Consider the following 57,671-nt stretch of genomic DNA (forward strand, 5'->3'; position numbering starts at 1 on the left):
GCTTCCCAATGTTGGTGTTTATCAAAAAATATTCTTCTCAATATATTGGTCTCCATAAAATGAAAATACCACAGCTTAAATGACTGTGGTAGACCCAAATTTTTATACTTTCTTATCTTTTAAAAAATACAAGGCATATTTTTTATGCCTTGTATCTCATGTTGTCAGACTATTAAAGATTTCTTTCTCCTAGAACGGCTTCGGCAATATTAACAGCATGGTCACCGATACGCTCTAAATTACTAATGATGTCAACGAATACGATACCCGCTTGTCCTGAACATTTACCTTCATTTAGACGAAGAATATGCTTTTTACGTAATGATCGTTCCATTGAATCGATTTTTTCCTCTTGTTTTACGACATCAATCGCCAATGTACGGTCATTATTTTGAAGACTTTGAACAGCCTCACTTACTGTATAAACCGTTAATTTAAACATTTCATTAAGATCTTCTATTGCATCGTCAGTCAACTTCACTTTATTGGAAATTTGATAGTCAACTAATTCCACAACATTTTCAAAATGGTCACCTATTCTTTCAATATCACGGACTGTGTTTACAAGCATAGAGTGTAACGCAGATTCCTGTGCAGAAAGTGATCTTGAAGATATTTTTATTAGATAGTCTGTAATTTTTTTATCTAAATTATTTATTGCGTCCTCAATTTGCAAAGCTGTGTCCGCATATTTTTGTGATTTTTCATTTAAATAGGTATTTGATTCTTCTAGACCCTTTACCGCAAATCCACCCATTCGAACGACTTCTTCTCTCGCCTGCCCCAAAGCAATAGCAGGAGATTGTTCAATAAAGACAGGGTCAAGATGTTTCGATTTATATTCAATAAACGTATCTTCACCTGGAATAAGCTTTGTCACAATATAGGCTAAACCAGCTATAAAAGGAAATTGAATAATCGTATTTGTCACGTTAAAGGTACCATGTGCAAATGCTATCGTCATTTCCGGATTTAAATGTAATGTAGTTTGCAAATACGATATAAACTTAATAAACGGACCAAGCAAAATCATAAAAATAATGGTACCTATAATATTAAAGAGAACATGTGTAAAAGCTGCTCTTTTCGCGGCAACTGAAGCACCAATTGAAGCTAAAACAGCTGTAATCGTTGTCCCAATATTATCACCAAATAAAACAGGAATAGCCGCCTTAAGTTCTAAAAGACCTTCACCAAATAATCCCTGCAGTATTCCAATCGTTGCACTTGAGCTTTGCACAATTACCGTAAATACCGTACCAATTACAACACCTAAAATGGGATTAGAACTCATATTTACCGTTAAATCATGAAAAGTTTCAAGAGATCTTAGGGGCTTCATTCCATCTCCCATTAATTCTAAACCTAAGAATAGAGCACCGAATCCAAAAACAATTTGTCCAAAGTTGTGAACTCTTTTATTTTTAAAGAAGAAAAGTAAGATTGCCCCGACTGCGATTATTGGAAGTGCGTAATCGGATATTTTAATACCAATAATAAATGCAGTAATCGTTGTTCCGATATTTGCACCCATGATAACACCAATCGCTTGACGTAATGTCATGAAACCTGCACTTACGAGTCCTACGACGATAACCGTTGTCCCCGAGCTACTTTGGATTAAACATGTGACAAAAACTCCGGCGAGAACTCCCATAAATGGATTGGTTGTAAACTTATCTAAAATGTCCCTCAGTTTATCACCTGCAGATTTTTGCAGTCCATCTCCCATGTACTTGATACCAAATAGGAAAATACCAAGACCGCCTATAAACTGAAATATCATGCTTTGTAAATCTAATTCCACATTGCCAACTCCCATAGTTTTTTTATATTTAAGCAAGCCCATAAAAGATACTACCTTAGTCTTTTTTTTATGTAAAGGTAATATTAAGTAAATTTACAATCCTGTAACATTCGGATTCATTCTCTATCATTACTCTATTTTTCACTCGACAGATTGAAAGTATGTATGTTCTGCCTTCCTATTAAAATTGCGCCCTTTCTATTAATTTTTGGTATATCAAGAAGACTTGAGCATATTCTGTAGTAAGTTGATCTATTGGAGGTTTTGGATATGAAGCGTTTCTTCGCATTCCTAGCAATTGCATTTATTCTTTATATTATTTATTACGATGTGAGATTTGGAACTCTACCAGTTGCAAAAAGTGAAACAATAGAGGTAACGGAGGTCGTAGCCCAAACTCCAAATAACCCATTTAAGGAAATCAAAGTAAATGCCGGTGATACCTTATTATCAATCGTTGAGAAAATAAATGAAGGAAAGCAGATCTCTTCTATTGAAACGGTAATAAAAGATTTTGAAGTGCTTAACCCTGATAGCCAAGCAGAGCTTCTCAAAATTGGAAAAACCTATAAATTTCCGTTATATACAGATGAATAAGGGTATTTCCTTGTCAATTTCTTGATTCAACTGTAAAATAGGCAAGTAAATGATTCTTTAGACTAGATATTTTTCTAATAAAGGATTACTCTTATATAGGTGATAATTTTATAGCAAACTTTATTCAGTATGGTTAGTAAAACCTTTTATTGAATGAAGTTAGCCTCTGGCGGATACCACAGATTTTCAAAGGAAACTTTTCGAGCAAGCTCGAAAAAATCTGGGCGCAAATACGCCAAGGCGCATTTGATTTTTAAAGGAGCGATATTCGTGAGTGAAATCATCCATCGTACAAAAACACGTCCTGTAAAGGTTGGTAATTTAACGATTGGTGGTAATAATGAAGTCATTATTCAAAGTATGACCACTACAAAGACACATGATGTAGATGCAACTGTTGCAGAAATCAAACGTCTTGAAGAAGCAGGATGTCAAATTGTTCGTGTAGCATGTCCTGATGAGCGCGCTGCAAATGCGATTCCAGAAATCAAAAAAAGAATTTCAATTCCTCTCGTAGTTGATATACATTTCGATTATAAATTAGCTCTAAAAGCAATTGAGGGAGGAGCCGATAAAATTCGGATTAACCCCGGTAATATCGGTCGGAAAGAAAAGGTTGAGGCAGTTGTTAAAGCCGCAAAGGAAAAAGGAATTCCAATTCGTATTGGGGTAAACGCAGGATCACTAGAGAAGCGTATCCTTGATAAATATGGATACCCAACTGCAGATGGTATGGTTGAAAGTGCATTACACCATATTAAAATCTTAGAAGACCTTGATTTCCATGACATTATTGTGTCAATGAAGGCATCTACAGTTACACTTGCAATCGAAGCCTATGAAAAAGCTGCAAAGGCATTCGATTACCCATTACACTTAGGTATTACTGAATCTGGAACACTGTTTTCTGGAACAGTAAAAAGTGCGGCTGGTTTAGGTGCAATTTTAAGTAAGGGAATCGGAAATACACTACGTGTTTCATTAAGTGCAGACCCTGTTGAGGAAGTTAAGGTTGCACGTGAATTATTAAAGTCATTTGGTTTAATATCTAATGCAGCAACATTAGTTTCATGCCCAACATGCGGACGAATTGAAATCGATCTAATTAAAATTGCTAATGAGGTTGAAGAGTACATTTCAAACATTAAAGCACCAATTAAGGTTTCTGTATTGGGATGTGCCGTTAACGGTCCAGGAGAAGCTAAAGAAGCTGATATAGGGATTGCAGGTGCAAGAGGAGAAGGATTACTTTTCCGTCACGGTAAAACTGTTCGTAAAGTACCTGAGGAATCCATGGTCGAAGAATTGAAAAAGGAAATCGACAAGCTTGCTGAAGAATACTACGCAAAACAAGCTGCAGAACAAAAATAATAATAAGCCCGACACGCAAAGTGTCGGGCTTATTTTGTATCTTACAATTATTTGTTAAAAGAATGGGAGGATGAAGATGCCTACAATAATCGATACGGCACCGATCCCGATTGCCCATGCTCCTAAACCAGTAGCTCCACGTCGGCGTGCAATAAATCCAATTATAATACCTGCTGCTCCTAATAATACAGGCATTACAAACAAGGAAATAATGGATAAAGCAAGAGCTAGCCAACCTAAACCTGCTCCGCCTGCTTTTTCTTGCGTATTATCTCCTTGGTAATTAGCATCGCGTCTCGTGGTTCCATAATTGATTGGAGCGGCAACCTCTGCCGCCGTTTCCTCATTATAGCTTGAGTCAGCATTTGCACCAATGTTAGGATCAACGTAGTAATCAAAATCATTATTGTCTTGATTGTTTCTTACGTTTTTGTCTTGTTCTGCCATGCTTATCCCTCGCTTTCCTTATGGGTGAGGAGCATTTATAGTATGAGTTAAGGAAGTGAGAAATATAATTGTTAATCATTGACTATAAAGGGAATCATAAATAAGGAACTATTATGCACGACATTCTGGACATGATCCATAAATTTCAAACTTATGACCCGTCACATCATAACCTGATAAGTTGTCGATGATTTTATCCATCGGGCAAGATTCAATTTCTTTTGTTTTTCCACATTCTAAGCAGATAAAATGGTGGTGATGGTGGTTACCACCGCAGGTAAAGCGGAAGTGTTTTTCACCTGATAGTTCGGTCAATTCCAAGATGCCGAGATCAACAAATAAAGAAAGGTTTCTATAAATCGTGTCAAAACTTAGTCCTGGGTAGTTTCCCTTTAAGCTATCCAAAACATCCTTAGCGGTTAAATATTTGTCAGAAACAGAAAATAACTCAAGCATTTCCTGTCTTTTCCCAGTATGTTTAAATCCTTTTTCCTTCATTAATTCCATCGCATCATTTACATTCATACCGTTCTTCCTTTCCACCATTTTTTCCAACCTATTGCACCTAAAAGAATCATGATTGATAGGACAACGATGGTTCCTCCGGGGGCCAAATCAAGATAATAAGAAAGCACTAATCCAAAAACAACGGCTAATTCACCGAAAACGACTGACAGAATAATCGTTTGTTTAAAGCCCTTAGCAACGCGGATCGCTGCAGCAACCGGCAAAGTCATTAATGAGGATACTAATAAAATACCGACAATTCTCATCGAAGCAGCAATCACTAACGCAACTGTCACAATAAAGATAAAGTGGATCGTTTTTGCATTAATCCCTGAAACTGCAGCATGTTCTTCATCAAATGATAAAAGAAATAATTCCTTATATAGAAAAATGACAATGAAAATAACAAGCATCGAAATTCCTAGAATGGTCCATAGATCAGAACGGCTAATGGCACTCACACTGCCAAACAAATAATTAAATAAATCGGTATTAAAGCCATCTGCAAGTGATATAAAAATAACGCCTAAACCAATCCCACCAGATAGGATGATGGGAATTGCAAGCTCTTGATAATGCTTATATACGGTTCGTAATCGTTCAATAAAAAGTGACCCAATAACTGAAAAAGTCATTCCCATGTAAATGGGATTAATTGGCTGACTAAGTCCTAGCTTCTTTTCAAGTAAAAGACTTGCCGCAATCCCCGCTAATGTCACATGGCTTAAGGCATCTGCAATAAGGGAGAGCCGTCTGACCACAATAAAAACACCGAGCAATGGTGCAATCAACCCAATCAGCAAACCACTTAGGAATGCATTTTGTAAAAATTCATATTGAAAAATGTCTGAAAGCATCGTTTCACCTTCCTCAGGTTTGTTCATGGGTAATTACATGAAGGGGATGACCATAATAGTGGGATAAATCCTGGTCTTGAACTTGTTCAAATTCCTTAGCACTTCCATGGAAATGAAGATGCTTATTTAAACAAGCTACATGGGATACCTTTTCCGAAACAGTCCCTACATCATGGGTAACTAAAATCAATGTAATTCCCTTATTTTTATTAATATCTTCGAGCATATGGTAAAATGCTTGAACCGTCTTAGCATCAACCCCAACTGTCGGCTCATCAAGGATTAGAAGTTCTGGTTCACTTACAAGAGCCCTTGCGATAAAGACACGTTGTTGTTGCCCTCCCGAAAGTTCGCCAATGTTTCGATCTAGAAATTTCTCCATTTCGACCGATTGAAGAGCTTCTAGAACTTTTTTCTTGTGCTGTTGCTTGAAAAAGTGAAACAATCCAAGCTTTGCGGTTAGTCCACTGGAAACAACTTCAAATACAGTTGCAGGAAAGCCAGAGTTAAAGCTATTTGCTTTTTGAGATACAAATCCGATTTTCGGCCAGTCTTTAAATTTGGAAATCGGTGTTCCAAATAATTGAATCGACCCTTTTTGAAGTTTTACAAGCCCAAGGATACTTTTAAGAAGCGTTGTTTTCCCGGAGCCATTAGGTCCGACAATCGCCAAAAACGAGCCTTGGGGGACAACTAAATGGATGTTTTCTAATACGGTTTGCTCCTCATATCGAAAGGAAAGGTCTTTTATCGTCAATACCGAATTTGACTGTATCAAGTTATCACCTTATTTATTATTTATTTCGTTCTTATTAAGAATCATTACGATTTATACTTTATGAAGTATACAGCATGAATTTTATAAAGTAAAGTGAATTGATAACTAAAAAAGACTAACCCTTTTTTAAAAAAACCTGTTTACCAACAGAACCTTTTGAAAAAGAGTTAATCTATTCCCTTTAGTGAACGGCAGATTTGAATCGGCCACCTCTTACCTCATGTGTATCCATGATGGTTATAAAAGCAGTAGGGTCAATTTCTTGGATGATCACTTTCAGTTTGGTTACTTCAAGTCTTGTCACAACAACATAAACAACTTCCTTTTCTTCGTCCGTATATCCACCCCTGCCTTTTAGTTTCGTTGTTCCACGACCAAGGCGATGTAGGATTGCATCTGATATCTCATTAAATTGATCTGAAATAATAATCGCAGCCTTCGTTTCATCTAGCCCTTGTACAACTGCATCAATGGTTTTAAACGCAATGTAATAGGCTAAAACAGAATACATGGCAGATTCAAGACCAAAAACGAAACCCGCAAGTGCGAAAATAAAGATATTGATAAACATGACAAATTCTCCAACAGAGAATGGTAATTTTTTCGTTAATATAATCGATAAAATCTCAGTACCATCCATTGATCCACCATTGCGTATGACGATACCAACGCCAGTCCCAAGAAGAAGACCCCCAAATACGGCAGCTAGTATTGGTTCAATATCAAAAGGCTGAACATAGTGGAGCAACGTTTCAATAATAGCTAATGCTACAATTCCTAAGATACTAGACCACATAAAGGTCTTACCGATCTGAATATACCCAAAATACATAAATGGTAGATTAAAAACGACAACCAGAAAACCAAATGAAATATAGGTCGGTGTTAAATAATCCACAATTAACGAAATACCAATGATTCCACCATCAATAATTTTATTAGGAATTAAGAAAAGTTCAATCGAAGCAGCAGCAAATGCTGCACCAATCATAATCATAATCACCCGGAATATTATATGTGAAACGCTTTCCTTTTTATGTTCTCTGTTCATCCCATCACTCCAATTCAAAAAAGTATGAGCTTTTCTTGAATATTTTTATGCACACTCCTTTTCATATTGAAATAGACTAACGTGAGGAAGGTGAAGTTTGCAATATGAATATTTATCAGCAGATCATTAACCAAAAATTGAAGACCTTAACACCCGATGACTTAGTAAAGTATGGAAAACAATATGAAATAAATGTGACAAAATCTCAAGCAACAAATGTGTTAAAATTGATTCGAAAAAAGAAACATATAAATATTTTTAATCCTGAAGAAAAAAATCAATTACTAAAAGAAATTGCTCAGATTACAAGTCCTGAGGTTGCTAGAAAATTAAACCAATTGTTCATCAAGTTTACGAGTTGAAAAAAGCTGTCAACGAAAAGACAGCTTTTTTTATTTATTATTGATTCATAATTTTCTCTAATAAGCCTTCATCAAATGATTTTGAACGAATCATATCAATTTCCAACTTATATGGAGCTTTCTTATTGTTTTTATCCTCACCTACATAGGGTGTTTCTAAGATTTTAGGAACATTTTCAAGGGTTGGATGATGGACAATATAATTTATTGCATCAAATCCAATTTTTCCAAATCCGATATTTTCGTGACGGTCTTTTCCCGCACCTTTTTCATTTTTACTGTCATTAATATGAAGGACCTTAATGCGATCAACGCCAATTATTTTATCAAATTGCTCTAGTACCCCATCAAAATCATTTACAATATCATAACCCGCATCATGGGTATGGCATGTATCGAAACAAACAGATAGCTTGTCATTATGGGTAACACCTTCAATAATCTGAGCGATTTCTTCAAAGGTTCTGCCACACTCAGACCCTTTACCAGCCATTGTTTCTAATGCAATTTGCACGTTTTGGTCTTTAGTGACTACTTCATTTAGACCCTCAATAATTTTCTTTATACCCGCTTCAGCTCCAGCACCAACATGTGCTCCAGGATGAAGGACGATTTGTTTCGCTCCAAGTGCATCTGTTCTCTCAATTTCGGAACGTAAGAAGTTTACACCTAATTCAAAAGTTGCTGGATTTGAGGTGTTGCCAATATTAATAATATAAGGAGCATGTACAACAATTTCGTCAATTCCATTTTCCTTCATATGAGCAAGACCAGCCTCTATATTTAAGTCTTCTATTTTTTTTCTTCTTGTATTTTGCGGTGCGCCAGTGTAAATCATAAATGTATTTGCACCATAAGATACGGCTTCCTCACTTGCAGCTAGAAGCATCTTTTTACCACTCATTGAAACATGCGAACCTATTTTAAGCATATTTTACACTCCAATCTCCCTTAAACAATTCGTACAACCATTTTATCATATCCATCGCTTATTTTCTCTTCAATCGTTTTTGGCGCTTTTTGAAATCTTCCATTTCCTTGTTCATTTTTTTCTTATACCCCGGCTTCACCTTTTTAGGCTTTTTCACCTTGCTTTTCGCAAGTTTATCAATTTCATCAACTTGTTTTTTACGAGCCTTTCGTTTATTCCGCTCACCAATATTTACCCACCCATCCTTTTCGAGGTCCATATTGACAAACGTAATACCCATTTTTTCGAGTTTTACAATTGCATCTTCGTCAGAAGGATCATAAATGGTTGCAGCAATTCCGGAGTATCCAGCTCTTGCAGTTCTACCAACTCTATGAATGTAAAAATCAAGATCACTTGGAAGTTCATAATTGATAACATGGCTGACACCTTCAATATCAATTCCTCTAGCTGCTAGGTCTGTTGCAACCACATATTGAAATTCAAGTGAATTTATTTGTTTCATGACTTTTTTACGTTCACGAGGTGGAAGGTCTCCGTGGATTCTTCCTACCTTCATTCCTTTTTCAATTAGCCCATCAGCCACTTCATCAGCCATTTTTTTGGTATTTGTGAAGATAATGGCTAAGTATGGGTTATACGCCTCCAACATCGATTTTAATAGGCCCTGCTTATTTCGATGGCGTAGTGGAACAAGAATATGTTCCACCTTCGCTGCAGTTGCCTGTTCGGGTGCAACATGAGTGTAACGCGGATTTTCCATATATTTTTTTAAAAAGGGCTTTAATTTTTCTGGAATTGTTGCTGAAAATACCAAAATTTGCAGATCTTCCTGCATTCTAGCAGCAATCTGGTCAACATCTTCAATAAAGCCCATATCAAGCATTAAGTCTGCTTCATCAACAACGATTTGATTAGCCGTATATACCTGAAGGGCCTGCTCCTTGACTAAATCATGGATTCTTCCGGGAGTTCCCACAACAATTTGTGGCTGCGTTTTTAGTTTTTCAATCGCACGTGCTTTATCAGTTCCACCTACAAATAATTTTGCTGTAATAGGATTCTCTTCACTATATTTAGTTATCTTGCCAATTTCGTGATGAATTTGTGTTGCAAGTTCTCTTGTTGGTGCTGTTATAACAGCTTGAACCTCTTGTCTTTCCGGATCAATCTTATTAATAATGGGTAACAGATAAGCATGAGTTTTACCTGTTCCTGTTTGCGATTGACCAATAGCACTTTCTCCTCGCTGGATGCTAGGTATTAGTCGCTCTTGAATTTCAGTAGGCTTTGTAAATTTTATCTCCTTTAAAGCCTCGAGTATAAACGGCTGAAATTGAAAACGTTCAAAATCTTGTACTGTCATTACGATCCCTCATTTATATAAATATGAATTTTTATGTAAGGTTTTAGTTCATTGAAAAGTAATCATTATAACCTAACAATTAATTATAAAGGAAACCATTAAAAAACACCAATCAAGCCTAATTGCGGATTTGCTTAAACATTCATTTACCTTTTCGCATATCCTAAAAACAAGGTATTATCACTATACGCTGTTCTTAGTCTCTGCAATGTGAAAGGAGGATAAGTAAATGTTTTTTCCAAGAAATCCAATGGGTCAAATGAGTCAAATGAGACCGATGAGGCCACCATCCATGTTTCCACAGCAATCTGGTTTCCGACCACCAGGAATATTCGGTGGAATGCAAGGCATGCAAGGTATGCAAGGCATGCGTGGTATGCAAGGACAAGGAGGAGGCGGATTAGGTGGTCTTTTAAGAAGATTAATTCCTGGTATGGGGCAGTCAAATCCAACACGTGGAATAGGAGGTATGTCTGGCCTCTTTAATCCTACACAAGCAATGAATCCCGGCACCCTTCAAAGTTTCGCAAACCCTTCAAACCTTAGTTCAATGTTAGGTAATGTCCAAAAGACTTTGAAAATGGCCGAATCGGTCGTTCCAATGGTTCAGCAATATGGTCCATTAATGAAAAATATTCCGGCCATGATTAAAATGTACAGTGCCCTTAAAAATTCAGGAAGTGAAGAGGAAGAAGCAAAAGAAGAGAAAGAAGAAAACGAAACCATTTCGCTTTCAGACGTGACCTCAGACGATGAGAATACTGAAAATGAAAAAGAAAAGCCGAAAGCAAAGGGTTCTGGAGAATCAGTACCAAAGCTTTACATTTAAAAGACTTTGTATTATCCTTCATACTCAGATATAATAAATACGAGATTACGAGAGTACCAACGTAAATACGCCAAGGCGCTTTTGATTGGTATAAAACTATCCGATTTATTGACTGAGGAGGAGAAGTGCATGGAAGTAATCAAAGTTGCACCGCGCGGTTATTGCTATGGTGTAGTGGATGCGATGGTAATTGCGAAAAATGCCGCTTTAGATAAAACATTACCTAGACCCATTTATATATTAGGAATGATTGTTCACAATAAACACGTAACAGATGCCTTCGAGGAAGAAGGTATTATTACACTGGATGGACCGAATCGTTTAGATATATTAAATCAGGTTAAGGAAGGTACCGTTATTTTCACAGCTCATGGTGTATCACCTGAGGTGAAACGCTTAGCGAAGGAAAAAGGTCTTGTTACTCTTGATGCGACATGCCCTGACGTAACTAGAACACATGATTTAATCAAGGAAAAATCAGCAGAAGGCTATCACATTATTTATATTGGTAAAAAAGGCCATCCGGAGCCAGAAGGAGCAATTGGCGAAGCACCTGGTTTCGTACATCTTGTTCAAACGGTTGAGGATGTTGAAAACCTTGAACTAAATAGTGAAAAGCTTGTTGTAACCAACCAAACAACGATGAGCCAATGGGATGTTCAGCATGTTATGGAAAAGGTTAAGGAAAAATTCCCACATACTGAAGTCCATAATGAAATTTGTCTAGCCACACAGGTTCGTCAAGAAGCAGTTTCGGAACAAGCAAAAGAAGCTGATTTAACGATCGTAGTTGGAGATCCAATGAGTAATAACTCGAACCGCCTTGCACAGGTTTCTGAGGAAATTGCAGGCACTACAGCCTATCGTGTAGCAGATGTAAGCGACATCCAACTTGAATGGCTTCAAGGAGTAGAGAAGGTAGCTGTAACAGCAGGTGCTTCCACTCCAACACCGATTACAAAAGAAGTCATTAATTTCTTAGAACAGTATGACCCAGAAAACGAAGAAACCTGGGAACGCGTTCGTAAAGTACCTCTTTATAAGGTGTTGCCAAAAGTTAAAGTCCCTAAAAAATAAATGAAACAAAGGTACCCCTGATAGGAGTACCTTTTTTGCTTATAAAAATTTGAATGGATCGGTATTTAACTCTGATGCGATAACGGTAACGTCGAATTTCTTTGCTTTAAAACGCTCAGTTAGGACAGTTGCTACCCCTTTTTTCATAACCTTCTCCACATTATGACCAGGGTCTACAATGTTAAGCCCCATCATCATGGCATCATGAGCAACATGGTAATACATATCCCCGGTTACATACACGTCTGCCCCAGCTCTTTTAGCATGTGAAACATATTTATTGCCATCACCACCGAGTACAGCAACCTTTTTTACCTTATCTGCTAGTGAACCCACAACACGTATTCCATCTACCTCTAATTTATCCTTCACATGCTCTGCAAATTGCTGAAGTGTCATCTCATGTTGAAGATACCCAACGCGACCTAGTCCAAGTACATTTCCTTCGTTTTCAAGAGGATATATATCATAGGCAACCTCTTCATATGGATGTGCCTTAAGCATAGCTGTAACAACGTTTTTTTGAAGACTGCTTGGGAAAACTGTTTCGATTTTAATTTCATCTACTTTTTCTAATTGACCAACTACCCCGATATGTGGGTTTGTTCCTTCATGCGGCAAAAAGGTACCCGTCCCCTGGGTATTAAAAGTACAATGACTGTAATCCCCGATAAAACCTGCACCTGCCGTTCCTAATGCTGTCCGAACTTCATCTGCAGCTTCTTTAGGAACATATACAGCTAATTTTTTTAGTCTTTCCTCATAGGTAGGGGCGAGCAATTCAATATCTGTTAGCTCTAATGCATTCGCTAATAAATCATTGACCCCACCAACTGCCACATCTAGATTGGTATGTGCTGCATAGACCGCAATATTATGTAAAATACATTTTTCAATGATTCTTCCCGCTGGTGTATCTGTTTGAACAGCTCTTAACGGACGGAAAATTGGTGGATGATGAGCGATAATCAAATCGACTTCACTTGAAATGGCTTCATCTACAACTTCCTCTAATAAATCAAGAACGACCATCATTTTTTTTACAGGCTTATTTAATGTTCCAATTTGAAGACCAATTTTATCCCTGTCACCTTCAACCGCTAAATATTTTGGAGAAAATTGTTCAAATACTTGAATGACTTCAAATCCATTAGGTATTTTGCTCAAGTTAATGCCCCCTTTACAATCTCGACTTTTTTCTCAAGCTCCTCTTTGCGTAAACGATTTTCAGGAGTTTCCCCTGCTTCTTTGAGTTGGTTCAAGATTCTCTCCCAATGTTTTAGTTCATGTGTCCACTTTTTAATAAAGATTGGATTTTTTTCTTTTAATAAAAATGGTCCAAGCAATAATTCTTGGTCTATGTTTTGGTAGGGTTTTTGTGGACTGCCTTTTTCGGCAACTAACACCTCATAAATCTTTTTATCTTCTTCTAAAATTTCCTCAGCAATTAGTTCCCAATCGTTTTCGATTAACCATTCTCTAATGGTAGACGCTCCGATATTAGGTTGGAGGATTAGTCGCTCCACACCTAGTAGTTTGCTTTTACCTTTGTCAAGGATGGAACGAATCAGCGAGCCACCCATTCCAGCAATGGTGATACATGTTACTTCATTTGGTTGAATGACTTCTAGGCCATCTCCTTTTCGTGCTTCTAATGCGCCATTAAGTTGATTTTTGGAGATTTGTTTTTTTGCTGATTGCAAGGGACCTTCTGCCACTTCTCCAGCGATTCCTTTTGTAATCATGCCATTTAAAAAGGCATAGCACGGTAAATAGGCATGGTCAGATCCGATATCTGCTAAAATAGCCCCTTCTGGTATGTAAGATGCAACTAATTCAAGTCGCTTCGATAGTTTCTCTTCATTCATAATAACACCACATTTTTTAAGGTTGTTTAAAAAGTCGGGCGAAAATGACACATCGAATTTCTTCGAACAATTCTCCAAGTACATTGTGAATAACTAGGTTATGAGCTATCGTCTACTAGCTTATTCACGAAGTCTATTCCTCAGTGCAAGGGTGTTAACTCAAGCCGTTGCCTCGTTTCCGGTACTCAAAGCTGCGCCCCTTGAAATTCTGGTCCTTTTCACTTTCCTTTTAAAAATCATATTTTTTGAAATTAGTTTTAATTATACAAGAAATGCGAGGAAACTTCCATCTGGTGTGGTAAGTGCAGAAAAAAACCCCTTACATAATATGCAAAGGGTTTTAATCTATTATTTATTTTTGTTCAACTAACCAATTTGCTATTTCTTGTACTTGTGCAGGGTCCTTAACTAAGCCGCCTGGCATTGCACCTCTACCATTAGTGATAACATCTTGAATCTCTTCAGCTGATAAAGAAGTACCTTTCAATGCAGGAGCAGTACCTTGGCCTGCTAAATCCTGTCCATGGCATGCTGCACATGTACTTTTGACAACCTCTTCTGGGGAAGCTGCAGCTGTTTCTGGTGCCTCTTCACCTTTGTTTGCCATTTCGTCCATGTTACCAAGTCCAACAAAACCTAATAGGAACATAAGTCCAATACCGAATACTGCGATTAAAGCAAATGGTATTAATGGATTCTTTTTCATTTTCTGACCTCCCTTACTTATGTACATCATTTAAGAAGTTATTATATATATTCTATACAAACACTCTCTATTTTACTTGAAAAACGATAGAAGTGAAAGTCCTAATTGTACAAAGAACCCTAGTAACATATTATTGTAAAATTATTTTACACAAATATGTCACAAATTCGTCACAAACACAAATAAAAACCCCTCTCCTTATAGAGAGAGAGGAGTGTCCAGTTACAAAGTATTTTTAACATCCAATTGCTCTGGCAATCACCATTCGTTGAATCTCAGATGTTCCTTCTCCAATTTCTAAAAGTTTTGCATCCCTCATAAATCTTTCAACATGATACTCTCTCATATATCCGTATCCACCGTGAATCTGAACAGCCTGGTTTGTAACCTCCATGCAAATTTCAGACGCATATAGTTTAGCCATTGAAGCTTCTTTCGAAAAATTACGGTTTTGGTCTTTCAACCATGCGGCTTTGTACACCATATTTCGAGCCAACTCAATTTTCATCGCCATGTCTGCTAATTTAAATTGAATCGCTTGAAAGCTCGATATCGATCTCCCAAATTGCTTTCGCTCTTTAGCATACGACAATGCCTTCTCATAGGCTGCTTGTGCAATTCCAACTGCCATTGCCCCAATCCCAATTCTACCACCGTCTAGCGTGATTAAAAACTGCCTGAAACCTTCTCCTCGTTTGCCAAGTAAATTTTCCTCAGGTACGCGAACGTCCTCAAGAATTATTTCTGTCGTGTTTGAAGCATGAAGTCCCATTTTCGCATAATTATCGATCACCTTAAACCCTTTTGCATCGGTTGGAACAATGATCGCGCTGATCTCCTTTTCTCCACCATTTCGACCTGTTATCGCGGTTAGAGCGAGATGCTTTGCAAAGCTTGCATTGGTAATAAAGCATTTATTTCCATTGATAATAAACTCATTATTCTTAGTTACTGCCTCTGTTTGCGTTCCGCCAGCATCTGATCCAGCATTTGGTTCAGTAAGTCCAAAAGCACCAAGAGACTCACCTGTACAGATGGGTGTTAAGTATTTTTGTTTTTGTTCTTTCGTTCCAAATAAATGAAGGGGCGCACCACCAAGTGAGATATGAGCTGAGTATGTAATTCCGGTAGACCCACAGGCTCGGCTAAGTTCTTCAACTACGATTGCAAAGCTAATGGTATCTGAGTCCGCACCACCATATTCTTCAGGAAACGGTAGACCCATCATCCCTAATTTACTAAGCTTGTGAAAAACTTCAATTGGGAAACGTTTGTCTTTATCTCGTTGTTCAGCGTCCGGAGCAACTTCTTCTTCAGAAAATTCTCTAATCGTTTTTTGAATCATTTTTTGCTCTGTCGTTAAATCGAAATTCATAGTACCCCTCCCGTTGTATACGTTTTCAATCTCTATTATAAGGGGTGATTATGAATTTTTAAACAATTTAAAAATTAAATAAAAGAATACCCGAAGTAATGCTTCCTAGAATGCCGGCAATTAAAAAATATTTTTTCTTTGAGAATACGCCAACTATAATCCAACAAATACAATTCAATAATATGATTCCGAACAAATAATATCCATGTCCTTTAAACAAAAGATCACTTCCGTTTACTGTCAGAAGAAGAATAATAAGCGCAAGGATGATGGATCCAAAATGTACGAAAAAAAGATTATTTCGATTTAAAACCAAGCCTAAAGTACAGATAATTATAAAAATAAAGTTTATTAGCATTTGCAATATGGGCGATAGTTCAGTAAAATAAGTGACAAGAAACACAACTGGTAAAAGTAAACCAATTCCAAGTATCCACATGATTGTTTTTTTCTTAGAATGAGATGTTGTTTTCGTTGGTTCAACCCCTTCTCCTTCTGTATATAGTGAGAGAAGGAAATTACAATATGCTTCTGGCAGTAATTTATTTTCACGCCAGTATAGGATTTCGTTAATGACAATTTTTTTTCGATCTTCGTTCATGAAAGCGTTCACCTTTTTTTAAAGTTAAGTTCAAATACTAATAACGCCACTTCTTATGGCAGCGTCCTTGTGACCCACATCGTATGGGCAAAAAAAATAGTTTACTTCAATTGTATGAAGTAAACTACGAAATGTAAATGAAAATGTTTATTCTAAGAAATCTTTCAGCCTCTTGCTACGGCTTGGGTGACGAAGTTTACGCAGCGCTTTTGCTTCAATTTGGCGAATACGTTCACGAGTAACACCAAATACCTTACCAACTTCTTCAAGAGTACGGGTGCGTCCATCGTCTAACCCGAAACGTAGACGTAATACATTCTCTTCTCTGTCTGTTAAGGTATCTAGGACATCTTCTAGCTGTTCTTTTAAAAGCTCATATGCAGCATGCTCTGATGGAGATGTTGCATCTTGATCTTCGATAAAATCACCTAGATGTGAGTCATCTTCTTCACCAATTGGTGTTTCTAATGATACAGGTTCTTGAGCAATCTTTAAAATTTCTCTAACCTTTTCAGGTGTTAAATCCATATCCTCGGCAATCTCCTCAGGAGTTGGTTCACGGCCAAGATCTTGGAGCAATTGACGTTGCACACGGATTAATTTATTGATTGTTTCAACCATATGAACAGGGATACGAATGGTTCTCGCTTGGTCTGCAATCGCACGTGTAATCGCTTGACGAATCCACCATGTAGCATACGTACTGAACTTGAAGCCTTTGCGATAATCAAACTTTTCGACTGCTTTTATAAGTCCCATATTCCCTTCCTGGATTAAATCTAGGAACAGCATCCCACGACCAACGTAACGCTTTGCAATACTTACAACAAGTCGTAAATTGGCTTCAGCAAGTCTGCGTTTTGCCTCTTCATCGCCTTGTTCAATTCTTTCAGCGAGTTGAATTTCATCATCTGCTGAGAGTAGGTCTACACGACCAATTTCTTTTAAGTACATACGTACTGGGTCATTAATCTTAACCCCTGGAGGAACACTTAGGTCGTTTAGATCAAACTCTTCTTCCTTAGATAATTCCTGAATATTAGGATCATCTTCATCATCAGCATCGGCATCATGTCCTTCACCTTCACCTATTAGTTCAATCCCCTGCTCTCCAAGGAACTCATAGTATTCATCAAGGTGATCTGATTCAACTTCAAAACCAGACATACGCTCAGCGATTTCCTCATAGGATAATACTCCGCGTTTTTTACCAAGTGCTGTTAATCTTTCTTTTACTTGCTCTAATGTTAATTCTGTATCAACTTCTTTAGACTTTTCAGCCATTTGTTCCCCTCCTTCCAAAACTAGTATGACATAGAGGTTAGAAAACCTATTTTAATGTAGTGCTTTCTTCAATTGGATAATCTCATTTGCAATCGTAGCAGCCTTCAAATAATCCTTACTACGTTCAGCCTCAAGTTGTTCAGTTTCTTTTTCTTTTATCATTGACATTTTTTTGTGATTCAACACCTGTTTCATATAATCAGATAACACAGAATCAGATACTTCTTCTTCTACTGACATCATTGCAATATCAGTTACAATCCGTTTAAGATTATCATCATGTATTCTCGTTAAAAATGTGCTGATATCTGGTTCATGACCTTCTTCATAATATGCATATAAATACGTTAAAATTGCTCGATGCTCTTCAATATTAAATTCGGCCTGAAGCTGATCTTGTACTTTATCAGCGATATCCCGATCCCGCAGCATATACGCAAGCAAAAAACGTTCTGCATTATGATAGGCTTTAAATAAATGTTTTGATACGGTAGGTTTCGCTTTCGTATTATTTCTATTCGAAGAGAAATTATCCCTCTTTTTCCGTTCAGATTTATAATACTGTAGCTGTTGTTGCTTAAGTGCTTCAAGCGAAATTGAAAATTCATTAGAAAGTTGGCGCAAATAATGATCTCTTTCAACAGCCTTATCTAAAGAGGAAATTTCCTTAAGTACATCTTCTATATAACGGATGCGTTCTCCTTCATCCTGAAGATTTTTTCCTCTTCTTAAGTACTGCATTTTAAATGCCATTATTGTAAGACTTGCCCCTATTACATCATTTTTAAACTTCTCCGCGCCATATTTGTTAATGTAGTCATCAGGGTCCATACCATTTGGCATCGTCGCAACTCTCACATAACAGCCCGCCTCGAGAAGCAAGGATGAAGCTCGTAAAGCGGCATCTAGCCCAGCATTGTCAGAGTCATAACAGATGACAACAGATTCCACATTCCTTCTAATTATCTTTACATGCTCATCCGTTAAGGATGTACCCATTGTACCAATTGAGTTTGGAACATCTGCTCGATCAGCCGCAATCACGTCTGCAAATCCCTCAAAAAGGACTACTTGCTGTTGTTTTCGAATATCAAGTCTTGCTTGATGGAAATTGTAAAGGGTTTTACTCTTATTAAAAATAATCGTTTCAGGACTATTTAAATATTTTGGTTCCTGCCCCTTATCAAGCACCCTACCAGAAAAAGCAATTGTTTTACCTTGATGGTCCCAAATCGGGAACATTATTCTGTTTCGAAATCTATCAAAGAATGTCCCGGTATCCTCCTTTTTTACAAGTAATCCGGCCCGTTCCATCAACTCAGGCTTAAAACCTCTTTTTTGGAGAAATTTCGTAGCAAAGTTCCAGGAATCAAGTGCATATCCAATTTCAAACTTATCGATGATTTCTCTCGTAAAGCCCCTATTTGTTAAATAGTCGAGCGCTGGTTGACCTTCTTTTGTATTAAGTAAAAGGTGATGATAGAATTTCTTTAATAATTCGTGTGCTTCTTGCATTTTTGATACATCGTTATTTTTATCAGAAACAGCTGTATGGTGTTCGTAATCTGATAAGTCTATGTTCACTTTTTTAGCTAAGTTAACTGCAGCTTCTGAGAAGGAATGCCCTTCTAAGTCCATTAAAAAAGAAAATACATTTCCACCTGCTCCACACCCAAAACAATGAAAGATTTGTTTATCAGGTGATACAGAAAATGAAGGGGTATTTTCACCGTGAAATGGACATAAGCCAAAATAATTTCTACCTTGCTTCTTCAATTGAACATATTCACTAATAACATCAACAATGTCAACAGATAACCGAATTTTTTCGATTGTTTCTTCGGGAATTCGATACCCCATGTTTAACATCCCCAAGTACTAAAATATTCTATATTGAGAGTTAAAATCCTGCAATATTCGACAAACTTTTTTTAAATATTTTAGTAAAATGTTGTTTGTCTTCATCTGTAAAGGGTTTAGGTCCTTTCGAGTAGGAGCCATTCCGCCTTTCCTTTGCAGATAAAAAACGAAAATGGAGAATTTGTTCCATATCCTCTTCCTTAAATTCTTTGCCACGGGGCGATAGTACAGTTACACCTCTATTAACTAAAATACTTGCTAAGCCAGTATCCTGGGTAATGACGATATCTTTTTTTATTGCATGATTCATAATATAGAGATCTGCAGCCTCTTTGTCCGCATCTACATACACCCATTTTCCACCTATGGGATTTGACATAACATGAGCATATGAAGCTACAAATACAACATTGATATTATATGTACCCGCTATACTAACTATTTCTTCTTTTACTGGACATGCATCCGCATCAACAAATATTTTATTCTTTTTTTCGTCATATTTCTCTATTCTACATCACTCCAGAGAATCCTTCTTTTCCAAAAAAAGATTTAATAGGATGTTTCAATTCTGTGATTGTCCAATCTTTAGGTGAGTAAAAAGAACGGATATTTTAAAGCATTTTCGGAAAGAAAAATTTGAAATGAGAAAATAATGTCGAAAATTAATTCACCTATTTCCTTATCTTACCCTTGACAACCTTCAATACATAGTTTATTCTATCCAATCGAACTCTAAACCTAAAAATATGTATTTTTATCACAATTTTTTATTATAATATAAAATTCTTTCAAGCGCCATAAAAAAACATATCTTTTTAAGATATGTTTTTGCTTCATTTAAAAATTTTTAATTGGTTCTTCGTTTATTGATTTTATTTAAAATAATATTTGCGGTTTCCTCAACTGCTTTATTTGAGACATCGATAACATCACAACCGATTTTAGTAATGAGTGATTCAAAGTGATCGAGCTCTTCTTTAATGCGGTTAATATTTGCATAAATTGCTTGGTCATCTAGACCTAATGATTTTAATCGCTCGCGCCTAATATGATTAAGTTTGTCAGGACTGATTTTTAACCCAAAGCATTTATTCTGTGACACTTTAAACAGTTCTTCCGGTGGATCAACCTCGGGAACAATCGGAACGTTAGCAACCTTATAGCGCTTATGTGCAAGATATTGAGATAAAGGTGTCTTAGAAGTTCTTGATACACCGATTAAGACGATATCTGCACGTAGGATTCCCCTTGGATCTCGACCATCATCGTATTTTACCGCAAATTCGATTGCCTCGATCTTTTTGAAATAATCTTCGTCAAGCTTTCTTACAAGCCCCGCTTCATATCTTGGATTACTTTCATAAAGGCCGGACATTTTGTCAATTAGCGGTCCAATAATATCATTTACAATGACTCCTTCTCTCTCGGCTTCCTTCACAAGGAAGTCTCTTAGTTCAGGGACTACTAGTGTAAAAGCAATGATTGCATTATTTAGTTTTGCAAGGGCTACTACCTCTGACAATGTAGCAGTATCTTCTACATAAGGAATTCGTTTAATATCTGTATGTGAGCCATTAAATTGACTAACTGCTGCTTTAACAACTAGTTCTGCTGTTTCCCCAACCGAATCGGATACTACATATACTACACGATTTCTCATTCGTTACCCCATCTCCTTACCAAAAATTAGAGGATTTCATCCCCAGCGAGGGCCACTAAGGCTTTCGTCATATTTGTCTTTGTGATTCTTCCAATAACCTCAATACCACGTTCAGAGTGCTTAACAACAGGTAATGCATCAATTTGCTTTTCAATTAATTTATGAGCCACATCAAGTAAAAGATCATCTTTTTCACACATTGTAATATTCGGCATACGAGTCATAATAATTGTGACTGGAATAGATTTCAAGTCCTGGTTACCAAGACTTGCCCGCAATAAATCCTTCCGCGATAAGACACCTACAAGTAGGGAGGATTTATCTACCACGAATAATGTTCCGACATCTTCTAAAAACATCGTTACAATTGCATCATATACAGATAAACTCTCATTTACAACAACAGGTATGGATTGATAATCCATCACTTTTATTTTTTTGATTTTATCGGCTAGCAACTGCTGTCCTGTTTTTCCTGTATAAAAATAACCGACACGGGGCCTTGCTTCAAGATAACCAGCCATTGTTAAAATAGCGAGATCCGGACGAAGTGTTGCCCTCGTCAAACTTAACCGGTCCGCAATTGCTTCTCCTGTTATCGGTCCATTGTCTTTTACAATTTGTACAATTTGTTCTTGCCTCTTGCTCAGTTCTATTGTACTCACCACCAATCGTAAAATCTATTGCTTTATGTACACAAATTCAAAAAGGTTATACTAATTAGAATTATTATATACTAATTGTGTCATAACGTATAGGGTATGAAAAAAGACTAGGAGCAACATGCTCCTAGCTATTCGTTCTTACTTTACAATTATTGCATTCATATCTCCGATTAAATAAATGATGTTTGCTAATTGCACCATTTGTGCTAGACGATTTTTCCTTACAGCCTCATCATCTGCCATAACCATTGTATGTTCAAAATATTGATCAATTAACTCTCTCAACGAAGCCAAAAGATGGAAAGCTTCTGCTACATTCTTTGTATGAAGACTATCGATTATTTTTGGTTTAACCTCTGTAAACTTTTCAAAGAGTTGTTTTTCTTCATTTGATTCGAAAAGGCTAGGATTAATTTCAGCCTCTTCACCTTTTTTCGCGATATTGAGTACTCTACCTAATGATTCAATTGTCGCTTTAAAGTCTTGATGGTCTTTATTTTTTTCAAGAATTTCGGCTTTTTGAATCAGTAGTCCAACAATGCCTATCTTTGTACCAAGAACTGCATCAATAATGTCGTAGCGTACGTTACGATTGGTTAATTCATGTTTGATACGTAATTTAAAGAAATGGACAAGTTCTTTTTCAATTTCTTGTTTTTCAAGCTTTGCCACATTCGCTTCAACAAATAAACTTATTACATACTCGAATAACTCTTCGAGGCTAATATTCCAGCCTTTATCAAGTAATATTTGAACAACTCCTGATGCCATACGACGTAATGCATATGGGTCCTGTGAACCAGTTGGAATGATGCCAATTGAAAAACACCCAACAATTGTATCCAGCTTATCAGCAAGACTGATCAATGCACCTACGGTTGTCGCAGGACTAGCGTCATCAGCGTGTCGTGGCATATAATGCTCATTAATGGCTACAGCAACTTCCTTCGCTTCCCCACTTAATCGTGCATATCGTTCACCCATGACTCCTTGAAGCTCAGGGAATTCATATACCATATTTGTGACAAGGTCAAATTTACAAATCTCAGCAGCGCGGTTTGCCTTATTTTGTGTTTCACTATCTAAATCAAGAAGCACTGATAAATGCTTGGTGATTTGCTGAATTCGTCTAACTTTGTCACCAATTGAGCCGATTTCTTCATGATAAATGATTTTATCCAGTTTCTGAATTAAATCATCGATTTTTAATTTTTGATCTTCTTTATAAAAGAAATCTGCATCAGATAAACGGGCACGAAGTACCTTTTCATTACCTCTTGCGACTGTTTCAAGATGCTTGTGGTCACCATTTCGAACCGCTACAAAGTAAGGAAGTAGAGCACCATTTTTATCTTTTACAGGGAAATAGCGTTGATGCTCTCTCATGCTAGTAACTAATACTTCTTCTGGTAAATTTAAAAATTCATCTTCAAATTTTCCGTAAAACGCAGTAGGATATTCCACAAGATTTGTTACTTCTTCAAGCAGATCCGCATCAATTGGAACTTCCCAATTGTTGTCTTCTTCTAAAATTTTTATTTGGTTTGTAATAGCTTCCTTACGCTCAAGATAGTCAGCAATGACATATTGAGACATAAGTAGTCTTTCATAGTCTCTTGGGGATGTAATTTCAACCTCGTGACCTAAGAAACGATGTCCCCACGTTTTATTGCTGGCCGTAACGTGTGTGATAGTAATAGGAATAATCTCATCACCGAATAAAGCAACAATCCATTTTATTGGACGAACATAACGAAGCTCTTGATTTCCCCATCGCATATTTTTAGGGAAAGATAGATGTGTAATGACATCTTCAAGCTCACCTAAGATATCTACTGTATTTTTCCCTTTAATAAACTTATTGATATGTGCGTATTCCACACCATTTATTTCTTTAAAAAAGATATCTTCAACTGTCGCACCTTGTCCTCTCGTAAAGCCCATCGCAGCTTTTGTCCAATTACCATCCTGGTCTAGGGCAATTTTTTTCGCAGGACCTTTCGCTTCGAGTTCAACATCCTTTTGTTTTTCAGCAACATCATGAACAAGAATTGCTAGTCTTCTAGGTGAAGAAAAACGCTCAACCTGTTCAAATGATATATTATGTTCAAGCAACCAGTTTGTCACCTTGTCAGAAAGCTGATTCATGGCATCTGTTACAAACCGTGCTGGCATCTCCTCTAAGCCTATTTCAATCAATAAATCTCGATTACTCATGACGATCGTCTCCTTTTGCCTTCAGCATTGGGAAGCCTAGTTTTTCCCGCTCTTCATAAAACGTTTTTGCAACTTTACGAGCCAAATTACGCACTCTGCCAATATACCCTGTTCTTTCCGTAACTGAGATTGCTCCCCTTGCATCTAGCTGGTTGAAGGTATGTGAACATTTTAATACATAATCATATGCCGGATGAACGAGGCCTTCGTCCATTTGACGATGTGCTTCTTTTTCATAAATGTTAAATAAGTTAAATAGCATTTCTGTATCAGATGTTTCAAATGTATATTTTGAATGTTCGTATTCAGGCTGATGGAAAATATCACGAACCGTAAATCCCTTCGTCCATTCAAGATCAAAAACATTTTCTTTATCTTGAATATAAGAGGCTAAACGTTCAATTCCGTAAGTGATTTCGACTGAAACAGGTTTACACTCAATACCTCCAACTTGTTGGAAATAAGTAAATTGAGTTACTTCCATTCCGTCAAGCCACACTTCCCAACCAAGTCCTGCAGCCCCAAGTGTTGGTGCCTCCCAGTTGTCTTCAACAAAGCGGATGTCATGCTCTAATGGGTCAATTCCTAATTTACGTAAGGAGTCTAGGTAAAGCTCCTGAATATTATCAGGTGATGGCTTCATGATGACTTGGAATTGATGGTGTTGGTACAGGCGGTTTGGATTTTCTCCGTAACGACCATCGACTGGACGTCTTGACGGTTCAACATATGCAACATTCCAAGGCTCTGGACCTAGACTTCTTAGGAATGTATATGGGCTCATTGTTCCTGCACCCTTTTCTACGTCATAGGCTTGCATGAGAATACAGCCTTGATCTGACCAATGCTTTTGTAACGTTAATATCATTTCTTGTATGTTCATACTTGCACCTCCGGAATTATAAAGCGGAAGCGCCTTTCTCAGAAACGAGAAAACTGGAGACTCCAACAAAGAGGCGATTTTTGCCTCTGAAGGAGGAGTTGAAGTTTCTCGAGTTTCTAGGCGCTGCAGCTGGATTTGGAAAACTTATTTAAAAAATAAAAAACTCCCCTCCTCTATGCCTAATTGTAGACATAGGGACGAGAGTTTACCCGCGGTTCCACCCTATTTGCAACAACAAAAAAAAGTTATTGCCTCTTTCAACGATACACTCTGGAACGCCTTCCTTATTTGTTCATACCCTAGCTCCCACCGTCCTAGGTTCGCTTTTATGAACTTAGATGTTGTTCAAAAAGTCCGACAAAAATGACACATCGCAAGAGGAACTTCGACTAAACGCCGACACGTCCTGTGTCGAACGTCGAAGTCACCACATCCTGTGGAAGCTCGTTGGCTTGCTTTTCCGTTGCTCACGTATTAAGATCATACGTTCCGCTACTCAAAGCCACGCCGCCTCGAACTTCTTGGTCCTTTTTATCTTCCTTTTTGAACAAACACTGTAATAAGTACTACTTTCCTTCAACGTGCGATATTTTTAATTGAACTATATTCCAATTTGACAGCCATGTCAAGTAGGCTACTTTACGGAAGTCGAAAATTTTCAAGTTGATCTAAGAATCGTTTTGATTTTAGATACAAGCCTGAATATTCATCGTAATACATGTCAATAACTCTTTTTATTTCTTTCTTCGTCTCATCCTTTACGGCTATACTCCCTAACCGATTTAAATCAAAATAATAAAATAAACGAAGTAAGCGAATGGTTGCTTGTGATACTTTTAGATGATACGGTTCTTTTTCATAGCAACGATGACAAAGAAGTCCACCTTCTTTAATTGAAAAAGCAAATTCGCCCTCCGTACTTTTACATATTGTACATTCGTTAAGTCGAGGATACAAACCAAGTAAAGGCAGCATTTTAAGCTCATAAATATACAGAAGAATATCAGGGTCATATCCTTCATTTAAGTAATTAATGGTTTGATATAGCATTTCAAAAAGAAAAGGGTTTGGTTTCTTGTCTTCCGTACATTTATCGGTTAATTCAACTACATAAGATGCATATGCGGTTAAGAAAATATCTTCCTTAACAGAACGAAACGTTGCTATGGTTTCACCTTGCTGTAAAACACCTAAACCTGACGTTTTTTGAATTAAAAACTGCCCATATGTAAAAACCTGGGTAATAGCAGCTAGGCGACTACTTGGTTTCTTTGCGCCTCTTGCCATTACCCCAATTTTCCCCCATTCACGGGTATACAAAGTTACAATTTTATTTGTTTCACCATAATCATTTGTTCTTATGATTATACCTTCACATTTTTGTAGCACTTCTGTCACCATCCATTGGCAACAAGGCAACCAATTACCATTGTTACTATAATAGCGCGCCCTTTAATAAGTCAAGAACGCTTTATAGGATGGTCAAGTAATTGGAAAATCTATTTCTGCTAGCTCCTCATTTTGTGCTTCGGGTCTCTCAGTCTTCTCTTGTTCCAATTCCTTAAAAAGAAGATACGTATCAACATTACCTGTTTGACTAAACACCTTCCAGGTAAAATCTAACATAGTAACCCCACCTTTCAGTTATTAAGACTAGCACAGACTGCTCCAATTTCATTCACTTTTAGTAGATGTTCAAAACGTACGTTGTAAATAGTTTAACTACGACGCAGTCCTCTTGAACATTTACTTGTAAGAATATCTTGACCGAATATCCTAAAAAACATGTTACATAAATTTTGCTAATCCGTGTATTTTTTTCAGAAATGCAAATACTGTAACGTTTATGCCTTAATATTCATCTTCTCTGAACCCATAATCGCGTAGTTGGGACATTTTGTTACGCCAGTCCTTTTGAACCTTTACCCAAAGCTCTAAAAACACCTTCGACCCAAGCAATGCTTCAATATCGGCCCTTGCTCGCTTTCCGACCTCTTTTAGCATACTACCTTGTTTTCCAATCACAATTCCTTTTTGCGAATTACGTTCGACAATGATAGTAGCACCAACGTATACAGTATTGCCACCTTCTCTTCTTTCGAGTGAATCCATGACAACGGCAATTGAATGTGGTACTTCTTCTCTTGTAAGGTGTAGCACTTTTTCGCGTATTAATTCTGTAATAATAAATCGTTCCGGATGGTCTGTTACCTGATCAGCAGGATAGTATTGAGGTCCCTCTGGTAAATAATTTTTGATTTGTTCAACTAGTCTCGGGGTATTCGTACCCTGTAGTGCTGAGATTGGAACAATTTCCTTAAATGGGTAGAGCCCTTTATACTGCTCGATTAATTCTAATAATTGATCAGGGTGTATTTGGTCTATCTTATTAACAACTAGAAAAACTGGTGTCTGAATATTTTTTAGACGTTCAATGATGAACTCATCACCTCGACCATAGCCCTCTTCTGCATTTATCATAAATAAGACTAGATCGACTTCCTTAAGTGTATTCTGGGCTACCTTCATCATAAAATCGCCCAATTTATGCTTCGGTTTATGGATACCGGGCGTGTCAATAAAAATAATTTGAGAGTCTTCTTCTGTATAAACCCCTTGCACCTTGTTTCGTGTTGTTTGAGGTTTATCACTCATGATAGCAATTTTTTGTCCGATAACGTGATTTAAAAAAGTGGACTTTCCAACATTTGGCCGTCCAATTATCGAAACAAAACCTGATTTATAGCCATTCTTATTTTCCATGTAAATCCTCCGGTGTAAAAGCTCCTGGTAGTAATTCATTAATTGTTATCTCTTGTATATCGCCTTTTAGATTCGATAAATATACCTTTGTATCAGGCTGACATAGCTCTGAAATAACTTGACGACAGGCGCCACATGGAGGCACTGGTCGGTCTGTATCTGCAACTACAGCTATTGCTGCAAACTTCTTATCACCTTCAGACACTGCCTTAAATAGGGCTGTTCGCTCTGCACAATTTGTTACACTATATGCAGCATTTTCAATATTACAGCCATGGTACACTTTGCCATCCTTCGTTAGCAGGGCAGCCCCCACCTTAAACTTGGAATATGGAACATATGCTAGTTCTCTTGCTTTTTTTGCTTCGTTGATTAGTTCTTCTGTCTTCACTTCTATCTTCCTTTCTGCGTATCTTGGTACGGAAGTGTATTTTTATTTTACATAAAAATCTTGATTTATGCATGGCTTAAATTATTTGTTACACAATTGTAAGAATTTTCTCTAAATTAGTCTTTTTACATAGGGTAGGAATATGATTAATCCAATAATAACAGAAATGATCGCATAAATGAGAACAGAGCCAGCTGCAATATCTTTTGCCTTCTTAGCCAAAGGGTGGAATTCACTTGTAACTAAATCCACCACTTTTTCAACTGCTGTATTCATCAATTCAATTGAAAACATTCCACCGATTAAAAGAAGAATAACCATCCATTCCACCCTTGTGATTTGGAAAAGAAAGCCACAAATCACGACAATGATTGAACACAATAAATGTATTTGTAAATTGCGTTCTGAAAAAAATGCTTCACGCAAGCCTTGAAAAGCAAACGAAAAGCTTTTGATAAAGCGAGTCCATTTGCTATTACCGTTCAAGTCCATACGCCTCTAGGATTTCCTTTTGTCTTGAAAACATTTTACTCTCATCCTCTTTTGTCATATGGTCATAGCCAAGTAAATGCAAGAAACCATGGACGGCAAGGAAACCTAATTCCCTCGCAAAAGAATGCCCATAATCCTCAGCCTGCTCCCTTGCCCTTGGGATTGAAATGATGATATCTCCTAATAGTTTTGGTATGTCTTCACCGATAATCGCAATTTCTCCCTCACCCATCTCTTCCATGGCAAAGGAAATAACATCTGTTGGTTGATCTTTGTCACGGTATTCCCGATTAATTTCTTGAATCCTATCATTGTCAACAAATGTAATCGAAACCTCTGTCCCTTCTTTTACACCTTCTTTTTCAGCAGCTAAAAAAAGTAGTTCCCTCACTAATTTACATTCTTCTTCCTTTACTTCTCCAATTTCATCATTAAAATCAATTTCTAATCTCATGCTTCTTTCACCTTCTGTTTTGTAGCCTCCGCAGGGTATTCTATCCTTGAGTGGAAGATTCCCTTGAGTGATTCACATAATGTTTTCGCAACGATATCAAGCTCTTTAAGTGTGATGTCACATTCATCAAATTGCCCGTCCTGTAATCGATCGGCAATAATATTATTTACCAACGACTCAATTTTTTGTGGAGTTGGATTTGATAGTGAACGTACCGCTGCTTCAACACTATCTGCAATTCCAATTACGGAAGCCTCTTTTGTTTGTGCTTTAGGTCCCTCATATCTAAAATCGGATTCAAGAATTTCTCGATCACTTTGTTGCTTTGCTTTATGATAAAAATATTTCAACAGTGTTGTCCCATGATGTTGCTCAGCAATATCGACAATTTCTTTCGGCATTTTAAATTTTCTCAATGTCTCAGCGCCATCTGTGGCATGTGCTGTAATAATAGTTTTACTAAGTTGAGGTGCAATTTTATCATGTGGGTTTTCAATATTCATCTGATTTTCAATAAAAAAATGTGGTCGTTTTGTTTTTCCAATATCATGATAATACGATGCAACTCTTGCTAATAAACCGTTCGCTCCAATTGCTTCACAGGCAGACTCTGACAAATTTGCCACCATGACACTATGATGATAAGTACCTGGTGCTTCCGTTAAAATTTTTCGTAATAACGGATGATTTGGGTTAGATAATTCGATTAATTTCATTGTTGAAAGAATATTAAATCCAGCTTCAAAGAACGGCAGTAGCCCTATTGTTAAAACTGCAGCTATAACGCCAGATAAAACTGCCATAATGATGGATGAACCATAATCCAAGCTTGAATAACTACCATTTTGTAATAGCATGATCGAAAAGATGACAATAATATTAATCAAAGCAACAAATAGCCCCGCTTGGAGTATTTTCCCTCTACGATTATGCTTACTTAAAAACAACACGCCAGCTAAGCACCCAAATAAGAAGTAAATCCCGGCTGTGAAATTTAGTGTACCTGTCACACCCTGGTTAAAGATAATACTTCCACAAACGGCAAAAATCATGCTTGAAAGGATCGCGACTTTTTCATTAATCAATAATTTTAATAACATTGCCCCCATAGCCACTGGAACAATATAACCTATATCAGAATAATCAATTTGTTGGAATATACTTATACCCTTCATTAATAGAATGGTTATAGTAAAGATAATCGCAAAGATCAGCAAATAAATATTACGATGGCGATCAGTCGGTATTTCATTATAAAAATGATAGACGAGTACACCAATGACTAATACAATAATTAATGCCAATCCAATAAATGGTTGAATTGGGTTATTCGTGTTCGTCATACCTAAAAGCTCTAGTTGTCGATAAATATCCCTGGTGATTAATTGTCCTTCCTCTACGATAATTTGACCTTGAAGAATTTTTACTGGCTCTACTGCTTCTATTGCTTGTTGGCGTTTTTCTTCTGTAGCCTCTACATCATAATAAACGTTTTGAACGACTGCAAAACGAGCCATTTCACGCATCGGCTCTCGTAGCGCTGCATCGACACTAGAATAACGTAATTCCTCCACCACTTTATTTTTTGCATTTTCCACTTCGGATGAAGGAATACGAGTGTTCATTACATTGTTAACAGCTGTAATAACCGCATCTTTTGCACGGGATAATTGCTCAGGAGAAGCCGTTAATAAAGCGGTAAAAACATCGTCCGGGATTCGATTTGTTAAATCCTGTGGCAGCTTTGTTTTTAACATCTGTAACTTTTCTGAAGCTGTCAATGGTTTAGGTTCTTCCCCTCGATCTTCTTCTGTGAGACTTTCCCATTCTTTCAATTTAGAATTAAACACATCTGATGCTTCATTATTCGTTTCTTCAATGGAGTCAAAAATGGAAATGGCCAGATCTACCTGATTATCTGCATATTCGGATTTGAGTGTGAAAACATCCTCTACTTCCTTTACTGCTGCATCCTGTTTTGCCTTTGTGGCAATTTTATCTTCAATTGTTAATGGAGAACGAATTGTCTGTTCAGAGGGATGCAGAATCTCTAAATGCAAAACTTCCGGTTTAACATTACTATACATAACCAAAAACATGATTCCTGCAAGGAGGATATAAATCAAAATATGTAGGTATTGAATGTTTTTAATAACGCTCAACTTATTTTTAATTTTTGTTGTTTTCCCCATTTCTTGAACCTCCTTTTCTAAGGCTTATTTTACCAGTTCCTTTAATGATAAAAAAGACCCATTCCATGTGGGTCTTTTACTTCTGATTAGCCTCAGCTTTTTCATACGCTTCAATAATACGTGCTACAAGAGGGTGACGTACAACATCAGACTGTTCCAAAAAGATAAACGCAGAACCATATACATCCTTCAGGATATTCATTACTTCATGTAAGCCGGATTTAACTCCTTTAGGTAAGTCAATTTGCGAAATATCGCCTGTTATGACCATTTTAGAGCCAAAACCTAGACGCGTCAAAAACATCTTCATTTGGGCCAATGTTGTATTTTGCGCTTCATCCAAGATGACGAAAGCATCGTCAAGTGTACGCCCTCTCATATAGGCTAGTGGGGCAATTTCAATTATTCCTCGTTCCATTAAACGTTCGGTATGCTCAGCACCAAGCACATCGTGTAGTCCATCATATAGAGGTCGTAAATATGGATCAACCTTTTCTTTTAAGTCTCCGGGTAAAAATCCTAGGCTTTCACCGGCTTCAACGGCTGGACGAGTTAAAATAATTCGTTTAACCTGCCCATTTTTTAGGGCGTTAACAGCCATAACAACTGCCAAATAAGTCTTTCCAGTACCTGCAGGACCAATGCCAAATACTAAATCATGCTGCTTAATAGCAGCCACGTATTGACGTTGTCCGTGTGTTTTCACACGAATGGATTTTCCTTTTGCCGTTTTTGTAATCTCTTCATCATATAATTCTTCAAAGGAATCCAATTTCCCGCTTTTTGCCATTTGAATACAGTAAATAACATCCCGTTCACTTACACGTATGCCTTTTCGAATCACTCCTAGAAGCTTTTCAATAATTTCCTCAACAAGCTGGACATTTGTTGGGTCGCCTGAGACATGAAGTGTCTCACCTCTTGTGATGATTGAAACATTTAATTCTTCTTCAATTCTTTTAAGATGGAGATCATTGTTTCCAAATAAAACAATTGCCTCGTTTGGATTTTCTAGTTGATGTTTACTCATTACTAAATCTTCTGACATCCTTTAGTCTCCTTGAACTAATGGTATCGTAGTGACGATATTCTCAATTACATTATATTTTATTTCCAATTTTACTTTACCATTGTTAATGGTTTGACGCAAAACTTTTTCTTCTTTAATTTCAGCATCACTGTCTAATTGTTGCTCTAAAGTAGTTCTCCCGATATCCTTTGCGACCTCAATAGCCTCATTGTCTGTGTAAGTTCTAGTGATTTTTTCACTTTCTCTAACTGTCTCTTTTTCATATGCAACTGGAAGTTCCCAATTAAAGAATTTGATATGTCTTTCATCCAACTCTGATTGAAATTCCTTATATTCAATCTTTCCAAATCCCCAAATCGGAATACGCAAATTTCCTAAAGAGATATAATGTTTTATTTTATTATGCCCAGTTAGTACATCAAGTTTCGTTGTAATATCTACCGTAACCTCAGACTTGTACCAAGTTTCACCAAAAATTTTTCCACGTGCAGGTACATATACTTCTTCGCCTTCTTTCCCAATTTTACCACTAACTAGTAGATCCCCTTTTTTAACAAAATCATTTTCAGCTACAACAGGCCTACCTTCTTCCACAATCAGTTTCTTAATAATCGCTTTTTTATTGGCCACAAGATTCCTTGGACTATACTGTTCTGGAGGCTCTGGCTGATTTTTTTCAACAACCTCAAAATGATAGGTCGTCCCATTTAATTCCACACCTATCCATGTAATATCATTAATGGCATCTTCCAAATGACGTTGCAATGATTCATTATCTTCAATGAAAAATTGCAGTTTACCTCTTTCTACTCCAAGTTTTTTCAATTCTTGAATAATGCGATGCTCGGTTTCAGGTTTAGCTCCTTTCACCTCTATACCCCAAACCATATTTGATAAAATTGTCACAATGATAAAAAAGGAAATAGCTCCAATTAGAAATCCACTATTGTATAGAGCTTTTTGAATGAGGAATGGTAAGCCTTTTTTTCCAATGAATCGTAGTTTACAATCATTTTTACGGACAACTCGTCTAATTTTTTTTATATCTTTTAAATACATGGAGAAGCTCAGGCTATGGGTACCAGGCTTCTTCACTTCCCATACTACAATCCCTTGTCTTACACATTCATTTACAAAACGTTCTGTCCCTTTTCCTGTAATAACAGCCTTGACACTCCCACTAAAAAAGTGCATCCAATGGTTTTTCATGCTTATCCCCCTAGTGTTTCATGTTTCATTTCTCGATATATTGGACATGTTCGATCTTTCCTTCGAGCATTATTTCCTCAGGTAATATGGTTTTAATGACAAATGCTTTACCTCTAATTAGAAGTTGTCCTTGTTTCAGTAATAGCCGTACTTCTTTATCAGAAAAGGTTAATAATCCACGATGATTTTCTATGTAAATATGTAATTGGCCAATCATAGTTATTCTTGGAAGATCCATCATGACGTCAGCAGGAAGTTCCATCTTGTTTGTGATCCATCTTTTCATGCGTTGTCCTAGGTTTTTAGGCATAACAAAGAACCCCCTTTCAACTCATGTTTATGAGTAAAAGGGGGTTCATAGAACATATTTTATATAGGAGTACTATCTCCGAAAACAAATATTAACGACGGGTTTGGTACGGTCTTTTTGCTCTTGGAGGGCCAAGAATTTCGGACCAAATAATCCCTTCAACGACCTTATTTTTCGAAAAGCTTCTGACAGCCTTATGTTCTGAAGTAGCTGCTAATGGTTTAATAACCGTTTGAATTTGTTCTTCGTCCTGTGATGTTTCTTTGTAGATTCCCTTTTCTTGGAGCTCTTGAAAACGTTCATAAAACGTATTTGGAACATGTGAATCAGAAACCAACTCAGGAGCAGGTTCTATATAATCATACTTTGTCTCAGCCTGATAATCTTCTTTTTCAGGTTTTGGTTCTTGGTCAAATGGATTAAACTGCTTCGGCAGTGGTATTTGAGTCGTAGGCTCTTTATTACCACTCGCAAAACGTTTAAACGCATTAATAAAAAATCCAAATATGACAATCAAAATCAAGGGATTTGACATAATAAAGTCAATAAACGCTTTTATAGGTGAATCCAACGTGTAAACCTCCTTTCAAGTTTTGAGGTTTATTCATGATTATTATTTTTGATCTTCATCATCTGTAAGTGTGCTTTTACCAATAGAATTTCTCATATCAGTGTCAGCCATGATATTTTTTAGATTTGTATAATCAAGTACACCAAGGTTTCCAGAACGTAATGCTTCTGCCATTGCTAAAGGTACTTCAGCCTCGGCTTCCACAACCTTCGCTTTCATTTCTTCTACACGAGCGCGCATTTCTTGTTCACTAGCAACCGCCATTGCACGGCGTTCTTCAGCCTTCGCTTGGGCAATTTTCTTGTCGGCTTCAGCTTGGTCTGTTTGAAGCACAGCACCTATATTTCTACCGATATCAATATCTGCAATATCAATAGATAGGATTTCAAATGCAGTACCTGCATCTAACCCTTTTGCTAAAACCGTTTGAGAAATCATATCAGGATTTTCAAGAACCTTTTTGTGGTCCGTTTGAGAACCGATTGTACTTACAATACCCTCACCTACACGGGCAATAACAGTTTCTTCCCCTGCACCCCCGACTAAACGATCAATATTGGCACGAACGGTGATACGAGTTTTTGCTTTTACTTCAATTCCATCCATCGCAACACCTGAAATAAACGGCGTTTCGATAACCTTAGGGTTAACGCTCATTTGCACAGCTTCTAACACGTCACGCCCAGCTAAGTCAATTGCAGCTGCTCTTTCAAATGTTAAATCAATGTTTGCACGTTGTGCTGCGATTAACGCATTTACAACTCGGTCAACATTACCACCTGCTAAATAATGACTCTCCAGCTGGTTTGTATGAAGTTGTAATCCTGCTTTTTGAGCCTTAATTAAGGGAATAATGACACGGTTCGGGATAACCCGACGTAACCTCATCCCGATTAATGTAAAGATACTTACACGGACACCAGCAGCCAGCGCTGAAATCCATAGTGCAACTGGCACAAATGTAAATAATACAGCTAATAAGATAATAGCAAGTGCTACTAAGATTAAAATGGTGATCATACCTGTTGGCATTCTTTTTCCTCCTACTTGTTTTTATTTATTAATATCAGGAACTTCTCGAACAACGATTCGAGAACCTTCTGTTTTAATAACTTCTACTCTTGTATTTCTCTCAATGTAGTTACCTTGTGTGACAACATCTAGTCTTTCATCATTGATAATGGCAGTACCAGAAGGTCTCAATGTTGTTAAGGCAATACCTTGTTTTCCAATTAAATCATCACGATTCTTATTTGAAACGTACCCACTCTCAGAATTGGTAGAATCAAAAAGGATAATCTTTTTAAATACATGAAGTTTCTTCCCAAATATTTTCACTAAAATAATCGATACGATAATTGTAGCTACTAAGGCTACTAAAAGTGAAATGCTAATTACCATCATACTGCTTCCTGCTAAGAAAAAGCTCGTTAAAATTGCCCCTAATCCAATCAAGCCTATAATCCCCCCAGGTAAAACAAACTCCAGTAAAATTAAAACAATTCCTACTACAAAAAGAATAATGGACTCCAGACCTGCTAGTCCTGCTACTAAATGCCCATAGAAAAAAAGCAGTAGCGCTGATATCCCCATTATACCAGGAATACCAAAACCAGGAGAGTATAGTTCAACTACTAATCCTAAACTTCCAATCGTTAATAAGATGGAAACAACAATTGGATTTGTAATAAAACGTGCGATTTTTTCAGCAAGGCTAAGTTCAGCTTGTTCAACAGCAGCTTTTTCGAAGCCTAGTGTCTTTAATAAATCGGCTCTATCCTTTACGACGCCTTCAGCATAACCTACTTGAAGTGCCTGTTTGGCTGTTAAGGTAAGGAATTTCCCTTTTTCTGCACCTAGCTCTGGGAGATCAATCTCTTTGTCTGCCATTGCTAAAGCATATATTGGATCACGACCATTGTTTTCAGCAGCACCTTTCATGGCTGACAGCCAATAGGAAACAGCTTTTTCATCTGCGGTATTCCCTGCTTGGTCAATAATCCCAGCTGCTCCCATTCTACCATTATGAGACATATAGATTTCATCAGCATTTAACGCAATAAAAGCACCTGCTGAGATTGCATCGTTATTGACATATGCTACTGTAGGAATAGTTGATTCTTGGATTCGTTTACCGATTTTTGTTGCTGCATCAACTGCCCCACCAGGGGTATTGATTTCAAAAATGATAACGTCTGCTCCTTTATTCTCAGCGTCTGTAATAGATCGGTCGATAAAAGCACCTAATCCTTTTTCGACTGTTTCTTCTAATGGTATGATATACACCACTTGGTCTGCAGCACTAGAGCTCTTATTTGGCATTAGTGTGAGAATGAACGGCAAGAGAATAATGGAAAGGTATAAAAGGACTCTCCACTTTTTCAAGGCATTCCCCCCTCTCTATTCATTTTTCGTCATGATAGTATGTAATACGTTTGACATGTGCACCAGGTTTCATATATTTCATGTTTTTATGTAAACTTTTTGTTGGTAATAGTTACCTTTTTGCGTGTATGTATTTAATGTGAGGAGACTGTTATGAGGGTACACTTTACATTGTACTTATCATTTCCTCGTAAAGAAAAAACACCTTACGCGATGTAAGGTGCTTTTGTTAAGATAATTGCTGTTGAACAATTTTGTTGACGAGACCACCGTCAGCCTTGCCTTTTACCTTTGGCATGATAGCAGCCATCACTTTGCCCATGTCAGCCTTTGAAGAAGCATTGACCTCTTGTACTGTTTCTTTGACAATCTCAACAAGATCCTCTTCAGATAATTGTTCTGGAAGGTATACCTCTAATATCTCAATTTCAGTCTGAATTTTATTAACAAGATCTTCACGACCAGCGTTACTAAATTCGCGGAGGGAATCTTTTCGTTGTTTTAGTTCACGAGTAAGAACTGTTAACTCTGCTTCCTCTGTTAGTTCACTGGTACCCAGCTTAATGCCTTCATTTTGAAGAGCAGCCTTTACCATTCGAATAACAGATAGCCTATCTTTCTCTTTATTCTTCATCGCTGTTTTCATATCATTATTTAAACGCTCGAGAAGACTCATAAAACTACACCCTCTTTTAGTATTTGCGCTTTCTAGCAGCTTCAGATTTCTTCTTACGCTTTACGCTAGGCTTTTCATAGAATTCGCGCTTTCTAGCTTCTTGAATCGTACCTGATTTAGATACAGTTCTTTTGAAGCGGCGAAGAGCATCTTCAAGCGATTCGTTTTTACGAACGACCGTTTTTGACATTCTAATTCCCTCCCTCCGAAAACAACCACTAACTCTAATTAAGACACATGTTCTATTTCATTTTCTAAGTGTCGATCGAAAAAAATCGTCGAAAAAATAAACATGTACTTTGCAATTATAATATATGCACGATTTTTGGTCAACTGTAATTCACAATCGTATCACTAGAAATCATGTCTTCACTACTAGTTTTAATAATTTTTTTTGCTGTTATTCCTGTTAAATCCTCTTTTTTGTTAACTGATTAACATTTTAATTATTTAGATCGTGCTAAGTTAAAAAATTGAAGTTGTCATTTTCACATCTCCTTGTCCATACAATGAGATAGGGGTGAGAAACGCATGATTGAACTTATATCGTTATTTGCTGTATTTATTGCGATCTTTCTATTCGGTATGACCGTGATGAGGACAGGCCTTTATAATCTTACAGGAGATAAGCTTAAAGTTTGGCTTATTCGTTTTACTGATAATCCAATTAAGGGATTATTAACTGGGATGATTATTACAGCCATTATCCACAGTAGTTCTGCTGTTATGGTGCTTGTAGTAGGGTTAATTGCTACAGGTTATTTAACTTTTAGACAATCCATTGGAATCATTCTTGGGACCAATATCGGAACAACCTTTACCGCGGAAATGATAACCTTTGATATTTTTGAATGGATTGTTCCAATATTAATTTTAGGCTTTTTATGTTTACTTATTAGTAATCAACAGATATTCAGCTTTGGTGCTTTTTTATTCGGGTTAGGATGCATGTTTGTGGCGATGAATGGATTTGAACAGCTTGCGAGGCCCATCTCACAATTCCCGTCTATCCATACTTTTTTTCAACATACAAATGAAAGCAGTATTTTCGGGGTTGGTGTAGGGACTATATTAACGTCTATCATCCAATCTAGTACCGCGACAACTGGAATCATTATGGGTTTTATGAACGAACAGTTACTTACTTTAAATGCGGGGATTGCCGTTTTACTTGGAGCGAATATTGGAACATGTATAACAGCTTATATTGCGAGTCTTGGGAGTAGGCATGAAGCAAAATTAGCGGCATATGCCCATATTTGGGTCAATGTGCTCGGTGTCATTTTATTTTTTCCATTCATAAATATACTTGGTCAAGTTGCAATGCTGCTCACATCGCACCCTGATGTTCAAATTGCCCATGTTAGCTTAATTTTTAATGTTCTTACCTCCCTACTGTTTTTGCCTTTTGCCGGGGTCTTGACGAAATTTATTATGAAGATACACCGTGCTGTATAAAAGAAAAGCTGGCTTTTCAGCCAGCTTCAGACTGTTGAAAAACGCTCGCATACTGCGTTGCTTGCCTCTCTTGTCCGCTCATGAAGGCAACTTCTATTCGCGTCTTCGATCGACTGCGCGCCTTGTATGACAAGCGTTTTCAAGTCAGTCTGGGGAAAATATTTTATATATAGGTATCCTGCTTTTAACTGTATTAATAGTCAGAAGATCCTGTTAGTCCATTAACAATTGCTACGCCTGAACTTGCACCAATTCTTGTAGCTCCTGCATCAATCATATCTTGAGTGCCTTTAGCGTCACGAACTCCGCCAGATGCTTTAACTCCGATGTCTGGTCCGACAGTTTTACGCATTAAACGAATGTCTTCCACTGTTGCTCCACCGGTCGAAAAACCTGTTGATGTTTTCACAAAATCAGCACCGGCCTTAACGGCAAGCTCACACGCCCTTAATTTCTCCTCATCTGTTAGCAAACATGTTTCAATGATAACTTTTGTAAGTGCTTTGCCTTTTGCCGCTTCCACAACTGCGCGGATGTCTTTTTCAACTAATTCGTCATTTTTATCCTTAAGGGCACCGATATTGATAACCATATCCACTTCTGTTGCACCTTTTTCAATAGCATCCTTTGTTTCAAATGCTTTAGTTTCGGGTGTACTAGCGCCTAATGGAAATCCGATAACCGTACAAACCTTTACTTCGGAATCTTTTAACAGGTTAGCCGCTGTTTCAACCCATGTTGGGTTTACACAAACAGACATGAACCCATATTCCTTTGCCTCTGCACAAAGTTTTTCAATTTGAGCTTTCGTTGTATCTGCTTTTAATGCTGTATGATCAATCAGTTTAGCAATGTTCGTCATTATGTATGTCTCCTTTTACTTTTTAGTTGTACGTACCTCTAACATCATAACATTTGTTTTAGTGGGTGACTAGCACCTAAACAGTTTTATTATGCGATAAAAAAAAGAAGCTAATCCAATGATTAACTTCTTTTCATCCTATTTTATTACGCTGTCGTTCTTGCTTCTTCTGATTTAATTGGAAAATCGTCTTCAACTTTTACAAATTGACCCTCATTATATGGGTAGCCAGCCTTCGTAATTTTTACTTTCACGATTTTACCAATCATATCTTCAGTTGCATCGAATTTCACTTTTAGATAATTGTCCGTAAAACCAACATATAAACCACTAGTTGGATTGTCCTTGTCTAGTTCCTCCGGAATAACTTCTAAAACTTCTCCTTCGTAATTAGATGCATATTCCTTGGCTAATTGGTCGGATAGAGAAATAAGACGGTGTACACGCTCATTTTTTACTTCCTCATCAATTTGGTCTTCCATTCTCGCCGCTGGAGTACCTGTACGTTTAGAGTATGGGAAAACGTGTAATTCTGAGAATTTGTGTTCCTTAACAAAATTATAAGTTTCCATAAACTCTTCTTCCGTTTCACCAGGGAATCCAACAATAACATCAGATGTTAACGCTAAGCCTGGTAATGCCTGACGAAGTTTTGTTAAACGCTCTGCAAAGAATTCCATTGTATATTTACGTCTCATACGTTTTAACACAGTGTTTGAACCAGATTGCAATGGAACGTGTAGATGTCTTACTACTTTTGTTGATTGATCAAGTACCTCTATAATTTCATCAGTAATTTGGCTAGCCTCGATGGAGGAAATACGAATTCTCTTAAGACCAATCACTTTAGATTCTAGGTCACGTAAAAGAGCAGCTAGATTATAATCCTTCATATCCTCACCATATCCACCAGTATGGATTCCAGTTAAGACAATTTCTTTATACCCTGCATTTACAAGCTGTTGTGCTTGTTTAATTACTTCCTCTGGATCACGAGAACGCATTAGACCACGAGCCCATGGAATAATACAGAAGGTACAGAAATTGTTACAGCCTTCTTGAATTTTCAATGAAGCACGGGTACGGTCTGTAAATGAAGGTACGTCAAGTTCTTCATATACACGTGTTTTCATGATATTACCTACTCCATTTATCGGAGTGCGCTCTTGCTTGTACTGCTCAATATACTCAAGCATTTTCTTTCGATCCTGTGTGCCTACAACAATATCAACGCCAGGGATTGCCATGATTTCTGCTGGTGATGTTTGCGCATAACAGCCTGTAACACAAATAACAGCATCAGGATTTTTACGTATTGCTCTACGTATAACCTGTCTACTCTTTTTATCTCCTGTATTTGTAACAGTACAAGTATTAATCACATACACATCAGCAGTACTTTCAAACTCGGTACGCTCATAGCCATTTTCTTTAAAAAGCTGCCAAATGGCTTCTGTTTCATAATGATTTACTTTACATCCTAATGTATGGAATGCAACTAATGACATTATTGTCACCTCGCTAATTCAAAATAATATGATACAGCTGATAAAACGTATAATGGTGCTGTCTCAGTTCGTAAAATCCGAGGACCAAAGCTACAGGAAATAAAATCATTCTCTAATAATGTATCTACCTCTTTTTCTGTAAGACCGCCTTCGGGTCCAATCACAACAAAAAGGGATTCACCATGATTTAATTGTGATAACACTCGTGCTAGATTTGAGTTTTCACCGCGCTTTGCATCTTCTTCATAAGCTACTACTTTATAAGTATAGGTCCCGCTGAAAGACAATAATTCTGTAAAGGACATAGGTTTACTCACGTTAGGAACCATTGCACGATGTGATTGCTCTGCTGCTTCCTTTGCAATTTTCTCCCAGCGTTCTACCTTTTTTTGTCCCTTCTTTTCATCCCATTTAACAATTGAACGAGCCGCAACAAAAGGGACAAACTCAGATGCTCCAAGCTCCGTCCCTTTTTGGATAACATATTCAAGCTTGTCCCCTTTCGGCAAACCGCTTGCAATACAAACCTTAATGGGGAGCTCATTCGAGTTCTCTACCCATTCTACAACATTGGCTAAAACCATATCATTGGTAATTTCAGTAATTGCACAAAGTGCTACTCTTCCATTATAGCAACAATAAATGGTGTCTCCAACTGACATTCTCATGACTCGTGTTATATGGTGAACATCCTCACCCAAAATTTTAGCCTGCGTTTCACTCATTTGATCGACAAAATATCGTTGCATCGATTTTCCCACCCTGCAAGAATCCTTTACTCACTTTTCTTTCTAGCGATCATGGATACCCAGTCTTCCATTACAAGTACTTCCTCAATAATGAATCCAGATGCTAAAAGACGATCCTTTACTTCTTGTTTTTTCGTATTAATAATTCCAGATACAATGAAAGCACCATTTGGTTTTAGGATTTTTGCTGCGTCGTCAGTAAAACGAACAATGATTTCAGCAAGAATATTTGCCACAATGAGATCCACTGGTCCTTCTATATCATCAAGCAGATTGTTTTGTGATACCGTAACTACGTCATGTACTTTGTTTAATTTTATGTTGAGTTTTGCACTCTCAACGGCTACCGTATCTAAATCTAGCGCCCTGATAGATCCTGCACCAAGCATGGCAGCAGCAATGCTTAAAACACCTGAACCAGTCCCAACATCGACAATGGTATCTCCTTTTTTCACAGTACGTTCTAGGGCTTGAATACTCATAACAGTTGTAGGATGTGTACCTGTTCCAAAAGCCATTCCAGGGTCTAGTTCGATAATTAATTCATCGCTATGAACAGGCTCATACATTTCCCATGTAGGTACAATCGTGAATTTCTCCGAGATTTTTACAGGGTGATAATATTTTTTCCATGCTGTAGCCCATTCTTCCTCATGAACTTCACTAATGGTGATTTTATTATGACCCAAATCAATATCAAAAAGCAAAAGATTGTTAATGGCTTCTTTAATTTCTTCCACCGTTTCACCTAAGAAACTATTGATAGGAAGGTATGCTTTGACGATAACACCTTCTTCAGGATAATCATCAGGATTAAGTTGGTAGATCTCACCAAACACATTTTCACGTTCCTTTGTTAGGTCAAATGGATCTTCAATCACAACTCCACTGGCACCTGCCTCATGAAGAATATTTGATATCGGCTCAACCGCCTCCTGTGTTGTGTGAATGCTAATTTCAGACCATTTCAATTCTACCAACTCCAATCCTATTTTATCAAATACGCCTTGGCGTATTTGCGCCGATTTTTTTAGGCCCACACGAGGTGGGTCACAAAGACGTTGCCAAGTGGCGTTCTTAGTCTTTAATCTTACGCCTCGAAAAACTTCCTATGAAAAATCGTGGCAACCGCCGGAGGCTTTAAACATTATTCGGGGATTTAACCGAATAATGTTTATTACTACTCGCCTTTAAATGCTCGTTTTACTTTCGAAAAAAAATTATCATGCTGCTCATCTGGAGCTTCATTACCGCTTATTTCTGTAAATTCACGAAGCAATTGTTTTTGCTTTTCTGTAAGCTTTGTTGGGGTAATGACACGAACGCGAATATGTTGGTCCCCTTGACCATATCCTCGTACATTCGGTACACCCTTTCCGCGCAGACGGAAATTCGTTCCAGTTTGAGTACCCGCAGGTATTTTTAATTTTACTTTTCCGTGCAAAGTAGGTACTTCAATTTCATCACCTAATGCAGCTTGTGCAAAGGTTAAAGGCATTTCACAGTAAATATCGTCTCCATCACGCTCGAAAAATTCATGTGAACGCACATGGAACACAACATATAAATCCCCTGGAGGTCCACCATTTACACCTGGCTCTCCCTGACCAGCAACACGAAGTTGTTGACCATCATCAATGCCTGCTGGAATCTTAACATGGATTTTTTTGCGTTTTTTCACTTTTCCAGAGCCACTACAAGTTGAACATTTATCCTTAATAAATTTACCTGTTCCACTACAATGATGGCAGACACGTCTATTTACAATTCGCCCAAATGCAGTGTTCTGTTCAACATTGATTTGACCTGAACCGCCACAGTGTGAACAAGTTTCTGGTTTTGTTCCAGGTTTTGCACCTGAACCATGACACGTTGAACATTCTTCTTCTCTTGGGATTTCAATGTCTGTTTCTTTACCAAAAACAGCCTCTTCAAACTGTAATGTCATCGTGTATTGTAAATCTGCTCCTTGGCGAGGTGCATTTGGGTCTCTTCTTCTTGTTCCCCCACCAAAAATAGAACTGAAGATGTCTTCGAAACCAAAACCACCGCCAAAATCAGCACCGCCTCCAAAACCACCAAAGCCTTGGTTTGGATCTGTATGTCCGAATTGGTCATAATGGGCACGTTTGTTATCATCTGTTAACGTATCATAAGCTTCTGTAATTTCTTTAAACTTATCAGCAGCATCTGCTTCTTTATTGATATCGGGGTGATATTTTTTAGATAATTTTCGATATGCCTTTTTTATTTCATCTTTGCCTGCACTTTTCGAAACCCCGAGTACCTCATAATAATCTCTTTTACTCATTAAATCCACTCCCGCATCATTCACATAAAGAATATTGTATCATTTCCTTTTATAAAATGGCAATAATACATGTTATCAAATCAATTCGACTTGGCGTATTTGCGCTCAGATTTTTTAGGCCCTTCACGAGGTGGGTCACAAAGACGTTGCCACAGGAAGTGGTGTTCTTAGTCTTTGGCCTTACACACGAAAAATTGCCTTTGAAAATCTGTGGCATCCGCCGGAGGCTTTAACTTTGTTCAGCCGAGGTTTGAACCCCGGCTAAGTTAATAACTCTTAAAACATTCTTCTCCACAAATAGAAGTAGTGGACTTCTGCTGAATAAAGTAAAAAAGCCAAAGCCAAGACAGGCCTGACTTCGACTTTTCAACATTTAATTCTTTTATTGATGTCTGGCTCCAGTGCCTAGAAACTCAAGAAACTTCAACTCCTCCTACAGAGGCAAACTACGCCTCTTTGTCGGAGTCTCCGACCGCACAGGATGTGCTAGTGCCGACTTCGCCACAGGAAGTGGCGTTTTAGTCGGCCAGTTTTTTCGTTTCTGTGCAAGGCACATACGCCTTTCTATTTATCGTCGTTTACTTCTTCGTATTCAGCGTCTACTACATTATCGTCTTTACCTTGGTTTGCGCCATCTGTTCCTTGTGCACCTTGAGCGCCCTGTGCTTGTTGCTGAGCTTGCTCATATAGTTTCACAGAAAGCTGTTGAACGATTTCTTGTAGAGCATCTTTCTTTGCTTTGATTTCTTCAAGATCATTCTTCTCGATCGCTTGTTTTAATGCCTCTTTAGCTTCATTTGCTTTTTCAACTTCAGCAGCATCTACTTTACCTTCTAAATCTTTTAGTGTTTTTTCAGTTGTGAACACTAATTGATCTGCTTCATTACGAAGTTCAACTTCTTCTTTACGTTTCTTGTCGGCTTCTGCATTTTCTTCAGCCTCGCGAACCATGCGATCAACCTCTTCGTCAGATAAGCCTGAAGATGATTGAATTGTAATAGCTTGTTCTTTGTTAGTACCAAGATCTTTTGCACGAACATTTACAATACCATTTTTATCGATATCGAATGTAACTTCGATTTGTGGTACGCCACGTGGAGCTGGTGGAATATCCGTTAATTGGAAACGACCTAATGTTTTGTTGTCAGCTGCCATTTGACGTTCCCCTTGAAGTACGTGGATATCAACAGCTGTTTGATTATCCGCAGCAGTAGAGAATACTTGAGACTTACTTGTTGGAATCGTTGTATTACGGTCGATTAATCGAGTAAATACGCCACCCATTGTTTCGATTCCAAGTGATAATGGTGTTACGTCTAAGAGAACTACGTCTTTCACATCACCAGTCAATACTCCACCTTGAATAGCTGCACCTAGTGCAACAACCTCGTCAGGGTTTACCCCTTTGTGTGGTTCCTTACCTGTTTCTTTCTTGATTGCTTCTTGAACAGCTGGGATACGAGTTGAACCACCAACAAGGATTACCTTATCGATTTCACTTGCTGAAAGGCCAGCATCTTGAAGGGCACGACGAGTTGGTCCCATTGTACGCTCAACAAGTCCTGCTGAAAGCTCTTCAAATTTTGCACGAGTTAAGTTTACTTCTAAGTGAAGTGGTCCTGCTTCTCCTGCTGTGATAAATGGAAGTGAAATTTGTGTTGAAGTAACACCTGATAAATCTTTCTTCGCTTTTTCAGCAGCATCTTTTAAACGTTGTAATGCCATTTTATCTTTAGATAGATCAATGCCATTTTCTTTTTTAAATTGGTCTACTAAGTAATCGATAATTACTTGGTCAAAGTCATCCCCACCTAGACGGTTATCACCAGCAGTTGACTTAACTTCGAATACTCCGTCGCCAAGTTCTAGAATGGAAACGTCGAATGTTCCTCCACCAAGGTCATATACAAGGATTGTTTGATCTTCATCCGTTTTATCCAAACCATATGCAAGAGCAGCTGCAGTTGGTTCGTTGATAATACGTTCAACTTCAAGACCAGCAATTCGGCCAGCATCTTTTGTTGCTTGACGTTCAGCATCATTAAAGTATGCTGGAACTGTGATAACAGCTTTCGTTACTTTTTCGCCAAGATATTCTTCCGCATAGGATTTGAAGTATTGAAGAAGAATAGCAGATACTTCTTGAGGAGTATATGGCTTGCCTTCGATTTCAACCTTATAATCTGTTCCCATGTGGCGTTTGATAGACATGATTGTGTTTGGGTTTGTAATTGCTTGACGCTTTGCTACCTCTCCAATTTGTCTTTCTCCATTTTTAAATGAAACAACTGATGGAGTTGTGCGGTTACCTTCTGGGTTTGGAATAACTTTTGCTTCTCCGCCCTCCATAACAGCAACACATGAGTTTGTTGTACCTAAATCTATACCAATGATTTTACTCATGGAAATTCCTCCTTAATTTGTACAAAACTTTAAAATTACTCGTTTACTTTAACCATTGAAGGACGTAAAACTCGATCTTTAAGTTTATATCCTTTTTGGAACTCTTCAAGAACTACATTTGATTCTGCATCCGGGTCACTCACCTGCATTACTGCTTGATGCACATTTGGGTCAAATGGTTTTCCAACAGCTTCGATTGCTTCAACGCCTTCTTTTTTCAGGGCATCAATAATACTACGGTATACCATTTCTACGCCTTGCATAATGGATTTTGCTTGTTCATTTGTTGCTTCTACTTGAAGTGCTCTTTCAAAATTATCAAGAGCCGGCAACAAATCATTTACAAGACTTTGAGCTCTATATGTAGCAGCTGTTTCTTGATCTAAGCGAGCACGTCTCTTAAAGTTTTCAAAGTCGGCAACCTGACGCAAAATGCGATTTTCTGCCTCTCCTAGCTTAGCCTCAAGTTCTGCGATTTTTTCATTGGCTTTCGAAAGTTCGGCATTCACATCATTTTCTTGTTCTTCTACTAACTCTGCTTCAGCCTGTTCAATCGTTTCTACCACATCATGATCTACATTTCCTTCTTCTACTTCAATTTCTTCTTTCACTACTTCATTCTCGTTAGCCAATACACTCACCTCCCTTAAAGTGAAATCTCACTTCGTATAATACTTAGCTTAGTATATGTATTAGAGGGAAGATATCTCCCCCTACTAAATATGACCACCGCTATTCAATTTGATACAGTTTCGTCAGGACCTTTGAAAAATCTTGACTTATATGCTGCAACAAAGTGATAACACGTGAATACTCCATTCTTGTAGGTCCTAAAATAGCAATAGACCCAAGATGTTCATTACCTATGGAATAAGTTGCCGTTATTAAGCTACAATCATTCATCGCAATATTGTTGTTCTCGTGACCAATCTTAATATTTATTCCTGCTTTATCCGAACGTAACAACCTCGAAAATTCATGCTCACTTTCGATCATTGTTAATAATGATCGAACTTTGTCAATGTCATGGAACTCGGGTTGACTTAACATATTTGTTTTTCCACCAATATACATTTTTTCTTCCGTTTTCAGGGTAAGTGTTTTGTCCAAAACATTTAAGGCTGCATCATAGTTTCGAATATTGGTTTTTAAAAGGGTTGCAACCTCTTTATAAATTTTGTTTTTTAGGTCGGTTAGCGGAACACCAATAAGTCGTTCGTTTAGAATATTGACCATTTTTTCAATATCGCTTGGGTCGATTGAATCAGGAAATGATATGGTTCGATTTTCCACATATCCATTATCCGTAACGATAATAGCAACAGCTGTTTCATTGTTAATCGGAACAATTTGCAGCCTTTTCACTTTATTTTCTTTAAAGGCTGGACCTAATACGATTGCAGTATAGTTGGTTAGATCAGATAAAATCTGTGCAGATTTTTGTACAATTTTTTCGAGCTCATAAATCCTCTCTGCAAAAATTGACTTTAATTCTTGCTTTTCCTTAAAGGTTAACTGGCTTGGAGATAATAAATGATCTACATAGTATCGATAACCTTGTTCGGATGGAACTCTACCAGATGAGCTGTGGGTTTTCTCAATAAATCCTAGTTCTTCTAGATCTGCCATCTCATTGCGAATAGTTGCTGAGCTAAACACAATCCCATCCTTTTTCGACAATGTTCTTGACCCTACTGGCTGTGCAGATCTAATAAAGTCATCAATTATTACTTGAAGAATCAATAGTTGACGATCTGTTAGCAAGGAACATCACCTCTGTTAGCACTCTGATTTAACGAGTGCTAATTCTATAATTAAATTACCAAATACATGTGTCATTGTCAATGATTTAAACATATTCATTTTAAATCAAAAATGCTTGAAACACTTCATTTCCAAGAAATTTCCCTTTATTTGTTAGTCGAATAAAATCATCTTTTTCCTCAAGCAGCCCTTTTTCCTTTTGTTCCTTAATTTGGCTTGCAAAAACATCATAAATACTTACAGAAAACTTTTCTTGAAAATGGGAGATCGAAACTCCTTTTGTTTTGCGTAGACCTAAAAATAGTTCTTCTTCCATTTTTTCTTCTACAGTTACTGAATGTGTTTCGACATATGGAAAACCGTGTTCGTCAATTGCTGACATATATTTTTTTATTGGACCGGCATTTGATATTCTTTTTCTTGAAACATAGCTATGTGCACCAGCACCAATCCCATAATATTCTTCATTATTCCAATAGGTTAAATTATGGCGACTTTCAAAACCTTCTTTAGAAAAATTACTAATTTCATATTGGCGGAACCCATTCTTCTCCATTTCCTCCATTAAAATTTCATACATTTTTGCCTCGTTTTCTTGGCTAGGTAAATGGAGTTTACCCTTTCTCATCAAGTTATAGAACACGGTTTTAGGTTCAATAATGAGTGAGTATGCGGAAACATGCTCTACATCCAGGGAGAAAGCTATATCGAGTGATTCCTGAAAGCTTTCGATTGTTTGATTCGGAAGAGCATACATTAAATCAATGCTTATGTTTTTAAAACCAACCTGTTTTGCCAATTCGATCGTATGAAATACATCTTCACGGCGATGGGTTCTACCGATTGCTTTAAGGAGCTCATCATCAAAGGTTTGAACACCAAAACTAATTCGATTGACACCCGAGTCTAACATTAGTTTTAATTTATCCTCTGTAAGATCACCCGGATTCGCTTCAAAGGTAAATTCGAATGTCTTGCTTCGAGGATTTAAATAGTTATTAATACTAGATAGGAATATTTCTAGTTGGTTAACAGTAAGTACGGTAGGCGTTCCCCCACCAACAAAAATGGATTTAAGAGATGAAGGTGGATACGCTTCAATTGTATGTTTCAGTTCAGTATCCATGTATTGAAGATATTCATCAACTGGTTGTCCTTTTAGAAATACTTTATTGAAGTCACAATAGTGACAAATCTGTTCACAAAAAGGGATGTGAAGGTATGCTGCTTGTACCAAAAAATCACTTCTTTCGAAATAGAGAAAACCGCAGAAAGATCTGCGGTATCTTTAATTTATTTGTCGTCCATTTTTAATACTGCCATGAATGCTTCTTGAGGTACTTCGACTGAGCCTACTTGCTTCATTCGTTTCTTACCTTCTTTTTGTTTTTCAAGAAGCTTACGCTTACGGGAAATGTCCCCACCATAACATTTTGCTAACACGTTTTTACGAATTGCTTTAATAGTTGAACGTGCTATAATCTTTTGCCCAACCGCTGCCTGAATAGGCACCTCAAATTGCTGTCTTGGAATAAGTTCCTTTAGTTTCTCAACAATTATTTTTCCACGTTCATATGCTGTATCCTTATGAACGATGAAGGAAAGCGCGTCTACTTTTTCAGCATTTAATAGGATATCCATTTTTACAAGCTTAGATGGCTTATAGCCAATTAACTCGTAGTCAAATGAAGCATAGCCCTTTGTACTTGATTTTAATTGGTCAAAGAAATCATATACAATTTCCGCAAGCGGAATTTCATAAACGATGCTAACGCGCTTTTCATCAAGGTACTGCATATCGATAAAAATACCACGTTTACCTTGGCATAGCTCCATAACAGCTCCAACATAATCGTTTGGCACCATCATAGTCGCTTTCACGTAAGGCTCTTCAATCCTATCAATTTTTTGTGGATCAGGCATATCAGACGGGTTATCAATTTTCAAATCTGTTCCATCCGTTAGAAAAACATCATAAATAACGCTTGGCGCCGTTGTAATTAAATCGATTTTAAATTCTCTTTCGATTCTTTCTTGAATAATTTCCATATGCAATAGGCCTAAGAATCCACATCGGAAACCAAAGCCGAGCGCCTGGGAAGTTTCCGGTTCGAATTGCAGGGCAGCATCATTTAATTCAAGTTTTTCCAAAGCTTCACGTAAATCATTGTATTTTGCTGTATCGATTGGATATAGTCCACAGTAAACCATTGGATTTAGACGACGATAACCCGGTAGTGCTGTGGTTACACCATTTTTAGCATTTGTAATGGTATCACCTACACGTGTATCACCAACATGCTTAATCGATGCTGTTAAAAATCCTACATCCCCAACTGTTAGTTCTTCTTGTAAAGTTGCACGTGGTGTGAACACACCTACTTCAATTACTTCAAATTCCTTACCCGTTGCCATCATTTTAATTTTGTCTCCAGGCTTAACAGTACCTTCGACGATACGAATATATGCAACTACGCCACGGTATGGGTCATATACAGAGTCAAAAATGAGTGCCTGTAATGGCGCTTCAGGGTCACCCTGCGGTGCAGGTACCTTTTCAACTACCTGTTCCAATATATCTTCTATCCCAATTCCTGCTTTGGCAGATGCAAGAACTGCTTCTGAGGCATCAAGTCCAATTACATCTTCAATTTCTTGCCTTACTCGCTCTGGATCCGCACTTGGCAAATCGATTTTATTAATTACCGGTAAAATTTCCAGGTCATTATCTAAAGCTAGGTACACGTTTGCTAAAGTTTGTGCTTCAATCCCCTGTGCAGCGTCGACCACAAGTACTGCACCCTCACATGCCGCTAAACTACGAGAAACTTCGTATGTAAAGTCAACATGCCCTGGGGTATCAATTAGGTGGAAAATATATTCCTCCCCATCTTTCGCTTTATATTTTAGCTGCACAGCATTCAGTTTAATTGTAATACCACGTTCTCTTTCTAGGTCCATGGAGTCTAGCAATTGCTCTTTCATTTCACGATGGGTTAGCGCATTTGTTTTTTCAAGAATGCGGTCAGCCAATGTTGATTTACCGTGGTCTATGTGAGCAATGATTGAAAAATTCCGGATTCTAGATTGTCTGTTACGTCTCTCTTCTTGGTTCATTCAAAATCCTCCTGATACGAAAAGCTCAAGCGCCTAATTAGCGATCGTCTACTAAGTGCTGCCACGTCCTGTGGCAAATGTAGACGCCAGCACTTCCTGTGCAAGTCCGACTAGCCCTGGAACCCTGATGAGGAGGCTGTGCCGCCACAGGAGGGGTGAAGCGACCTCGAGGGTCTAGGCGCTGAAGCTGAACAATATAACTTAATCGTACATGTTATCTTACTATAAATTTATAGAATTCACTAGATTAGATTATACAGAACTCTTTTGTCACATTCAATTAAGAATAAACGACCATATAAAGAAAAAAGAGCTTGCTTTATATATTCGTAGCAAGCTCCCCCTAAATTTTATCAAGTAAACTTCCGATTCCGTCTCCAATGACAATCATGATTTTTTCAAAAAGAGCACTTATTCCGTTACCTAACTTTTCACCTATGCTTGAAAAAAGGTTAAAGGCTTCTACGTCCTCTAATTGTTTTTGTTTTTGTTCAAAATCATGACTGGTTACCTTTCGCCCTAAAACAGATGCTTCTACTTCCCCGTTATCATCAGTAATATGAAAGGCACCTTGAAGAGAGGGGTCATTATACCCCCTCATTTTCTTCATCCCTTCATTTGCTTGCTGCATGCCGATCAACACACCTAGAAGAAGAACAGTCACAATCAAGAAACATTTCATCATGAATTTAACCATTGGAATTGCTCCCTCTTACCTATTCTTTATTTGTTTCATTTGCATTTACTTTTTCAGCCTGCCAGTAATATTCTGCGAGGACATCTGCTATGGCTGCTGCCGTTCTGCGCAATTCTTCGAAATTATTGTCGACTCCACCAAATTCAATTAGCATGGCATTTCCTGATTTGTCTTGGTTATATACCCCATTATTGCCAGGACCACCTTGCTGTATAACCCCGCGGCTTAGTCCAGGGTATTTTTTCTTCAACATTTCATGTAAGTCTGAAGCAATTTTAATATTTTGTTGTAGTTTTTTATTTTCAGTCCCTACAATAAAGGCTATTTTTGCATACGATTCTCCATTGATTGTGACAGTTGTTGTATCCTTTCGATGTGCATCCCGATGTATATCAATTAAATATGTTAAATCCTGGTTACTTGCCATAGCACTTGTTACTAATTCTCCAGATGCCTTATATGATTGATACCAATTGTACCCCTTTTGTTTTATATATTGGTCCATATTCCTTTGATCAACATCTGTACCAATTCCTCTTGCCTCTAACTCCTGAGTCAGCATTTCACCAACTTTTGTAACATTTACTGTCGGATGTCGGGCATTATCTGCATTAGATGTATCCACTCCTTTTAAATGTGGAAAATAGCTTTCTGAAGAGTGTGTGTGATAGATAAAGGCTACTTTTTTATCACCAGTCGTCATCGTTGGTGGCGGCACAGGTTCAGTAGGCTTTTCAGCTTGCTCAACATTTTGGGTGGCTATTTGCCTTTCATCTAATAAAACATCCAAAGGCGGTGGAGATTCTATTGGCATATTGGTATAGTTCGTTCCCTCACCCGCTACTAGAATCTTGCCATCAAATATAGAGAACCCCGGTAGTTCTCTACCTAAAAAACTACGGGGGTCATCCAATGTTAGGTTGGTTGCAGCTTTAAAAACGGCGCCCAGGTAGTCTGGCTTCGTTGTAGATTCAGGTAGACCTTGAACGAAATAATGATTTTCATACCCTAATAAGTGGACAAGAGCTTCTCCAGAAAGATTTGTTGCTACATTATTGATAGAAGAGGAACTGATTCTATACTCTGGTTTAAGAGAGACAATCGCTCCCGTTATTGTAAATAATAAAATAAAACTAAAAATGAGGAATAGAATCCCTTTTACTATGCTAGTTCCTTGAATGGAGATCATCATTCCTTGGGTCCGAAAACTTTTCATATTCTACCTCCTCAATGTTTGTCTATCATATTGATATGTACAAAATTGAGTTAGTAGAACTTATTTGATAGATTTCACTATCTTTTTTTAGTGTGTATAAGCCCCTGAGTTATCCTGTTCGATTTCACCATGTAATGCGGTGTTCAGTCCCCCCGCGATTACATTTGCCATATCCTCAATGAAGACATCGACCTCTTTTGGAGTGACCATCAAATTATGCCCAAGCGGCGCCAACACTTCATGAATGAGCTTTCTTTTTTCATCATCTGGTAGAGTTCCGACAATTCCTAAAAACGTATTTCGTTCTTGTTCCCCTGGAAGGTCATCATCAGTTAAAACCTTTTTTTCACCAAAGCTCATTCCAGCAGGAACTAAAGCACGTGAAGGCTTACCTCCTTCCTTCAGCTCTCTTCCAAAATGCTTTAAGATAAAGTCAATCGCATCACTTGTAATCGAAACAGCGTCCACTACTGTTGGTATTCCAATGGCGATTACGGGAATGCCTAGAGTCTCTTTACTCAGTTCCTTTCGTTTGTTTCCAACACCTGAACCTGGATGGATCCCAGTGTCTGATATTTGAATCGTTGAATTCACACGCTCTACCGAACGAGCTGCCAGTGCATCTATCGCGATAACAAAATCTGGTTTTGATTTATCTATTACACCAAATATAATGTCGCTTGTTTCAATTCCGGTTAATCCCATCACTCCAGGGGCAATTGCACTTACAGAACGAAATCCATCCTGAACATTTTCCGGCTGAAGTTGAAAGAGATGTCTTGTAATAACTAAATTTTCCACCGCCAATGGCCCAAGTGCATCTGGTGTAACATTCCAATTCCCTAAGCCAACAACAAGGCAGCTAGCTTCCTTCCCTATATTTAGATTTGAGAGGAAATGACTAAACTCTTTTGCAAATACTGCTTGTACCTTTTGTTGGAGTTCCGAATCTTTTTGACGGATTCCCTGAACTTCTAATGTTAGGTAGTTTCCTTTTTTCTTTCCTATTGCATTTGCACCTTCATCGGTAATTTCAACAGTTGAAATGGTAATGCCATCTTCCTGTCTTTCTTTTATAATGACACCCTCAATTTCTGAAACTTCAGGTTGGTCATCTGTTAAAGATTTATTGCGTTCCTCAACAGCCATTGCACTTGCTTCAATAGCTAAATCAGTTCGAACTGAATATTTGGTTAAATCTAGTTGTTCTCCCAATCCTATTACCTCCATTTTTTACATAGTATGTATAGCTTTACCCGCAAAAATGAGGTTCATGCAATTTTTATCAAGTGGAAATTAGATTGGTATTGCATTATCACAGTCAATTTGATAGAATAACTTTTGTTGTAACATCAGAGTATCAAAGACTGTATTCTGTTCATTTAGCGAGGGAAAGAGGATTTCCATTATCGCAAATGGTTGAACGTGTAGATCATCTTGATATTCGCAGGAGGTGAAAGTATGCCAAATATTAAATCAGCTATCAAACGTGTAAAAACAAATGATGAAAGCCGTGCTCATAACGCAACTGTTAAGTCTGCAATGCGTACTGCTGTAAAAAACTTTGAAGCTTCAGTTGCTAACAACGACGCAGAAAATGCAAAAGCAGCATTCCTTACTGCTTCAAGCAAACTTGACAAAGCGGCTCGTAAAGGTCTTATCCATAAGAATGTTGCTGACCGTCAAAAATCTCGTCTAGCTAAAAAACTTAACGAAGTTAACGCATAATAAATAAACGACTCGAATTGAGTCGTTTTTTTTATTAGCATTTTCTAGCACCAGGCGCCATCGGCTCTCTGGTCTAAGCCAATCGCTTTGGAAGGCAAAAAGCGCCTTCTGTCAGCGCTCGTCTTATGCTTGTCGACTAAGGCTGCGCGCCTTGCGCTTTTCCCTTTTATTTCGCCAATTTCATAATAAATAGTTCCAATATTAATTTTTTATCCATTTTTCCGTTTTTCATTTCATAATCTGCTTCAGCGAGCTGGTTCATAATATGAAGAAGCTCTTCTTGTGTGAATAAATTGGATTGTCCACCCGCAAGCTTGACACGAAATGGATGGACCTTTAAATTCCCTGCAATTTGCTGCTGACCATACCCTTGTCTAGAAAGCTCCTTCACCTGAAAAATCAATCTAAATTGCGTAGCCAGTAAAGATAAAATTTTGATTGGCTCTTCATTATTTTGCAAGAGATCATAAAAGATACGTAACGCCTCATCTAGTTTACGATTCACTACCTTATCAATAAGCGAAAAAATATTTTGCTCCAAAGAGCGTGGTACAAGCAATTGAACCGTTTCCTCTGTAATCTCACCATTCTTCCCAAGATATAAACACATTTTTTCTATTTCCTGTGTAATGTTCATGAGATTTGTCCCGGCGACCTGCAGAAGCTCTTGTATCGCTGAAGGACGGATGGTGACCTCATGCTGGTTTGTTCGATCGGTAATCCAATTATGTAAATCCTTTTCAGATAAAGTATTAACAGTTAAGACTTCCGCATTCGTTTTTAGTAGCTTAACGATTTTTTTCCGTTCATCCAGCTTTTCGTAAGGTGCTGTGAACACTAGAATTGTAAATGGTGCAGGGCTTTTTAAATAATGCTCAAGGACTGAAACATTGTGTTCAACCTTGTCCTTGTTTTTCTCGGTCGTTAAGAATGAAGGATTTTGTAGAATAACAATCCGTCTCTCTCCCATAAACGGAAGTGTTTCCGCATCAGCTAAAGCAATTTCAACTGGCGTTTCCTCTAAATCAAACACGGATAAATTAAAATCCTTTTCTTCCTCTTCAATACTATATTTAATAAGTAATTCCTTTGTCTCCTGGATTAAAAAATTTTCAGATCCATGCAATAGATAAATTGGTGAAAATTGTTTTTTCTTAATTTTTTTCCAAAGCTCTAAATTCATTTGTATTCCTCTCCACTGTTAGCCTTCAACTATCTATTTAATCGTATCGGGAAATTGTATATTTTTCAACAGGTATATAAAAGTAAAAAGGGAATTGGTCTTTGCCAATTCCCAATCTATATGAAACATTACCAAACAAGCCCCGGGAAACTTGTCGAGTAATGATAATCTTTTTTAGAATCATTACAGAGACGTTTGCTTATGTACTATTAGGTTACGCGTTCGTTTATGAACTATTTGTGACAAGTGTTGTTAATAAAGGAAGAGTATCGGATAATAGGGGAAAAAGGGTTTTCATTTTCTTTCGGTTTTATTTTTGTAAAACGAAACCAATTTTTCAAGGAAATCTAGATTTTTTTGGGTAGTTAGGCTATACTATAACTGTTTAGGAGGGGTTAGGCGTGAACGAATTTGAAAAGAATATTAAAAACACACGAAATGACGTTGTAGATGCTGGAGTAGCATTCGTTGTATCCTTTGGCTTCTTCGCTACAATTTTCATTATCGCAACTTTAATTAAGGTTATCGGAGCTTAATACCGACAGAATACATACTGTCAAATAGAGACTGCCCTTTTTGTTGGCAGTCTCTTTTTCGTTCCTTGCTTTACTGTATCTTATGGAATTGTTTGCATAAAGGTTCCAGATTTTTTAAAATAACGAAATTGAATTGCACCATCTTTGTCGGTTCGATAAACCTTTATTTTCTCTTTTTTCAAAAGATCAATGACGTCCGGATGCGGGTGATTAAATCGATTATTTACTCCGACTGGGATTAAAGCTATTTTAGGATTTATGAACTGAATAAACTCCTGCGTTGAAGATGTTTTGCTTCCGTGATGACCCACCTTTAGCACATCTACCCGTAAATTTTTATATGTTTTAATGAGATTTAGCTCCACATCTTTTTCAATATCCCCTGTAAATAACCAGTTTAGCCCACCAAGCTTTGTATAAATGACAACAGAATTGTTATTTTCTTTCAATTCATTTCCTTTTGGGGCAAGGATATAAAATATACTATCGCCTTCCTTCCACTTTTGGCCATGTTCAACAATATGAACGGGAATCCCTTTTTTCGCAGCTAATTTCTTCAGATTC

Annotated in this window: 58 protein-coding genes (1 of these 58 running past the window's edge); 8 read left to right on the forward strand and 50 right to left on the reverse strand. The window is 37.5% G+C overall.

Annotation, left to right across the window (positions count from 1 at the left end; all coding sequences use genetic code 11):
- Window positions 1–172: 172 nt before the first annotated feature.
- Complete coding sequence (locus DZB84_RS06645; protein ID WP_116351863.1) at window positions 173–1,822, reverse strand: Na/Pi cotransporter family protein; 1,650 nt, start codon at window positions 1,820–1,822, stop codon at window positions 173–175.
- 255 nt (window positions 1,823–2,077) lie between these two features.
- On the opposite strand from DZB84_RS06645, the gene DZB84_RS06650 reads away from it, so the two are divergent.
- Together DZB84_RS06650 and ispG are read left to right on the forward strand one after the other, a co-directional pair.
- The gene (locus DZB84_RS06650; protein WP_116351491.1) at window positions 2,078–2,404 is read left to right on the forward strand and encodes a hypothetical protein; all 327 of its coding nucleotides are present in this window, start codon (window positions 2,078–2,080) and stop codon (window positions 2,402–2,404) included.
- A gap of 264 nt (window positions 2,405–2,668) precedes the next feature.
- Window positions 2,669–3,775, forward strand: a complete 1,107-nt coding sequence (gene ispG / locus DZB84_RS06655) for a flavodoxin-dependent (E)-4-hydroxy-3-methylbut-2-enyl-diphosphate synthase (protein ID WP_116351864.1) — start codon at window positions 2,669–2,671, stop codon at window positions 3,773–3,775.
- A gap of 54 nt (window positions 3,776–3,829) precedes the next feature.
- Here ispG and DZB84_RS25540 read toward each other — a convergent pair whose 3' ends face one another.
- From DZB84_RS25540 to DZB84_RS06680, 5 genes are all read right to left on the reverse strand, one after another.
- Window positions 3,830–4,222 carry a DUF308 domain-containing protein gene (locus tag DZB84_RS25540; RefSeq protein WP_116351492.1) on the reverse strand — a complete coding sequence of 131 codons (393 nt, stop codon included), beginning with the start codon at window positions 4,220–4,222 and terminating at the stop codon, window positions 3,830–3,832.
- Window positions 4,223–4,333: 111 nt separating this feature from the next.
- Window positions 4,334–4,747, reverse strand: coding sequence for a zinc uptake transcriptional repressor Zur (gene zur, locus DZB84_RS06665; protein WP_116351493.1), 414 nt, complete (start codon window positions 4,745–4,747; stop codon window positions 4,334–4,336).
- Window positions 4,744–5,586, reverse strand: a complete 843-nt coding sequence (locus DZB84_RS06670) for a metal ABC transporter permease (RefSeq protein WP_116351494.1) — start codon at window positions 5,584–5,586, stop codon at window positions 4,744–4,746. Before DZB84_RS06670 ends, zur begins: the two co-directional genes overlap by 4 nt.
- 13 nt (window positions 5,587–5,599) lie before the next feature.
- Window positions 5,600–6,361 (reverse strand): metal ABC transporter ATP-binding protein, encoded by a 762-nt coding sequence (locus DZB84_RS06675; protein ID WP_116351865.1) that lies wholly within the window; start codon window positions 6,359–6,361, stop codon window positions 5,600–5,602.
- 184 nt (window positions 6,362–6,545) lie between these two features.
- Window positions 6,546–7,415, reverse strand: coding sequence for a YitT family protein (locus DZB84_RS06680; RefSeq protein ID WP_116351495.1), 870 nt, complete (start codon window positions 7,413–7,415; stop codon window positions 6,546–6,548).
- 104 nt (window positions 7,416–7,519) lie between these two features.
- Between DZB84_RS06680 and DZB84_RS06685 the strand changes: the two genes are divergently transcribed.
- Window positions 7,520–7,777, forward strand: coding sequence for a DUF2624 domain-containing protein (locus DZB84_RS06685; RefSeq protein WP_116351496.1), 258 nt, complete (start codon window positions 7,520–7,522; stop codon window positions 7,775–7,777).
- Between the two features lie 37 nt (window positions 7,778–7,814).
- Here the strand turns inward: DZB84_RS06685 and DZB84_RS06690 are convergent, their stop codons facing one another.
- Both DZB84_RS06690 and DZB84_RS06695 read right to left on the reverse strand, forming a co-directional pair.
- On the reverse strand, window positions 7,815–8,708 hold the full coding sequence (locus tag DZB84_RS06690; RefSeq protein WP_116351497.1) for a deoxyribonuclease IV: 894 nt from the start codon (window positions 8,706–8,708) through the stop codon (window positions 7,815–7,817).
- Between the two features lie 58 nt (window positions 8,709–8,766).
- Window positions 8,767–10,074, reverse strand: a complete 1,308-nt coding sequence (locus DZB84_RS06695; protein WP_116351498.1) for a DEAD/DEAH box helicase — start codon at window positions 10,072–10,074, stop codon at window positions 8,767–8,769.
- 229 nt (window positions 10,075–10,303) lie between these two features.
- On the opposite strand from DZB84_RS06695, the gene vrrA reads away from it, so the two are divergent.
- Complete coding sequence (gene vrrA, locus DZB84_RS06700; RefSeq protein ID WP_116351499.1) at window positions 10,304–10,903, forward strand: VrrA/YqfQ family protein; 600 nt, start codon at window positions 10,304–10,306, stop codon at window positions 10,901–10,903.
- Window positions 10,904–11,032: 129 nt separating this feature from the next.
- Complete coding sequence (locus DZB84_RS06705; protein ID WP_116351500.1) at window positions 11,033–11,980, forward strand: 4-hydroxy-3-methylbut-2-enyl diphosphate reductase; 948 nt, start codon at window positions 11,033–11,035, stop codon at window positions 11,978–11,980.
- Window positions 11,981–12,019: 39 nt separating this feature from the next.
- On the opposite strand, the gene DZB84_RS06710 is transcribed toward DZB84_RS06705, so the two are convergent.
- From DZB84_RS06710 to rpsU, 27 genes are all read right to left on the reverse strand, one after another.
- Window positions 12,020–13,147, reverse strand: coding sequence for a Nif3-like dinuclear metal center hexameric protein (locus tag DZB84_RS06710; protein WP_116351501.1), 1,128 nt, complete (start codon window positions 13,145–13,147; stop codon window positions 12,020–12,022).
- Window positions 13,144–13,848 (reverse strand): tRNA (adenine(22)-N(1))-methyltransferase, encoded by a 705-nt coding sequence (locus tag DZB84_RS06715; RefSeq protein WP_116351502.1) that lies wholly within the window; start codon window positions 13,846–13,848, stop codon window positions 13,144–13,146. Before DZB84_RS06715 ends, DZB84_RS06710 begins: the two co-directional genes overlap by 4 nt.
- 352 nt (window positions 13,849–14,200) lie before the next feature.
- Window positions 14,201–14,554: a cytochrome c550 gene (gene cccA, locus DZB84_RS06720; RefSeq protein ID WP_116351503.1), complete on the reverse strand. Its 354-nt coding sequence runs from the start codon at window positions 14,552–14,554 to the stop codon at window positions 14,201–14,203.
- A gap of 235 nt (window positions 14,555–14,789) precedes the next feature.
- The gene (locus DZB84_RS06725) at window positions 14,790–15,929 is read right to left on the reverse strand and encodes an acyl-CoA dehydrogenase family protein (RefSeq protein ID WP_116351504.1); all 1,140 of its coding nucleotides are present in this window, start codon (window positions 15,927–15,929) and stop codon (window positions 14,790–14,792) included.
- Window positions 15,930–15,996: 67 nt separating this feature from the next.
- Window positions 15,997–16,530 (reverse strand): hypothetical protein, encoded by a 534-nt coding sequence (locus tag DZB84_RS06730; protein ID WP_116351505.1) that lies wholly within the window; start codon window positions 16,528–16,530, stop codon window positions 15,997–15,999.
- A gap of 147 nt (window positions 16,531–16,677) precedes the next feature.
- On the reverse strand, window positions 16,678–17,814 hold the full coding sequence (gene rpoD, locus DZB84_RS06735) for an RNA polymerase sigma factor RpoD (protein ID WP_116351506.1): 1,137 nt from the start codon (window positions 17,812–17,814) through the stop codon (window positions 16,678–16,680).
- A 51-nt stretch (window positions 17,815–17,865) separates the two neighbouring features.
- A complete protein-coding gene (gene dnaG / locus DZB84_RS06740; RefSeq protein WP_116351507.1) occupies window positions 17,866–19,674 on the reverse strand; it encodes a DNA primase in 1,809 nt (602 codons plus the stop codon).
- Window positions 19,675–19,714: 40 nt separating this feature from the next.
- A complete protein-coding gene (locus DZB84_RS06745) occupies window positions 19,715–20,185 on the reverse strand; it encodes a YaiI/YqxD family protein (RefSeq protein ID WP_189655188.1) in 471 nt (156 codons plus the stop codon).
- Window positions 20,186–20,524: 339 nt separating this feature from the next.
- Entirely contained in the window at window positions 20,525–21,337 is an 813-nt protein-coding gene (locus DZB84_RS06750; RefSeq protein WP_116351509.1) for a pyruvate, water dikinase regulatory protein, read from the reverse strand.
- Between the two features lie 26 nt (window positions 21,338–21,363).
- On the reverse strand, window positions 21,364–22,002 hold the full coding sequence (gene ccpN, locus DZB84_RS06755) for a transcriptional regulator CcpN (RefSeq protein ID WP_189655189.1): 639 nt from the start codon (window positions 22,000–22,002) through the stop codon (window positions 21,364–21,366).
- 138 nt (window positions 22,003–22,140) lie between these two features.
- Window positions 22,141–24,219, reverse strand: a complete 2,079-nt coding sequence (glyS, locus tag DZB84_RS06760; protein WP_116351511.1) for a glycine--tRNA ligase subunit beta — start codon at window positions 24,217–24,219, stop codon at window positions 22,141–22,143.
- Window positions 24,212–25,102: a glycine--tRNA ligase subunit alpha gene (glyQ, locus tag DZB84_RS06765; protein ID WP_116351512.1), complete on the reverse strand. Its 891-nt coding sequence runs from the start codon at window positions 25,100–25,102 to the stop codon at window positions 24,212–24,214. Before glyQ ends, glyS begins: the two co-directional genes overlap by 8 nt.
- A 639-nt stretch (window positions 25,103–25,741) precedes the next feature.
- On the reverse strand, window positions 25,742–26,491 hold the full coding sequence (gene recO, locus DZB84_RS06770; protein WP_116351513.1) for a DNA repair protein RecO: 750 nt from the start codon (window positions 26,489–26,491) through the stop codon (window positions 25,742–25,744).
- Between the two features lie 93 nt (window positions 26,492–26,584).
- Entirely contained in the window at window positions 26,585–26,728 is a 144-nt protein-coding gene (locus DZB84_RS06775) for a YqzL family protein (protein WP_116351514.1), read from the reverse strand.
- 225 nt (window positions 26,729–26,953) lie between these two features.
- On the reverse strand, window positions 26,954–27,865 hold the full coding sequence (gene era / locus DZB84_RS06780) for a GTPase Era (protein ID WP_116351515.1): 912 nt from the start codon (window positions 27,863–27,865) through the stop codon (window positions 26,954–26,956).
- Entirely contained in the window at window positions 27,855–28,256 is a 402-nt protein-coding gene (locus DZB84_RS06785; protein ID WP_116351516.1) for a cytidine deaminase, read from the reverse strand. Before DZB84_RS06785 ends, era begins: the two co-directional genes overlap by 11 nt.
- A gap of 111 nt (window positions 28,257–28,367) precedes the next feature.
- The gene (locus tag DZB84_RS06790) at window positions 28,368–28,748 is read right to left on the reverse strand and encodes a diacylglycerol kinase family protein (protein WP_116351517.1); all 381 of its coding nucleotides are present in this window, start codon (window positions 28,746–28,748) and stop codon (window positions 28,368–28,370) included.
- On the reverse strand, window positions 28,732–29,202 hold the full coding sequence (gene ybeY, locus DZB84_RS06795; RefSeq protein ID WP_116351518.1) for an rRNA maturation RNase YbeY: 471 nt from the start codon (window positions 29,200–29,202) through the stop codon (window positions 28,732–28,734). Before ybeY ends, DZB84_RS06790 begins: the two co-directional genes overlap by 17 nt.
- Window positions 29,199–31,394, reverse strand: a complete 2,196-nt coding sequence (locus tag DZB84_RS06800; protein WP_116351519.1) for an HD family phosphohydrolase — start codon at window positions 31,392–31,394, stop codon at window positions 29,199–29,201. Before DZB84_RS06800 ends, ybeY begins: the two co-directional genes overlap by 4 nt.
- Before the next feature lie 76 nt (window positions 31,395–31,470).
- Window positions 31,471–32,442: a PhoH family protein gene (locus DZB84_RS06805; RefSeq protein ID WP_116351520.1), complete on the reverse strand. Its 972-nt coding sequence runs from the start codon at window positions 32,440–32,442 to the stop codon at window positions 31,471–31,473.
- Window positions 32,443–32,445: 3 nt separating this feature from the next.
- Window positions 32,446–33,633: a sporulation protein YqfD gene (yqfD, locus tag DZB84_RS06810; RefSeq protein WP_116351521.1), complete on the reverse strand. Its 1,188-nt coding sequence runs from the start codon at window positions 33,631–33,633 to the stop codon at window positions 32,446–32,448.
- A 25-nt stretch (window positions 33,634–33,658) separates the two neighbouring features.
- Window positions 33,659–33,943, reverse strand: coding sequence for a sporulation protein YqfC (yqfC, locus tag DZB84_RS06815; protein ID WP_116351522.1), 285 nt, complete (start codon window positions 33,941–33,943; stop codon window positions 33,659–33,661).
- Window positions 33,944–34,034: 91 nt separating this feature from the next.
- On the reverse strand, window positions 34,035–34,514 hold the full coding sequence (locus tag DZB84_RS06820) for a hypothetical protein (protein ID WP_116351523.1): 480 nt from the start codon (window positions 34,512–34,514) through the stop codon (window positions 34,035–34,037).
- Between the two features lie 42 nt (window positions 34,515–34,556).
- On the reverse strand, window positions 34,557–35,546 hold the full coding sequence (gene floA, locus DZB84_RS06825; protein WP_116351524.1) for a flotillin-like protein FloA: 990 nt from the start codon (window positions 35,544–35,546) through the stop codon (window positions 34,557–34,559).
- A 21-nt stretch (window positions 35,547–35,567) separates the two neighbouring features.
- Complete coding sequence (locus tag DZB84_RS06830; RefSeq protein WP_116351525.1) at window positions 35,568–36,899, reverse strand: NfeD family protein; 1,332 nt, start codon at window positions 36,897–36,899, stop codon at window positions 35,568–35,570.
- A gap of 229 nt (window positions 36,900–37,128) precedes the next feature.
- The gene (locus DZB84_RS06835) at window positions 37,129–37,575 is read right to left on the reverse strand and encodes a GatB/YqeY domain-containing protein (protein ID WP_116351526.1); all 447 of its coding nucleotides are present in this window, start codon (window positions 37,573–37,575) and stop codon (window positions 37,129–37,131) included.
- A 16-nt stretch (window positions 37,576–37,591) separates the two neighbouring features.
- The gene (gene rpsU / locus DZB84_RS06840; RefSeq protein WP_010678174.1) at window positions 37,592–37,765 is read right to left on the reverse strand and encodes a 30S ribosomal protein S21; all 174 of its coding nucleotides are present in this window, start codon (window positions 37,763–37,765) and stop codon (window positions 37,592–37,594) included.
- Between the two features lie 341 nt (window positions 37,766–38,106).
- Between rpsU and DZB84_RS06845 the strand changes: the two genes are divergently transcribed.
- Complete coding sequence (locus DZB84_RS06845) at window positions 38,107–39,033, forward strand: Na/Pi symporter (RefSeq protein ID WP_116351527.1); 927 nt, start codon at window positions 38,107–38,109, stop codon at window positions 39,031–39,033.
- 193 nt (window positions 39,034–39,226) lie between these two features.
- Here the strand turns inward: DZB84_RS06845 and deoC are convergent, their stop codons facing one another.
- The 13 genes from deoC to gpr all read right to left on the reverse strand — a co-directional run bounded on the left by deoC (window position 39,227) and on the right by gpr (window position 54,875).
- Window positions 39,227–39,895, reverse strand: a complete 669-nt coding sequence (gene deoC / locus DZB84_RS06850; RefSeq protein ID WP_189655174.1) for a deoxyribose-phosphate aldolase — start codon at window positions 39,893–39,895, stop codon at window positions 39,227–39,229.
- A 146-nt stretch (window positions 39,896–40,041) separates the two neighbouring features.
- Window positions 40,042–41,403, reverse strand: a complete 1,362-nt coding sequence (mtaB, locus tag DZB84_RS06855; protein ID WP_116351529.1) for a tRNA (N(6)-L-threonylcarbamoyladenosine(37)-C(2))-methylthiotransferase MtaB — start codon at window positions 41,401–41,403, stop codon at window positions 40,042–40,044.
- Between the two features lie 5 nt (window positions 41,404–41,408).
- Window positions 41,409–42,152: a 16S rRNA (uracil(1498)-N(3))-methyltransferase gene (locus DZB84_RS06860; RefSeq protein WP_116351530.1), complete on the reverse strand. Its 744-nt coding sequence runs from the start codon at window positions 42,150–42,152 to the stop codon at window positions 41,409–41,411.
- Window positions 42,153–42,178: 26 nt separating this feature from the next.
- Window positions 42,179–43,123 (reverse strand): 50S ribosomal protein L11 methyltransferase, encoded by a 945-nt coding sequence (gene prmA, locus DZB84_RS06865; RefSeq protein ID WP_116351531.1) that lies wholly within the window; start codon window positions 43,121–43,123, stop codon window positions 42,179–42,181.
- Window positions 43,124–43,332: 209 nt separating this feature from the next.
- Window positions 43,333–44,463 (reverse strand): molecular chaperone DnaJ, encoded by a 1,131-nt coding sequence (dnaJ, locus tag DZB84_RS06870; RefSeq protein WP_116351532.1) that lies wholly within the window; start codon window positions 44,461–44,463, stop codon window positions 43,333–43,335.
- A 564-nt stretch (window positions 44,464–45,027) separates the two neighbouring features.
- On the reverse strand, window positions 45,028–46,866 hold the full coding sequence (gene dnaK / locus DZB84_RS06875) for a molecular chaperone DnaK (RefSeq protein ID WP_116351533.1): 1,839 nt from the start codon (window positions 46,864–46,866) through the stop codon (window positions 45,028–45,030).
- A gap of 35 nt (window positions 46,867–46,901) precedes the next feature.
- The gene (gene grpE / locus DZB84_RS06880) at window positions 46,902–47,498 is read right to left on the reverse strand and encodes a nucleotide exchange factor GrpE (protein ID WP_116351534.1); all 597 of its coding nucleotides are present in this window, start codon (window positions 47,496–47,498) and stop codon (window positions 46,902–46,904) included.
- 100 nt (window positions 47,499–47,598) lie between these two features.
- Window positions 47,599–48,630 carry a heat-inducible transcriptional repressor HrcA gene (gene hrcA, locus DZB84_RS06885; protein WP_116351535.1) on the reverse strand — a complete coding sequence of 344 codons (1,032 nt, stop codon included), beginning with the start codon at window positions 48,628–48,630 and terminating at the stop codon, window positions 47,599–47,601.
- 100 nt (window positions 48,631–48,730) lie between these two features.
- Window positions 48,731–49,867, reverse strand: coding sequence for a radical SAM family heme chaperone HemW (gene hemW, locus DZB84_RS06890; protein ID WP_116351536.1), 1,137 nt, complete (start codon window positions 49,865–49,867; stop codon window positions 48,731–48,733).
- A gap of 56 nt (window positions 49,868–49,923) precedes the next feature.
- Complete coding sequence (gene lepA / locus DZB84_RS06895) at window positions 49,924–51,747, reverse strand: translation elongation factor 4 (RefSeq protein ID WP_116351537.1); 1,824 nt, start codon at window positions 51,745–51,747, stop codon at window positions 49,924–49,926.
- A gap of 343 nt (window positions 51,748–52,090) precedes the next feature.
- Window positions 52,091–52,444 carry a YqxA family protein gene (locus tag DZB84_RS06900; RefSeq protein ID WP_116351538.1) on the reverse strand — a complete coding sequence of 118 codons (354 nt, stop codon included), beginning with the start codon at window positions 52,442–52,444 and terminating at the stop codon, window positions 52,091–52,093.
- A 19-nt stretch (window positions 52,445–52,463) separates the two neighbouring features.
- Window positions 52,464–53,660: a stage II sporulation protein P gene (gene spoIIP / locus DZB84_RS06905; protein ID WP_116351539.1), complete on the reverse strand. Its 1,197-nt coding sequence runs from the start codon at window positions 53,658–53,660 to the stop codon at window positions 52,464–52,466.
- Window positions 53,661–53,747: 87 nt separating this feature from the next.
- Window positions 53,748–54,875, reverse strand: coding sequence for a GPR endopeptidase (gpr, locus tag DZB84_RS06910; RefSeq protein ID WP_116351540.1), 1,128 nt, complete (start codon window positions 54,873–54,875; stop codon window positions 53,748–53,750).
- Window positions 54,876–55,121: 246 nt separating this feature from the next.
- Here gpr and rpsT point away from each other — a divergent pair, with 246 nt between their 5' ends.
- Window positions 55,122–55,388 (forward strand): 30S ribosomal protein S20, encoded by a 267-nt coding sequence (gene rpsT / locus DZB84_RS06915; protein WP_116351541.1) that lies wholly within the window; start codon window positions 55,122–55,124, stop codon window positions 55,386–55,388.
- Window positions 55,389–55,554: 166 nt separating this feature from the next.
- Here rpsT and holA read toward each other — a convergent pair whose 3' ends face one another.
- A complete protein-coding gene (holA, locus tag DZB84_RS06920) occupies window positions 55,555–56,571 on the reverse strand; it encodes a DNA polymerase III subunit delta (protein ID WP_116351542.1) in 1,017 nt (338 codons plus the stop codon).
- Between the two features lie 401 nt (window positions 56,572–56,972).
- Between holA and DZB84_RS06930 the strand changes: the two genes are divergently transcribed.
- The gene (locus DZB84_RS06930) at window positions 56,973–57,107 is read left to right on the forward strand and encodes a YqzM family protein (RefSeq protein WP_116351544.1); all 135 of its coding nucleotides are present in this window, start codon (window positions 56,973–56,975) and stop codon (window positions 57,105–57,107) included.
- Window positions 57,108–57,187: 80 nt separating this feature from the next.
- On the opposite strand, the gene DZB84_RS06935 is transcribed toward DZB84_RS06930, so the two are convergent.
- Window positions 57,188–57,671 carry the 3' portion of a DNA internalization-related competence protein ComEC/Rec2 gene (locus DZB84_RS06935; protein ID WP_116351545.1) on the reverse strand. Its footprint extends 1,889 nt past the window's final position, so only the last 484 of its 2,373 coding nucleotides appear in the window; the start codon falls outside the window, past its right edge; it ends in the stop codon at window positions 57,188–57,190.

The sequence above is a fragment of the Bacillus sp. HNG genome (genome assembly GCF_003400205.1).
GTDB lineage: Bacteria > Bacillota > Bacilli > Bacillales > Bacillaceae_L > Ferdinandcohnia.

Excerpts from the sequence above, each read along its gene's own strand:
- deoC (WP_189655174.1), bottom strand. The coding sequence starts at position 39,895 with ATGACGAACATTGCTAAACTGATTGATCATACAGCATTAAAAGCAGAT.
- DZB84_RS06685 (WP_116351496.1), top strand. The coding sequence starts at position 7,520 with ATGAATATTTATCAGCAGATCATTAACCAAAAATTGAAGACCTTAACA.
- holA (WP_116351542.1), bottom strand. The coding sequence starts at position 56,571 with ATGAATTTAGAGCTTTGGAAAAAAATTAAGAAAAAACAATTTTCACCA.
- yqfD (WP_116351521.1), bottom strand. The coding sequence starts at position 33,633 with ATGAAAAACCATTGGATGCACTTTTTTAGTGGGAGTGTCAAGGCTGTT.
- DZB84_RS06670 (WP_116351494.1), bottom strand. The coding sequence starts at position 5,586 with ATGCTTTCAGACATTTTTCAATATGAATTTTTACAAAATGCATTCCTA.
- DZB84_RS06715 (WP_116351502.1), bottom strand. The coding sequence starts at position 13,848 with ATGAATGAAGAGAAACTATCGAAGCGACTTGAATTAGTTGCATCTTAC.
- era (WP_116351515.1), bottom strand. The coding sequence starts at position 27,865 with ATGGAAAATAAGAATGGCTATAAATCAGGTTTTGTTTCGATAATTGGA.
- floA (WP_116351524.1), bottom strand. The coding sequence starts at position 35,546 with ATGCCAACAGGTATGATCACCATTTTAATCTTAGTAGCACTTGCTATT.
- DZB84_RS25540 (WP_116351492.1), bottom strand. The coding sequence starts at position 4,222 with ATGGCAGAACAAGACAAAAACGTAAGAAACAATCAAGACAATAATGAT.
- DZB84_RS06645 (WP_116351863.1), bottom strand. The coding sequence starts at position 1,822 with ATGGGAGTTGGCAATGTGGAATTAGATTTACAAAGCATGATATTTCAG.
- DZB84_RS06750 (WP_116351509.1), bottom strand. The coding sequence starts at position 21,337 with ATGAGAAATCGTGTAGTATATGTAGTATCCGATTCGGTTGGGGAAACA.
- DZB84_RS06900 (WP_116351538.1), bottom strand. The coding sequence starts at position 52,444 with ATGGTTAAATTCATGATGAAATGTTTCTTGATTGTGACTGTTCTTCTT.
- DZB84_RS06805 (WP_116351520.1), bottom strand. The coding sequence starts at position 32,442 with ATGTCAGAAGATTTAGTAATGAGTAAACATCAACTAGAAAATCCAAAC.
- spoIIP (WP_116351539.1), bottom strand. The coding sequence starts at position 53,660 with ATGAAAAGTTTTCGGACCCAAGGAATGATGATCTCCATTCAAGGAACT.
- rpoD (WP_116351506.1), bottom strand. The coding sequence starts at position 17,814 with ATGGCTGAAAAGTCTAAAGAAGTTGATACAGAATTAACATTAGAGCAA.
- DZB84_RS06860 (WP_116351530.1), bottom strand. The coding sequence starts at position 42,152 with ATGCAACGATATTTTGTCGATCAAATGAGTGAAACGCAGGCTAAAATT.
- DZB84_RS06775 (WP_116351514.1), bottom strand. The coding sequence starts at position 26,728 with ATGTTAGATTTTACCTGGAAGGTGTTTAGTCAAACAGGTAATGTTGAT.
- ybeY (WP_116351518.1), bottom strand. The coding sequence starts at position 29,202 with ATGAGATTAGAAATTGATTTTAATGATGAAATTGGAGAAGTAAAGGAA.
- glyS (WP_116351511.1), bottom strand. The coding sequence starts at position 24,219 with ATGAGTAATCGAGATTTATTGATTGAAATAGGCTTAGAGGAGATGCCA.
- dnaK (WP_116351533.1), bottom strand. The coding sequence starts at position 46,866 with ATGAGTAAAATCATTGGTATAGATTTAGGTACAACAAACTCATGTGTT.
- DZB84_RS06835 (WP_116351526.1), bottom strand. The coding sequence starts at position 37,575 with ATGAGTCTTCTCGAGCGTTTAAATAATGATATGAAAACAGCGATGAAG.
- DZB84_RS06725 (WP_116351504.1), bottom strand. The coding sequence starts at position 15,929 with ATGAATTTCGATTTAACGACAGAGCAAAAAATGATTCAAAAAACGATT.
- DZB84_RS06695 (WP_116351498.1), bottom strand. The coding sequence starts at position 10,074 with ATGACAGTACAAGATTTTGAACGTTTTCAATTTCAGCCGTTTATACTC.
- DZB84_RS06730 (WP_116351505.1), bottom strand. The coding sequence starts at position 16,530 with ATGAACGAAGATCGAAAAAAAATTGTCATTAACGAAATCCTATACTGG.
- glyQ (WP_116351512.1), bottom strand. The coding sequence starts at position 25,102 with ATGAACATACAAGAAATGATATTAACGTTACAAAAGCATTGGTCAGAT.
- DZB84_RS06705 (WP_116351500.1), top strand. The coding sequence starts at position 11,033 with ATGGAAGTAATCAAAGTTGCACCGCGCGGTTATTGCTATGGTGTAGTG.
- yqfC (WP_116351522.1), bottom strand. The coding sequence starts at position 33,943 with ATGCCTAAAAACCTAGGACAACGCATGAAAAGATGGATCACAAACAAG.
- mtaB (WP_116351529.1), bottom strand. The coding sequence starts at position 41,403 with ATGTCATTAGTTGCATTCCATACATTAGGATGTAAAGTAAATCATTAT.
- DZB84_RS06790 (WP_116351517.1), bottom strand. The coding sequence starts at position 28,748 with ATGGACTTGAACGGTAATAGCAAATGGACTCGCTTTATCAAAAGCTTT.
- DZB84_RS06690 (WP_116351497.1), bottom strand. The coding sequence starts at position 8,708 with ATGCTTAAAATAGGTTCGCATGTTTCAATGAGTGGTAAAAAGATGCTT.
- dnaG (WP_116351507.1), bottom strand. The coding sequence starts at position 19,674 with ATGGGGTATCGAATTCCCGAAGAAACAATCGAAAAAATTCGGTTATCT.
- dnaJ (WP_116351532.1), bottom strand. The coding sequence starts at position 44,463 with ATGAGTAAAAGAGATTATTATGAGGTACTCGGGGTTTCGAAAAGTGCA.
- lepA (WP_116351537.1), bottom strand. The coding sequence starts at position 51,747 with ATGAACCAAGAAGAGAGACGTAACAGACAATCTAGAATCCGGAATTTT.
- zur (WP_116351493.1), bottom strand. The coding sequence starts at position 4,747 with ATGAATGTAAATGATGCGATGGAATTAATGAAGGAAAAAGGATTTAAA.
- DZB84_RS06650 (WP_116351491.1), top strand. The coding sequence starts at position 2,078 with ATGAAGCGTTTCTTCGCATTCCTAGCAATTGCATTTATTCTTTATATT.
- vrrA (WP_116351499.1), top strand. The coding sequence starts at position 10,304 with ATGTTTTTTCCAAGAAATCCAATGGGTCAAATGAGTCAAATGAGACCG.
- cccA (WP_116351503.1), bottom strand. The coding sequence starts at position 14,554 with ATGAAAAAGAATCCATTAATACCATTTGCTTTAATCGCAGTATTCGGT.
- DZB84_RS06800 (WP_116351519.1), bottom strand. The coding sequence starts at position 31,394 with ATGGGGAAAACAACAAAAATTAAAAATAAGTTGAGCGTTATTAAAAAC.
- DZB84_RS06845 (WP_116351527.1), top strand. The coding sequence starts at position 38,107 with ATGATTGAACTTATATCGTTATTTGCTGTATTTATTGCGATCTTTCTA.
- rpsT (WP_116351541.1), top strand. The coding sequence starts at position 55,122 with ATGCCAAATATTAAATCAGCTATCAAACGTGTAAAAACAAATGATGAA.
- DZB84_RS06680 (WP_116351495.1), bottom strand. The coding sequence starts at position 7,415 with ATGAACAGAGAACATAAAAAGGAAAGCGTTTCACATATAATATTCCGG.
- rpsU (WP_010678174.1), bottom strand. The coding sequence starts at position 37,765 with ATGTCAAAAACGGTCGTTCGTAAAAACGAATCGCTTGAAGATGCTCTT.